Here is a 55149-nt window from a genome sequence, read left to right as displayed (position 1 = left end):
CGATCTGCTGCCTGGAGCTCTCCTGGGCGGGATGGACACGACTCAGGGCGAGCGAGATCGCCGCCCCGCCCCCGCCGTCGTCGATCACTCCGGACACCGAAGGGGACTCCGTGCCGCGCGCGTCCGTGTCGGTCAGCTTCTGCCCCTCGGGCAGCAGCCCCTCGAAGATCTCGACCAGCTCCGGCCCGGACACCGGGTGGTCCCAGGCCGCCGCCGGCTGCTCCCTCACCCCATCGACGCGATGGCAGGGGAGAAATGTTTCATCCGGCATGGCGGGTGCGCACGAGTCCGGCGCTCATGAGTCAGGAGTCATCGGGTACGCGGGGCCCATGAACGTTCTTCGCAGCACAGGAACCACGGAGGTCGCGGCCAACCGCGACCTGCTGGTGGGGATCGCGCCGTTCGTCATCGGTCTGGTCGTGGTCGCGATCCTGGTCGTCGCCGTCTGGTGGGGGATCCGCATCAAGTCCCGCGAGGCGCCGCCGCCCAGGCCCCAGGACCAGCCGCGCCGCCCGGCCGACGCGGGGCGGCCCGGTGAGGTCGTGGAGGAGAAGCGTGAGCCCGACGCGGTCCCGCAGGACGGCATTCGGCGCACTCCGCAACAGATCAAGGACACCGGCGGGGAGTAGCACGCCGGCCGGTGAGTCATCAGGAAATACCCGAGGAGGAGCAACATGACCGACCTGAAGAGCACCCGGCCTGTCGCTGCTGGCCAAGCAGGCGCACTGGACCATAGTCGGCCCGCGCTTCCGCTCCATCCACCTCCAGCTCGACGAGGTGGTGACCTTCGCCCGTTCGTACGCCGATGTCGTCGCCGAGCGGTCGTCGGCCATCGGTGTCGCGCCGGACGGCCGCATCGAGGTGCTCGGCAAGGCCAGTGAGCTGCCCGAGCCCTCGGCCGGCTGGCTCCAGGACAACGACGTCGTGTCCTTGATCGTCGACGCGCTCGGCGGCGTGGGAATCCGGATGCGGGAGCGGATCGCGGCGACGGACAAGCCCGACCCGGTGACCCAGGACATCTTCATCGCGCTCACCGCGGAGCTGGAGAAGCAGCGCTGGATGTTCCAGGCCGAGAACCACACCTGAGGCCGCCCCCGCGGCGGTGACAGCGGGTCGGGAGGTGGCCCCGCGACAGGGCCGACCGGGCGGACAAATGATGCGTCGTGCGGGGCGCTGTGCGTAGCTGGTCAGGATCTGACGGCACCGAAGGAGCCAGCGCATGAGCCAGCCAGCCCACCCGGACGGCACACCCCCGCAGGCCCCCGGCGGGTCCGCCGACCCGGTGACGCCCGCGCACACCACGGGCGACCGCGGCCTCGTGGTCCCGTACGGCCCGGTGGACGACGGTGTGCCCGCCCTGGCGCTGTACGAGGACCTGCGCTGCCCCTATTGCGCGGCGATGGAACGCTCGTCGGGCGCCACGATCCGGGCCTTCGCGGACGCCGGCCGGCTGCGCCTGGAGTACCACTTCGCGACGTTCCTCGACGGCATGCTGGGCGGCCGGGGCTCCAGGACGGCGCTGGGCGCGCTGGGGGCCGCGGCCAATGAGGGGCAGGCCGAGTTCAAGGCATTGCACGAGGCGCTCTACGCGAACCAGCCCGAGGAGCGCGACGACGCGTACGGCGACGCCGCCAACCTGCTGGCCGTCGCCCGGTCGGTGCACGCCGTCACCGGCGCCGGCGGCCTCGGCTCGGACGCCTTCCGGCTGGCGGTCCAGGACGGCGGCTACCTGCCGTGGGCGGCGGCCGTGGCCGAAGCCTTCGAACGCAGTGGCATCCGGGGCACCCCCGCCCTGCGCCTGGGCGAGCAGGACGTGCACGCGTTCAGCCGGGACGGGAAGCCGCTGTCCGGCCAGGAGGTCGCCCCGCAGATCGAGGCGGCCCTCTCCGCCCACGCCGGGGGGTGAGGGGGGCCCGGAACCCGATACGCGCCGCGCACCGTTCCCCCAACAGCACCGCACTGCCACGATGTCCGCATGACAGAGGTGTTCTTACGTCGACTGAGCCGTTGGCAGGCCGATCAACAACGGGAGGCCATCGCGGACCTGTACGTCGCGGCCCACCGCGGCGCGTCGGGCGAGGAGTTCCACGACCGGCGGGTCTTCATGAAACGATTCGCCGCCGATGTGCAGCGCCCCGGCTTCGACATGCTCGTCGCCAGCGAGACCAGCCTGGCCGGCTGCGTCTACGGCTATCCGCCGCACCGCTCGGGCGGCTGGTGGCAGGGGCTGCGCGGCGGCGTCCCGCAGGAGGTCGAGGAACTCACCGCTTCCGGGAACGTCTTCGCCGTCGCCGAGCTGATGGTGCACCCGTCCCACCGCCGCCGCCACATCGCCAGCCACCTCCAGGAGCGCCTGCTCGCCCGGGTCGAGGCCGAGCTCGTCACGACGTTCGTCGACGCGACGAACACGGCGGCCACCGCCGCGTACCGGTCCTGGGGCTGGTCGATGACCGGTCGCATCACCGCCACCGACGACCGGCCCGAACTGGAGGTGTGGAGCCGCGAGCCACTGCGGGGAGCGGTGCCGGGCCGGGGCTGAGGCGCCGCGGCCGAAGGACGGCGCCCGGGTGACGGGGCCGTGGGCGCACAGCCCGAAGGGCAGTCGCGTCCTGCGACTGCCCCGACCGGGTGTCCGGGGCGGGCGCACCGCCGTCAAGCCGCCACCACCACCGCCCGAGTGCGCAGCGTCCTGCGGACCGTGCTCATCGTGGCCGCCGACACGACCGCCGTGATGCCCAGCCAGATGCCGGGCCCCTGATCCGGGAAGACACCGTCGCTGCGGACCTCGACGAAGGGCACGATCCCGGCGAACGCGGCCAGTGTGCCGAAGAACACCCCGGTCAGCGTCAGTACGAGCCCTTCGAGGCCGACCATCGCGAGCACCTGCCCCGGGGTGGCCCCGGCGAGGCGCTGCTGGCCGAACTCCCGGCTGCGGTACGAGGTCGCCGCGTACAGGCTGTTGATCAGCATGATGCAGGAGAAGATCACGATGATGCCGACGACCACCAGGTTCAGCGTCTCGATGTTCTTGTCCTCGACCGATTTGGTGAGCCCCGAGGCCCGGATCAGGTCGTTCTCGACGGCCCGCATGCTCAGCGCCGCCGTCGCCATGCCGGTGAAGAGGATCAGTGGCATCAGTACGCCGGACAGATCCCCGGCCCGACGGCGCGCGGGCGCTGCAGCGCGCAGGGGATCTCCAGCGTCGCCATCGTCGGCCCGCCCACCGGGCTGCTGAGGGCGAGTACGCCGTCGAAGGTGCCCAGCCGGTGCTCGACCCCGGTGAGGCCCGAGCCGGCGCCGACGGCCGCGCCGCCCTTGCCGTTGTCGGTCACCGAGACCCGCAGCATGCCGTCGGTGTGGTGGATGTCGACCCACAGCCGGTCGGCGCCCGAGTGCTTGACGGCGTTGGTGAGGACCTCGCTGACCGCGAAGTACGCCGCCGACTCGACCGGCGCCTGCGCCCGGCCGGGCAGGTCCACGTTGACGTCGGTCTCGATTGGCATCCGCAGCGCCAACGCCCTTACCGCGTCGCCCAGTCCGCGTTCCGCGAGGACCGGCGGGTGAATGCCCCGCACCAGGTCACGCAGCTCGGTCAGCGCGTCCGCCGAGGACTCGCGGGCGGTGGCGATCAGCCGCCTCGCCTGCTCGGGATCCTTCTCGATGAGCGCCTCGATGGTGGAGAGGTTCATGCCCATGGCGACCAGCCGGGCCTGCGCCCCGTCGTGCAGGTCCCGCTCGATGCGCCGCAGTTCACTGGCCGAGGCGTCGACGGCGTCGTGCCGGGTCTCGGTGAGCCGGTCGATGCGCCGGGCCAGCTGCGCCTTGCCCGCCGGGGCCAGCGAGGCCTTCGCGACGCGGAAGTGGAGCTGAAGCAGCGACTTGCCGACGAACACACTCAGCACCATCCAACTGGCGCCGACCACCGCCGCGATGAGAGCCGTACCCGTGCTGTCGACCGGCACGAAGGCGTACCAGAAGCGCTCGCCGTCGTCGGTGAGCGGCTTCCACAGCCCGGCCAGGAGCAAGATGCCGAAGGCGCCGTGCCCGATCAGGGCGGGCGCCACGACCGCGGTGACCGCGCCCGCCGTCATGTCGGTCAGCATCCACCGCAGGTCCCGCCAGGTCGCCGGGTCCTTCAGCATCAGCGCGCACCGCTCGACCTGGCCGGTGATCCCGGACCGCAGGTCGGCGGGGAAGGGCCGGTACGGCACCTGGATGCGCGTCCCCGTCCACTGGGCCGCCAGCAGCCGCCGCTGGTTGGCGTGGCTCCGGACCATCGTCAGCACGGCCGGGGTGGTGAACACGCCCACGCCGACGACGATCAGGGCGATCGAGACGACGGACAGGACAAAGAGCGTGATCGATCCGATGAGGGCGATCAGCGCCAGCGCCAGCCCCTGTAAGGCCGACAGCAGACCGTCGCGTCTCCGCGTCGCATTCATGGTGTCCCTCTCCTCCGGCGCCCGGGTCGTCCCTGTCCCGTGCACAAGTCTGGCCGCACGGACCCGCCAGGTCATTGGGCTTCACACCCGGACCGGGGTGTACGTAGCACCACCCCCGGGAGGGTCAATCCCGCACCGGCACCCCGTCGCCGCGCACCCCGTCGCCGCGCACCTCGCGATCCGTTCCCGGTACGCCGCCGGACCGCAGCGCGGGCACGAGGAGGACGGCAGCGAGCGGCAGCAGCAGCGCCCCGGCCGCGACGATCGAGCCGGTGATGCCCAGCAGTCCGGCGGCCAGGCCGCCCACGACCACGCCGACGACGGTGAAGTTGACCATGAGGGCGTTGAGCAGCCCGACACCCCGGCCGCGCAGTTCCCCGGGCAGATCGCTCAGCAAGGTGTTGGCGACGGGCACCTGGAAGAGCCCGGAGCCGAGGCCCGCCGCCACGCACCAGACGAGGACGGCAGGCAGACCCACCGAGCCCCACAGCCACCCGGTCGGCGCCAGCGCGAGCAGCGAGAGGCCGAACAGTACGACGGAGCCGACGAGCAGGCCCCGGTCGGAGTACCGGCGTACCAGCGGCGGACCGGTCAGGGCGCCCAGCACACAGCCCGCGCCGAACGCGGCCTGCGCGAGGCCGAATTGGATGGCCGACAGCTCGAAGACGGTCAGCAGCTGCGAGTTGAGGTCGGTGGTGAACAGCCCGAGGACGAGCATCACCGGGACTAGGACGACAGCGAGGAACCGCAGGGAGGGCACCGCGAGCACGCCGCGCACACCGGTGCGCAGTGACTGCCAGTACGGTTCGCGGCCACTGGCGGCGCCGGGGACCGGCACCTCGCGCAAGGGCGCCAGGCCGGCGAGCAGTACCGCCGAGATCACGAAGGTCACGCCGTCGATGATCAGGACGGTGGTGACGCCGCCGACCGCGAGGAGCAGCCCGCCCAGGGCCGGGCCCACCAGGTTGAGGGTGTGCTGCGTGGACTGGAAGAGCGCGACCGCCGTCGGGATGCTGTGGCCCCGGACGATCAGCGGGATGGCGGTGATGCGCGCGGTCTCGAAGAACGCCTTGGCGACGCCGCTGAGCAGGATCAGCCCGAGCAGCGATGCCGGTGAGTCGCGTACCGCGATCATCGCGAGCACGGCGACCAGCCGGACCAGGTCCGCCCCCACCATCAACGCCCGCGCGGGCACCCGGTCGGCGAGCGGCCCGACGAAGGCGCTCAGCACGCCCGAGGGCAGCAACTGGGCCATGACGACCAGCGATACGTACAACACCGGGTCGTCGGTCCCGGTGGCCACCACATAGATCAGCGTGATCCGGGTGATGGCATCGCCGAGGAAGGAGGCGACCACCGCCAGCCAGTAGCGGATGTACGTACGGTCCTTCAGGAGTTCCAGCACTGCCGACCACCTCACGGGCGAATCCCCGCGCCCCGGCGCGGGACGATCAGCTCATCGTGCGGCCCCGACGGACTCCGCGGCCGGCTCCTTCGCCACCGGCGAATCTTCCCGGCCCGCCGACAGGGTCTCGGCCCGGGGCACTTCGCGGCGCCGCCGGTAACGCGGCGGCACGAAGTGCCGTGCCCAGTACGGGACTCGTGGGGTGAACCGCGGCTGGAGAAGCAGGACCAGACCGGCCGCGCTCAGCAGCAGCAGGCCGAACACGAGCCGGCCGCTCGCGCTGTTCGCCGAGTACACGACCGCGCCGAAGGCGATCAGCCCGGACCAGAAGTACATGATCAGGACGGCCCGGCTGTGGGAGTGGCCGATCTCCAGCAGCCGGTGGTGGAGGTGGCCCCGGTCGGCGGCGAACGGCGACTGGCCGTTCCAGGTACGGCGCACGATCGCCAGGACCAGGTCCGCGACGGGGATCGCGATCACGGTCAGCGGTAGCAGCAGCGGGATGTAGACCGGGACCATCGCGTGCACCGCGTCCCGCTCGGTGCCGAACAGCTTCAGCACGTCCGGGTCCACCCGGCCGGTGGCGGAGATCGCGCACGCCGCCATCACCAGGCCGATGAGCATGGAGCCGGAGTCCCCCATGAAGATCCGGGCAGGGTGCATGTTGTGCGGAAGGAAGCCCACGCACATGCCCATCAGGAGGGCGGAGAACAGCGTGGTGGGGGCCGCCGCCTCGATGCCGTGGCCGAACCACATGCGGTACGCGTACAGGAAGAACGCGGCGGTGGCGATGCACACCATGCCCGCGGCCAGCCCGTCGAGCCCGTCGACGAAATTGACGGCGTTGATGGTGATGACGATCAGTGCGACGGTCAGCAAGGTGCCCGCCCAGTCGGACAGCAGCACGGTGCCGAGGCCGGGCACGGGCAACCAGAGGATTTTCAGGCCCTGCTGGACCATCACACCGGCCGCGATGAGCTGGCCGCCGAGCTTGATGAGCGCGTCGATCTCGAACTTGTCGTCGAGGACGCCGATCACCCAGATCAGCGCGGCACCCGAGAGCAGTGCCTGCGGTTCCCGGACGTCGAAGACGCCCCTGAGACCGGTCAGCTGCGAGGCCACCACGAGCCCGGCGCACAGCCCGCCGAACATCGCGGCGCCGCCGAGGCGTGGCGTCGGCTCGCGGTGCACGTCCCGGGCGCGGATCGCGGGCATCGCGCCGACCGCGATGGCGAACTTCCTTACGGGCCCGGTGAGCAGGTACGTCACGGCCGCGGTGACGCACAGCGTCAACAGGTATTCACGCACGTGCTGCCCCAGGGGTGTGGCCGGGTCGGGTATCGCTGGCTGTCACAGCCACACCATATGTAGCTGCCCGGCACTCCCGGTGCAGAGGGCCGCCGTCGCGGAGAGTCGTCGGTGCGGAGAGTCGTCGGTGCGGAGAGTCGTCGGTGCGGAGGGCCGTTCGCCGCGGAGAGGCGTCGGTGCGGAGGGCCGTCGGTGCACCCTTCGGCCACGGGGGCCCTTCGGCACCACCCGCGCGGCGTCGAACCGGCGGGACCCGGCCCCGCCGCCACCGGTCCCGTCGTGCCCGGCGGCGTAAACTCGGCCCACAAGGGTCCGCGGCCCATGCCCGGGGCCCTACACCGCTCGTTTCGCTGGAGGTTTTCCGCCCGATGGCACCGTCCGTGGGTATCAAGGACGTGGCGAAGCAGGCCGGGGTGTCGGTCGGCACCGTGTCCAACGTGATCAACCGCCCCGACATGGTCTCCGAGGACACCCGCAACCGCGTGCAGGGCGCCATCGAACGGCTCGGCTACGTCCGCAGCGAGTCCGCCAGGCAGTTGCGCGCGGGGCACAGCCGCATCATGGCGCTGCTCGTCCTCGACATGGGCAACCCGTTCTTCGTGGACGTCGCGCGGGGCGCCGAGCGCGCCGCCTCGGCCAGTTCGGCGGGGGTGTCGCCCAGCCCCTCGGGCGCGGGCCTCCTCCAGTCGCCCATCTCCCGGCGGAAGATGTCGCGGATCTCCCCGCGGTTGCGGTGGATGGCCGGGACGAGGATGTGCGAGGGCCGGTCCTTGCCCAACTGCGCGATGAGCTCGGCCAGATCGGTCTCGTAGGCGCGAATGCCCTCGGACTCCAGCGCCTCGTTCAGGCCGATCTCCTGGGTGGCCATCGACTTGACCTTGACGACCTCGCTCTCGCCCGTCTCCCGCACCGGCCGGGCCACGATGCGGTTGGCCTCGACCGCGTCGACCGCCCAGTGCACGGTCCCGCCGGCCGCCGTCACCGAGGCCTCCAACTGGAGCAGATAGTGGTCCAGGTGGGCCAGTGTGTGGTCCTTGATCTGCTTGCCCGCCTCGCGGAGTTCGGCCCAGTCGGCCAGTTCGGAGACGGCCTGGGCGCGCTTCTCGCGGATGGTGCGGGTGGCCTTGCGCAGATTGCCGCGCAGCACCGGGTCGTCCACTGCTTCGCGCGCGGCCTTCGGGAAGGCGGGCATGCCGACGAATGTGCCACTCATGACAGGGGCTCCTCTTCCGTGCTCGCCAGGATCTCCGCGATGTGGACGGGGCGCAGCGACGTCCACAGCCGGGACATGGCGCCGCCGATGTGCATCAGGCAGGAGTTGTCCGCCGCGCACAGCACGCCGGCGCCGGTGGACTCGGCGTGGCGGACCTTGTCGGCGCCCATGGCCGCCGAGACGTCGGGGTTCTTCAGCGGGCTGCTCGTCGGCTACGTGGAGACCGAGGACTTCGCCGGGGCGCAGGCCGCGATAGCGGCCCACCGAGGTCAACGCCCGCCGGCAGGCGGAGATGGCGGAGTACTTCGAGGACCTGGACGGGCGGGGCCCGGACGAGACGATGAGCCCGCTCACGGAGATCTTCCACCTGACCTGACAGCCGCCGCCCCACCCGGCGGCAGCCTTGGCCGGACGAGAGGGCGGGCCGGCCGCGCCGCGCCGGTCCCCACCGGGAACGCAAGCCGCCAACTGCCGGCCGTACAACGGCACGCCCCGCCCGCTCCCGCACCGCGGGTCCGAGCGGGGCTTCGTGTGTCCGGGGTCCGTCTCAGTCCAGCGGGACCGACTGGTGGGCGGCCACGATCGCGTCGATGCGGGTCGCCAGGGCGAAGTCCGCGGTGGTCAGCCGGTTGCCCGCCTCGACCGTGGTGATGCCGAAACGGACGTGGTCGACCCGCAGGTCGATGTTCGCGTGGTGGCAGACGCGACGCTCATGGTCCGCCACCTGCACGATCAGCGCGACACCCGCGTGATAGTCGAGGCCGTAGGTGCGGGTGATCTCGTGCCCCAGCTGCTCCCAGCCCGGCAGACCCTCCAACTGCTCCGCGATCTCCTGGTCCGTCAGCGGTACTGGCCCCTGTGCCACGTCATCCCCTCTCGGTCACATCGCCGGTACCCGTCGAGGCCCCGGCCCATCGCGTCCCCGGCGTCCCGGCCGCGTGCTGCCCATCGCGTCCTCGGTCCCCCGGCCGGGTGCTGCCGGTCGCGCCGCGTCATCCTTCCACGGCCCCCTCGCTATCTCCAGCGCGCCGGATCCCCCCTGCACACCGCCCGAGCACGCCTCGGCCGCGGCTTTGGGCGGGGGCATGGGAGACTCGGCAGTGGTTTGTGGGGGGACTGAGGGGGACAAACGTGGGGTCGTCGGAGCTGCTCATCACCCTTGACCGGGACAGTGCCGCGCCCTTGCAGCAGCAAGTGTGCGACCAGGTAACCCTGTTGGTGCGGTCGGGGCAGCTGCGGCCCGGTGACGCCGTGCCCGCCTCCCGTGAGCTCGCCCTCCAGCTCGACGTCTCCAGGACCGTCATCACCCGGGCCTACGAACTCCTGCGCGCCCACGGCATCCTCACCGCCCGGCGCGGCTCCGGCACCCGCGTGGCCGGGCTCGCCGGCGGCGTACCGTCCGGCGCCCGCCGGGCGGCGCCCGCGGCCCTCGCCCCGCAGCCGCCCAGGTCCACCGACGACGGCAACTCCCTCTGGCAGCCCTGGGAGCCGGCGCCCACCCATCACCCGGGCACCGGGCTGGACTTCCGGCACGGCACGCCCGCGCTCGCCAACTTCCCGGTGGCGCGCTGGTTGCAGTCCCTCCAGGAGGCGTACAGCCGGGCCGACGCCGCCGCGCTCGGTTACGGGCCGGCCGAGGGCTCCCCCACGCTGCGCACGGAGATCGCCACCCTGGTGCGGCAGAGTCGCGCCCTGGACGCGTCCGCCGACCGGATCATGGTCACCGGTGGCGCCACCCAGGCCATGGACATCCTCGTCCGGCTGCTGGTGCGGCCGGGCGACGTGGTGGTCATCGAGGACCCCAGCCACACCGTGCTGCGCCAGGTCTTCGGCTGCTCCGAGGCGACCGTGGTGCCCGTACCGGTGGACGAGGAGGGGCTGCGGGTCGGCGACATCGACGCCTGTGTGCGCGCGCAGGGGCACGACCCGGCGCGGGTCAAGCTGGTGTACGTGACCCCTTCGCACCAGTTCCCGACGGGTTTCATCATGTCCGAGGGGCGGCGGCTGGCCCTGCTGGACTGGGCGTACCGGCACGGCGCGACCGTCCTTGAGGACGATTACCACAACGAGTTCACCTTCGCCGCCGAGCGCCTGCCCGCCCTGGCCGCCGCCCGGCACCGGGACACCGTCGTCTACGTCGGCAGCTTCAGCAAGACGCTCTTCCCGGCCCTGCGGATCGGTTACGCGATCCTCCCGCCGCATCTCGTGCAGCCCTTCCTCGGCATCAAGTGGATCACCGACCGGCTGACGCCCACCGTCGACCAGGAAGCGCTCGCCCACTTCATCGCGACCGGCGCGTACACCCGCCACATCAACCGGATGACCCGCCTGTACCGGCAGCGCAGAAGCCGCCTCATCGAGGCCCTGCTTGAGCACTTCGGCTCCGAGGTGCGCATCTCCGGCGAGGCGGCGGGCCTGCACGTCCTGGTCACGCTCACCGGGACGCGCGGCGCCACGGAGGCCGCGATCGCCCGGCTCGCGGCCGACCGCGGGGTGCGGATCTACCCCGCGTCCGGATACTTCGTACAGGACCTGCCGACCGAGCCGACCTTCCTGATGGGGTACGCGGCGCTGACCACCGCCCGCATCACGGAGGGCGTCGCGCTGCTCGCCGCCGCCGTGCGGGAAATCAAGTCCCTTCCGGGGCCGAAGGATTGACCGGGGTGAAGCGGGGCCGGTGGAAGCGGGCCAGCTGGGCGTGGGGCACCGTGCAGTCGAAGACCACCTTGGCCGTGCGGCCGTCCGCCGACACGCTCGCCGAGTACTCGGTGGACTGCGTCGGATCGAGCGGGAACCCTTCCCTGTCCGGCAGCACCACCACATCGCGGTCCGCCTGCATCCGGGTGGTCATCGCCCACCACAGGTCCTCGTCGGACTCCAGGTCCACGTCCTCGTCGACGGAGACGACCATCTTGGCCATCCGGAACTCCTCAAGCACCGACTCCGAAGCCTTGCGCACCAGTTCGTCGTCGGCGGGCGAGCGCTTCGGGAACCACTGGAGCACCACCATGAGCTGACCGCCGCCCGCCGTGTGGCAGAGCACCGACTTGACGGGGGCGTCCCACTCCCGCAGCCGGCCGAGCACCGCGGCCTCCATCCCGAAGCCCAGCAGCACCGACTGTTCGTGGCCGGGGCCCGACACGGCCTGCAGGATCGCGCCGTCGCGTGCGGTGATCCCGGTGATCCGGACGGTCGGCAGCGAGGGATGAGCGCGGCCCTGGTAGCCGAGGAATTCCGGGGTGGCCGCGGCGCCTTGTGGGTTCTCGGGCGCGAGATCGGGCAGCAGCTCGCCCTCCAGGACGTACTCGGCGTCCGCGATGCACTCCGCGTCCACCGTGCGACACGGCGCCAGCTCCACCGGCGCCCCGCCCAGCGCGCCCGCCACCGCGAGCTCGTCGAGCCCCGTGGGAACGAGTGAGGTCGGGCAGCAGGACGAGAGCAGCACGGCGGGCCCGAGGCCCAGATGGATCGCGACGGGCAGCGGGCGGCCCGCGCGCAGCGCCGAACGGTACGCGGCCTCCAGGTCCCGGCCCGGCACCATCCAGATGGACAGCAGGTCGGGGCCCTGCACGCACATCCGGTGGATGGAGAGATTCCGTACGCCGGTCTCCGGGTCGGTGGCCAGGACCGCCCCGAGCGTGAGATACGGGCCCGCGTCCTCGTCGGTGAGGACCGGCACCGGCAGCGCGGTCAGGTCCGGCGCGAGCGCGACCCGGGCCGGCGCCCTGCCCTCCCGGACCCGCACCGGCGGCACGGGCGCGGCGACCGCGTCGAGCAGCCGGTGCGGCAGTCGCGCCGGGGTGGTGCCGAGCAGGGCGGCGGCCCGGCGCCGGGTGCCGTACAGGCCCATGAGCACGGCCCGCGCCTCGGCGGTCGCGCTGCTGGGCGTGACCCGCTCGAAGAGGACCGCGGGGCCGGGGCCCGTCGGTGGCGGGGCCGGGGTGCCGGCCCATTTCGCGTAGTGCGACGAGACCCCGAACCTGGCCGGGACCTCTTCCCGTACCCGGACCAGCTCGCCGGGCATCAGGTCGAGGCCGGCCAGCGCGGTGCGCAGATCGGCGAGGCGGCGGCGCGTCATCCCTCGGCCCCCGCGGATGCGGACGCCGCGGCGGAGGCCGAGGCGGACACCGGCTCCGAGGCCGCCCGCCGCTCGGCGAGCCGACGCATCTGGAGGTCCGTCAACTCGGCGATGAGTGTGCGGTAGGTGGCCTCGGCGATGGCCGGGGGCATGCCCTCCTCCTCGGCGAGGCGGCGCACCTTGCTGATGACCTGCTCCACCCGGCGGGGCGAGCGAACGGTCTCCTCGTCACGCTTGTGTTCAGTCAACTCCAGCACCACCGCGGTGCGTTCCGCGAGGAGGCGGACGATCTGCCGGTCGAGTACGTCGATGGACCCGCGCAGCTCCTCGATCCGCGCGGAGCCGTCGGCGACCCGCTGCGTGCCGGTCGTGCCGGTCATGCCTCGGGCACCTGGTCGACGACGTACACGATGGTCGGCTCGTTGTCGGATCCCTGCGAGCGGTGCCGCTCGTCACCGGGGATCACAAAGCCCATCCCGGGTCGGCAGGGCACCGAGCGGTTGTCGAAGTGGATGGTGAACTCGCCCTGGAGCACATAGCCTTGGTGGCCGCGCTCGCACCAGTGCTCCTCGTTGAAGCCGGCGGGCAGCTCCATCAGCCGGACGCGCAGACCGCCGGTGTAGGCGATCTTCACGCGTCCGTCGGCACCGGGCTTGTGCCACTTCTCCCAGGGGATGGCGTCGAAGTCGATCCCGACGAGGGCGGGGGTCGTGGTGGCGGTCATGGGCAGAGCTCTCCTTGGCTGGATGTCACGGCTGGTGATGGGTGTCAGGGCTGGTCCGACCCGGTCCGCTCAGGTTGGGCCGGGCCGGGTCGGGTCAGGTCGGGTCAGGTCGGGTCGGGTCAGGTCGGGTCAGGTCAGGTCGGGTCAGGTCGGGTCGGGTCGGGTCAGGTCAGGTCGGGTCAGGTCGGGTCGGTGGGTGGGTGGGTGGGTGTCAGGTCATCGAAGGGGTCCGTGCGACGCGCTCGTTGCGGTCGTCCGGCAGCAGGACCGGCTCCCCGGTCGCCGCCTGGTGCCTGCGCAGCAGCAGTGTCATGTCGATCATCCGGTGCGCCATCCGTTCCAGGGCGTCCAGGCCTTCGACGTCGGTCAGGGCCGGCTCCTTGGCGGAGTTGCGCAGCAGGGCGGGAAATCCGCTGCCGACCAGGATCATCCGGTTGAGCAGCAGGTTGTCGACGAGCTGGTTGTGCACCGAGGCGTCGCTGTAGCGCCTGCTGGTGACGATGATCCCGCCGACCTTGTTGGCCAGCGGCCGGTCGAAGCGCAGGAAGCCCACGCCCGCCCGCTCGATGAAGATCTGCATGAGGTGCGCCAGGCCGAAGCCGTGCACCGGTACGGCGTAGATGATGCCGTCGGCCCGCTTCATCTCCTCGACGATGGCGGGCATGTCGTCCTTCAGCTCGCACGGACTGGTTCGCGCGTTGCAGTCGCCGCACGGGCTGCACGGCGAGATGCGGTGGTCGCGCAGATGGATCGTGCGGAACACGACCCCCCGCCCCCGCACCAGGTCGCCCGCGTAGTCCAGTGCGAGGTCCGTGTTGCCACCGGCCCTCTCCGACCCCGATATGCCGAGGATGACCGGCCGTGCTCCTTGCGTGTCCTGCATGAACTTCCCCCAAAGTCGCGGTCGTTCAGGGGCGGGCCCCCTCGGCCCGCCCCTCCCCCCCTTGTACCGCTCAGTCCTTGAGCTTCCCTGCGAAGTAGTCGATGTAGGCCTGCATGTCGAAGTGGCCGTGCCCGGAGAGCGAGAACACGATGCTCTTCGCCTCGCCGGACTCCTTGCAGGCCAGCGCCTCGTCGATGGCGACGCGCACCGCGTGCGTCGATTCCGGCGCCGGCACGATGCCCTCGTGCCGGGCGAAGGTCACTCCGGCCTCGAAGCACGCGGTCTGCGGTACGGCGCGGGCCTCCAGGTAGTCGAGGTCCTTGAGCGCGCTGATGATCGGCGACATGCCGTGGTAGCGCAGCCCGCCCGCGTGGATGCTCGGCGGCACGAAGTCGTGGCCGAGGGTGTGCATCTTGGTCAGCGGGGTCAGGCCGGCGGTGTCACCGAAGTCGTACTCGAACTTGCCCTCGGTCAGCGTCGGGCAGGACGCGGGCTCAACGGCGATGGCCCGGACCTTGCGGCCACCGCGCAGTTGCTCGCCCAGGAAGGGCAGGGCGAGCCCGCCGAAGTTGGAGCCACCACCGGCGGCGCCGATCAGGATGTCCGGGTAGTCCTCGGCCATCTCCATCTGGAGCTGGGCCTCTTGGCCAATGATCGTCTGGTGCATCAGCACGTGGTTGAGCACCGAGCCGAGCGCGTACTTGGCGGTGCCGTTGCTGCTCACCGCCGCTTCCACCGCCTCGGAGATGGCCAGGCCCAGGCTGCCGGGCGAGTTCGGGTCGGCGGCGAGCGCGGCCCGGCCGGCGGCGGTCAGGTCGCTGGGGCTGGCGGTGACGCTCGCCCCGAAGGTCTCCATCAGGCCGCGACGGTACGGCTTCTGCTGGTAGCTGACCTTGACCATGTAGACCTCGCAGACGAGGCCGAAGTACTGACAGGCCAGCGCGAGGGAGCTGCCCCACTGGCCCGCGCCGGTCTCGGTGGTGAGCCGCTCCACACCGGCCTGCTTGTTGTAGTACGCCTGTGGGATGGCCGTGTTGGGCTTGTGGCTGCCGGCCGGGCTGACGCCCTCGTTCTTGAAGTAGATACGGGCCGGGGTGTCCAGCGCCTTCTCCAGGCGGCGGGCCCGGACCAGCGGGCTCGGGCGCCACTGCTTGTACACGTCGAGGACGGCGCCGGGGATGTCCACGGTGGCGGCCGTGGAGAACTCCTGGGCTATCAACTCCGGCGGGAACAGGGGCTCCAGGTCCGCCGGGGTGATCGGGTCGCGGGTGCCGGGGTGCAGCATCGGCTCCAGCGGCTTGGGCAGGTCCGAGACCACGTTGTACCAGGTGGTGGGGAGGCGGTCTTCGGACAGCAGGAACTTCGTCTGGGACATGGAGACTCTCTGTGGTGGGTGCGGTGCGGTGAACATGCGGACGGAAATGGCTAGTTGGCTGGGCGGGCGGCATCGGCCGCCGTGACGGTGACGGCCGGGGGCTCCGGTGCGGGTGTGGCGGCCGACGGCCTGATGCGCAGCAGCGAGAACGCGGCCATGCCGAGCAGCGGAGCGGCGAGGAGGGTGAGGAAGACGGGCTCGTGGCCGTGGGTCGTCCAGATGACGCCGAGCCCGACGGGCACGACGAGCCGGGCGAGGCCGAGGACGAAGCCGTTGAGCGCCATGAAGCTGCCGACGCGGCGCTCGTCGACATGGTCGGCGATGTAGGTGGGCACGACGACGGACACGATGATCTCGCCGAGCGTCCATACGACGGTGGACAGCAGGATGGCGGGCAGCGAGAAGGCGAAGGCGATCACGGCCAGGCCCAGCGCCCACAGCAGACCGGCGACCAGCAGCAGCATTTTGGTGCCGTACGCCCGGATGTGCTTCTCCAGGAGCAGCCCGAGGCTGACGACGACGATGCTGTTGATGGTGTAGACGGCACCGACCAGGCCGGCGGACTCGTCGAGGACCGTCGTGACCGCCAGCGGCAGCGCGTATTCGAGGCCGATCAGCGGGGCGACGTAGAAGAAGGAGACCAGGACGATCAGCAGCACATGACCGTGGCCCAGGGACCCCGTGCGGCTCTTGTCCTTGCGCCCGCCCGCGCCGGCGCGCCGGTCGTGCGGCACCCAGATCACGATCATCGCCGCGCAGGCCAGTCCGGCGAGGATGTTCCCCGCGAACATGACCTGGTACGAGTACGCCGCCGCGACGCCGCCGAGCAGCGGGCCGACGCCCATGCCCAGGTTGTTGCCGACGTAGCTGATCGTGTACGCGAAGGGGCGCTGCTCGGGGGTGGTCAGGTCGGCGACCAGGGTGTTGGACGCGGGGCTGAACATGCCCATGCCGACCAGCGCGACGAACAGCAGTCCCGCGTACGTCCACGGCGGCCCGTCGAAGACGGCGAGGCCGAGATAGCCCGCGGCGTTCAGCAGGAGCGCCGTCAGCAGGGCCGTGCGTCGCCCGCGCAGGTCGCAGAGCGGGCCGCTCAGCAGGCTGCCGACGAGCAGGCCCGTACTGCCGACGGAGATCAGCAGGCCGGCTTCACCTGGCGTGAGGCCCTCGCCGCGCACCAAATAGACGGCGAGCAGCGGGAAGACGAACATGCCCGCACGGTTGACGAACGACGCGAGGAAGAGCACGCGCAGCGCAAGCGGCAGTTCTTTGAACCGGGTCAGCCACATGGCTCGGCCCCCTCTCTGAGAGAACGTCAGACCTGTTCGGTCTCGACACGGAACGCGTCCCGTACGGTCTTGAAGCGGGCCCGGACATCCTCGAAGTCGGTGCCCTCGCACACGTACCAGCCCAGGACGTCGTTGGACGCGGTCGGCGGGGCCAGCACATCGCCCACGCTCTTCCACACATCGGCGTCCAGCACCGTGTCGAGGGCGGTCAGCTCCTCGGGCGTGGTGATGGCGGTGATGCGCCCGTACTTCGCGGAGCTCAGGTACTCGGTGCCGATCTCCGGGCCGAGCCGGGCGTCCGGCCGGTGGTCCGGGTCGAGTTCGAGGCGGCACCACTCGCCCGCGAGGTTGATGCCGCGTCCCGCCTCGACCGCCGGGACGATCGAACCGCCGCCGGCCCGCGCGCCCGCCTCGCCGAAGACGACGTCGCCGCCGTCCTCGGGCAGGAAGAACTCCGCGTGGACCACACCGGTGCTCAGCCCGAACCCGCGCAGGACCACGGCGTTGAGGTCGAGGATCCGCTGCTCGCGGGCGGTCAGGTTGTGCTTGCGGGAGATGGTGCCGCCCGGCTCGTCGAGGTATTCCAGGACGGAGTACGTGTACTGGGACAGCTGCTCGAAGACCACCTGGCCGTTCTGGAACAGCGAGTCGACGTGGAACTCGGTGCCGCGGACGAACTCCTCGACCCGGTACTCGTGCCGGTCGTCGCCCATCGCCTCCCAGACCCGGTCCAGGTCCTCGCGGCTGTCCACCCGGTAGGTGTCGCCGCAGGCCCAGCCCGCGTACGGCTTGATCACGACCGGGTAGCCGGCCTCCTCGGCGAACTCCGCGACGGCGGTCACCGTGTCGGGCCGGCAGGAGCGGGCCACTCGCACGCCCAGCTCCTCGGCCCTGCGGTGCATGACGTTCTTGTCGCGGAAGTTGAGCGCCTGGTCCGGGGTGAGACCCGGGATCCCGTGGTCCCTGCGGCTGCGGCTGGCCGGCAGCACGTCGCCCTCGAAGAGCGGGAAGATCCGCTCGACGCGGTGCTCGGCGCAGATGGCGTCCACAGCTGCCCGTACGGCCGCCGTGTCGTCCAGATCGGCATGGTAGAGCGGCAGCCCCTCGGCCTCGGGCGCCTCCCAGCCGGTGGGCAGCAGCACCACGGGACTCACCCCGAGACCGGTGGCGGCCTCGACGACACTGCGGAACTGCGCCGTGTAGCGGCCGGCGGCCGGCCGGTACACCACCAGGATCGAACGGTTCATGCGGGTCTCCTCGTGCGAGTGGGGGTGCGGGCTCAGCGGACCGACGCGGACGACGGGACGCCGAAGAGCTCCCCGGACGGCGTGGACCGGTCGAGCACCAGCGGCCGTCCGAATTCGCCGGTGAGCCCGGCGAGCGCGTCCGCGACCCGGCCGAGCGCCTCCTCTACGTCGTCCCTGCCACCCTCGTGCGCCGACTCGACGGTGATCAGGAGCCTGCGGCGGCCGAGGTCGGTCTTGACCACGTCGCCCTGCCGCCAGTTCCAGCGCCGCGAGTGCGCCCGGCCCCGGCCGTCGGCGTACACGACCTCGCCCGGCTCGGGGTGCTCCGGCGCGTCCGGTGCGCCGAGCGGCAGATAGGTCTCACTGCCGTCGGCGAGCCGTACGGACAACTCCCCCTCGATGTCGCCCACATCGCAGGACGCGACCGGCAGCCGACTGCCCAGCGACACCGCGTTGCACAGGTCCACCAGGGAGTTGATACGCGGCAGCCTGTCCCCCTTGGCCACCCGGCGCAGCACCGACTCGGCGGCGCAGGGGAAGCGGTTGGGGTTGACGTCGACGGCCCGGTAGGCGTCACGCCAGGCGGCGATCGTGGGCAGCGCGGACACGTCCGCCTTGCTGAGCCGCCTGCTGTGGAGTGCGTCCTCGGCCGCCGTGAGCAGTGCGCCCACGGCCGCCGCGACCCGGACGACCTCGATGTCCGGTACGGCGATCAGGCCGAGCACATAGCCGGGAACACGCTCCGACAACCGCTCGTCGACCGTGACCGTCAGGGCGCCTGCGCCGGGGGTGGTGCTGTCCATGGAGGGGGTCCTTCTTGTCTGTGGTCCGTGGGTCCGGGGGCCAGGGTCCGGGGGTCCGTGAGCTGTGATCTGCGATCCGCGGCCCCTGAGGCGATGGCCCTGATCCGACGACCGCTGTCCGAGGACCGCTGATGACGCGTCTGACAGTAGGGAGAGGGCGGGTGCCCGGCTGTGGCCAATTCCCGGCAATTCCGGGAGGCCACTTGGCAAGTGCCGGCTGGCCGGCCCCACCCGGCCGGCCCCGCCGCCCGGGCAGGACCGCCGCCCGGTCAGCCCCGCCGGCCTGCCGGTTCGGCGGGCGTCGCACCCGGCCCGTCCGCCGCGCCGGCTTCGGCTTCGGCGCCCCGATCGCGTGGGGTGACCCGTACGCCGATGAGCGCCGTGACCAGGGCCAGGGCCGCGAGACCCGCGCCCAGCGGGCCCAGCAGGTCGACTTCGGCCGCGCCGCCATCGCCGATCACCCGGCCGCCGATGAAGCCACCGAGCGAGATCCCGGCGAAGGTCGCCGAGGAGTTCAGCGAGAGCAACAGCGGACCGGAGGTCGGGGCGATCGCGAACAGCCGGTACTGCTGCGGGGGTTGAGTCGCCATGGCGGTGATGCCCCAGGCCGCCATCGCCACCACGGCGGTCAGTGTCCGGTCGCGGGTCAGTGGCAGCGTGACGAGGACGGCCGCGAGGCCCGCCACCGAGGCGAGCAGCACGGGCGTCGCACCCCAGCGGTCGGTGGCCCTTCCGCCGAGGAGTGTGCCGCCCACGGCGGGCACACCGAAAACGAGGAGGAGCAGGGCCAGTTCGGTGCCGTCTCCGCCGGTCACCGGCGCCAGGACCGCGCCGATGTACGTGAGGGCCAGGTAGCCGCCCGTCATGAACAGCAGCGTGGTGAGCACGGTGAACAGGACCCGCAGGTCACGTACTGGAGCCAGCCTCGCGGCCAGGCCGGGCGCGGCTGGCAGCCGCACCTCGGGCAGGCCCCCGGCCACGGCGGCGGCGCACAGCACACCGAGCCCGGTGAGCAGCCAGAAGGTGGCCCGCCAGCCCAGGTCGGCGGCCATCCAGGTGCCGAACGGCACCCCGACGACCGTCGCCGCGGAGAGCCCGCCGAGCACCACGGCCATGGCCCGGCCCCGGCGTTCGGGCGCCGACAGTGCGGCGGCGGACGCCGAGGCCGCGGGGATGAAGAGGGCGGCGCCCGCCGCGGTCGCGACCCGGGCCGCGAGCAGCTCGCCGAGACCGGGGGCGAGAGCGGACGCGGCGTTGCCCAGGGCGAAGACCAGCAGCGAGATCACCAGGACGGTACGGCGCTCCAGCCGCCCGGTGAGCGCTCCGAGCACGGGGGCGAGGACGGCGTACGTGAGCGCGAAGAGGGTGCTCACCCAGCCGACGTCGGCGAGGCTCGCGGACAGGTCACCGGCCACCTCGGGCAGCACACCGGCCACCACGAACGTGTCGGTGCCGATGGCGAAGGCGCCGACGGCGAGGACCGGAAGGACGGGCAGGGTGGGTTTCGTACGGGTCATCACGCGGCTCCTGCCGTGACACGGGAAAGGTAGGGGCTGGTGCTGCCCGCGACGGTCGCGCCGCCGAGCAGCACCAGTTCGATGGCGCCGGGTCGGCTGAGCACCGAGATGTCCTCAGCGGGGTCGCCGTCGGTGACCACCAGGTCGGCGAGGCGCCCCGGCTGTACGGTCCCGGCCTCGTCGCCGCGCCCGGCGAGGCGCGCGCCGTTGGCGGTGGCCCAGGTCAGCACGGTCGGCGCGGGGATGCCCGCCATGGTCACGTAGAGCTCAAGCTCCTTGGCGTACGTGCCGTGCGGGGTCCAGGCGAAGCCGAAGTCGTCCCCGGCCACGACCGGGATGCCCAGCTCCACCATGAGCGGCAGGATCCGCAGCGTGTTCGCGACCTCCGCCTCGAATTCCAGCGTCTCCAGGTACTCCGGGGTCTTGCCGTGGTCGCCGCCGGTGGTGAGCAGCATGTGCGGTTGGTAGAGGCTCGGTACGACGAAGATCCCGCGTTCGGCGATGGCGTCGAGCGCCGCGTCGTCGGCGTACGTCGCGTGGTCGATGACGTCGACTCCGGCGGCGATGGCGTTGCGGATACCGGCGAGGCCGCGTGAGTGGGCCCGCACCCGGGCGCCGTGCTCGTGCGCGGTGCGGGCGGCGATCACCAACTCCTTGGCGGTGAAGAGCAGTTCGTGTGAACGGCCGTTGGGGAAGGTGTCGTCGCCGGAGGAGAAAACCTTGACGATCTCCGCGCCCTGGGCGATCTCCCCGGCGACGTACTCGGCCATCTCCTCGGGGGTGTCGGCCAGCCGCATCAGGTCCGTGGGGATGCGCTTCTTGACCTCCGGGTTACGCCGCTCGGGCGGCCCGGACACCATGAGGTCCCGGCTGCACGGGGTGATCCGGGGGCCGAGCAGCCGGCCGGAGTCGACGGCGCGGCGCAGAGCCATGTCGATGCCGGCGACCGAGCCCGCGCCGACGAAGCCGGTGTAGCCGAGGCCGAGCAGGTTGGTGGTGTTCTCGGCGGCGGCGAGTGTCACCTCGGGAATGGAGTGCTTGAACAGCATCTCCCGGCCGTCGAGGACGTTGAGGTAGGCGATGTGGGTGTGCCCGAGCGTCATGCCGGGCATGACGGTGCGCCCCGCGAGGTCGAGGACGTCGACATCGGGCGCGTGCACCGGCGCCAGGTCGTCGGGCATGACCGCCTCGATGCGGTCGCCGTCGATCAGCACGCTGTGGCGCGGCAGGGAGGCCTTGCCCAGGCCCTCCTGGACCGTGGCGCGGTGGAGCAGGGTTCTGCGGGACACGTCGGGAATCTCCAGTGTTGGACGGCCTGATGCGGACGTTGCGCGGCCGAATACGGGCGGGAACGATCAGGCGGGGATGGGCAGTTCGGCGACCTCCGCGTGCCCGAACAGGGTCCAGAGGATCTCCGCGCCCGGCCGGGTGGCGACCCAGCGCAGGCCGTGGAGCCGCACCCCGGGGGCATTGGTGACCGCGAGTTCCGCGCCGCCCGCCGCCACGATCTCGGCGGCGTGCTGGGTGGACGCCGCGTCGACCCAGCGCACCTCGCGGTCGCGCAGCGCGGCGGGCACCACCTCGGCGTAGATCCGGCGGACCTCCCACATGGCCGCGACGGTGACCGGCCCGTCGCCCGTCGCCGCTCCGGGCGCGGCCGGGGCCGCGATCCCGTACTCCGGGGTGGCCTGCGGGAAGAACGCCTGGAGCCGCAGGTCGCGGTGCCAGTGGAAGCGGGTCAGCCCCTGGTAGGCGCTCGGCACCAGCGCGAAGTCGACCTTGCGGTCGACGAGTTGGGCGAGCACCTCGTCGAAGGTGTCGAAGAGCTCGACGGACAGGCCGTGCTGCTGCGCCAGGAACCGGGCGGCCAGCTGGCTGGAGGTGCCGTCCGGTCCGAGTGTGCCCAGGGTGGTGCCGGGCTGCTCGGCCCAGCGTCCGGTCAGATCACTCCAGCGCGCGGTGTACTCCTCGGCGAGCGGCCCCGGCAGGGCCGCGGTGTCAGCGCTCATAGCCACGGTTCGCCGCCATCTTCCGGGCCACTTCGGTCTCGTGGTCGGGGGTACTGCGCCGGTCCACGATGCGGGCGGCCTTCCAGCTGACGAAGGCGCCGGTGCTGACGATGGGGTCGAGCCCGTCGCTGAGCTCGACCGTGACGGGCACCCCGAGTGCTTCCCCGGCCCCGGTCCGTACGGCGTCGGCGAGCGCGGCGGCGTCCTCGACCAGCCCCTTGAGCAGTTCGAGGCGGACGGTGAGCCGGTCCTGTCCCGCGTCGTCGTGTTCGATCACGACCTGGTACCCGGCGGATCCCGTGACCCCGGTCATGACGGCCGTCTCGATCTGCCCGGCGGTGAACCGCTGCCCGCCGAGTTCCAGCCGGTCCAGGGTGCGCCCGACGATACGTACGAGATCACCCGGCATCTCGCAGTCGCAGTCCGACGCCTCGATCACCACGGCGTCTCCGGTGCGGTAACGGATCAGCGGCTTCACGCCGTCGACCAGCATGGTCACCGTCAACTCGCCGCTGCCACGCGGCCCGTGGAACTCGCCGGTCTCCGGGTCGACCACCTCGACGAGGTAGTTGGTCTGCGACAGGTGCATGCGCTTGTTGCGGCAGGCCGTCGCCACGACGAAGGCCTCCTGCGATCCGTACAGGATGTTGTAGACGTCCGCGCCCCAGACCGTCTCCAGGTTGTGCGCCAACGCCGGGGTGCACATCTCGCCGGTGACCAGCAGCAGCTTCACGGAGAAGTCACGGCGCAGGTCGTACCCGTAGTGCTCGGCGGCCTTGGCGAGGGTGAGGGCGACGCCGGGGGTGCAGCAGATCACCTCCAGCTCCAGCTCCTTCATCAGCTGGAGGGCCTTGTCGAAGCCGATGACCGGGGAGTACGGCCAGATCTTGGCGTTCAGCGATCCGACGTTGCGGGCGATGTCCCCGAGCGTGTCGCCGAAGGAGTGCACCTCCGTGGGGCCCATCAGGCCGATGCGCGGGGCGTGTTCACCGAAGTGGTGGCGGAAGATGGATGACCAGGACTCGGTGATGTGGGCGTTGCTCGCGACGATCTCGCGTCCGTCGCGGGGGCACGGCGTCGCCGCGCCGGTGGTGCCGGTGGTCTCGTAGAAGAAGAGCGCATCGGTGAGCGGCCGGCTCAGGACGTCAAGCATCTCCGCACGCAGCTGGGCCTTGGTGGTGAAGGGCAGTGCTTCAAGACTGTCCGGTGTCACCGCGCCCAGATCCACGTCCTTCAAGTGCCGGGCGTAGAAGGGCGAACCGGTACTGACCTGGTCGAGCACGGTACGCAACTGGCGGGCGCGCCAGTCGTCCAGCGCCTCCTCGGTCAGGGTGCGGTCGTAGAAGGCCTGGTGGAGTTCGAGATACCGCGCGGCGAAGTCGGCCGCGGGGCCGTGTGTGGGCAGCCACATGGGCGAGAAGTCCTCTCGGGATGGAAAGCGCGCGGGGCGGGACGGCACGAAGCCGCGGCGCGCGTGAAGTCGTTGAGTGGGTGGATGGCGGCTCGGGCCCGTACCGGAACGTCGTCGTCGCACCGTGACGCCACTGCGCCGTGATGCCCGACGCCGTGCCGGGACGGCTGCGTCAGTGCAGGCCGCCGTTGACGTCGAGCACGCTCGCGGTGACATAGCTCGCGCCGGGGCCCGCGAGGTAGCACACGGCGGAGGCCACCTCGGCGGCCTCGCCGAACCGCGCCTGCGGGATCCGGTCGCGGTAGTCGGCCACCCGGTCGGCGGGGATGCGTGCGGCCATCGGGGTGTCGATCAGGCCGGGTGCGACGGCGTTGACCCGGATCCGGTGCGGCGCGAGCGACCGCCCAAGGCTTCGGGTCAACGCGATCACGGCGCCCTTGGACGCCCCGTACGCCGTGTCGGGGCTGCCGCTCCGGCCGCTGATGGAGGCGACGTTGACGACACTGCCGGGCCGCCCGGCGGCGATGAGGCGACGGGCCAGCGTCTGCGTACAGAAGAAGGCGGCACCGGCGTTGATGCCGAAGACCCGGTGGTAGCTCTCCGCGTCGTAGTCCAGGAAATCCCTGGCCTCGTAGATCCCGGCGTTGTTGACCAGGACCGAAGGCAGCCCGTACCGCTCCTCGATCAGCTGGAACAGCTCATCGGCGGCAGCCGGTACCCCGAGGTCGGCGGTGAGCACGGCGTGCGCGGCCGGGTCGGCGTCGTCCTTGACGTCGACGGCCAGCACGCGGTGCCCGGCCTGGGCGAGCTCGGCCGTGACGGCTCGGCCGATGCCTCCCGCGGCCCCGGTCACCACAGCCAACGGCCGTTCATTTTCCCGCATTTGATTCCCCCGAATCCATACCTGACCTGCGTCCCCGTCCCCGCCCCCGGCGGCCCGTTCAGTGAGCCGGCGCCGCTGCTCCAACCGTGGGGCGCGCGTCGCGGACCCCCGTCAGGAAGTTCCCGAAGAGCCGCATTCCGTCGTCGGTCGTCACGCTCTCCGGATGGAACTGCACCCCCTCGACGTCGAGCGTCCGGTGCCGCAGCCCCATCACATAGCCGTCGTCGAGCGAGGTCGCCGTCACCGCGAGCTCCGGCGGCGGCCCGGTGACGATCAGCGAGTGGTAGCGGGTCACGGTCAGCGGGGACGCGGCGCCCACGAAGACCCCCTGCCCGTCGTGCTCGACCGGGCTCGTCTTGCCGTGCATCAGATGCTTGGCGACGCCGACCTGCGCCCCGTACGCGAGGCCGATGGCCTGATGCCCGAGGCAGACACCGAGCAGCGGCACCCGCCCGGCGAAGGCGTGCACCAGCTCGACGTGTCCCGAGTCGGCGGGGTGCCCGGGGCCGGGGCCCAGGACCACGGCGTCGGGCGCGGAGTCCACCAGCTGCTCCACCGTGCGGGTGCGCGAGCGCACCACCTCGGTCTCGGCGCCCAGCGTGAGCAGGTACTGGTCGATGATGTGGCTGAAACTGTCGTACGCGTCGACGAGCAGGACCTTCACTTCAACAGCTCCTCACCGGTCAGCGCCCAGTACGTGGCGCTCATTTTGGCCAGCGTCTCGCGCCATTCGTCGGCGGGCACCGAGTCGGCGACCACCCCTGCCGACGCCTGCGTGCTGTACCGCTGCCCGTCGTGCACGGCGGTACGGATGCACAGGGCGAGCACCGTGAACCCGCGCACGTCGATCAGGCCCAGGGCCCCGGCGTAGATGCCCCGGGGGCTGTCCTCGATCTCGCTGATGATCTCCATCGCGCGCAGCTTTGGCGCCCCGGTCATGGTCCCGGCGGGGAAGGTCGCGCAGATCGACGCCCAGACGTCCGTGCCGTCCCTGACCCGGCCCGACACGGTTGAGACCAGGTGGTGGACGTACGCGAAGGGTTCGACCTCCATCATCGAGTCGACGCTCAGGGTGCCCGGTACGCACACCCGCCCGATGTCGTTGCGGCACAGGTCGACGAGCATCACATGCTCGGCCTGCTCCTTGGCGCTCTCCCGCAGCCCGGCCACCAGGCGTGCGTCGTCGGCCGGATCGACGGCGCGCGGCGCGGTGCCCGCGATGGGCCGCATCGAGATGTTGCCGTCCTGGATCCGTACGAACAGCTCGGGGCTGGCGCCGATCACCGTCCGGCCGGCCCACGGAACCAGATACATATAGGGCGACGGGTTGCGGTGGCGCAGCCGCTGGTAGACCTGGAGCGGGGTCAACTCCGTCTCGACGTCGATACGGTGACCGATCTGGATCTGGTAGCTGTCACCCACTCCGATATGGCCCAGGCACCGCTCGGCGCGGGCGACGAACGTCTCCTGGTCCACGTTGTCCCGCACGGACAGCGGCGCGGGCGCCTCGGGCACGATCGCAGTCGCGTCCGCCCCGGCCCGGCCCTTCATCTCGTCCAGGATCTCCCACAGGGGCTGCCCGCTCTCCCGGGGCAACTGGCTGCCATGCGCCGAGAGATGGCGCACGCCGCCCTCACGTACGTCGTACCAGACCGTGTCCCGGAACAGGGTGAGCGTGCAGCGCGGCTGCTCCGACTCCACCTGCTGGTCGGGGAGCTCCTCCATGATCCAGGCCGCCTCGTACGACAGCGTGGTCAGGAACCCGAAGGCGAAGGTGGAGGTGGGCACTTCGGTGTCCAACACGAAGGCGGCCTGCATCGCGCGCAGCATGCGCCACACGCCCCCGGAATCGCGGGCCGCCCACTGCCGTACGTCGCCCCGCTCACTGCGCGCGGCGCCGACCGCCGCCGAGAGCGCAGCGGTCAGCGACACCCCCAGCTCCCCGGCAGCCACCAGCTCGACCCGGTCGGCGAAGACGCGCAGCTCGGCCAGCCGCCCGTATCCGACCGCGGCGTAGTGCCGGTCCTGATCGGGCCCGTCCAGGCTCTCGAACAGGTAGACATCGTCCTGCTCCCGCGTACGGACCAGGGCTTCGTACAGCTGGAGCGGATCGGTGGGCGGCAGCTCGGTGGAGACCACCCGGACCCGTACGCTCCCCGCGGACGCGGCTTCCCCGACCGGCCGATCCGGACCCGGCACGCCGGATCCGGGCATGGTCAATTCCGACAACAAAGACACAGCAAGAGCCTTTCTGGTCCAACAGACCATTGGGGCTCGGAGGATTGGTCGAACACGTCCGCGGCGAGCCATGGGCTCGACATCGCATGTCACGCATGACCGGCATTCACCGGTCCCTTCCCCCCGTGCCACCCCCCGACCGCCCCAGTTCCCCCCGGGACGGCAAATGTGTGTGCGAAACGACTTCATCAGATGTCAGAATGCCTGGCCATACCACTTCGACAGTCAGAGAGAAGACCACTTGTCGTGGCAGCTCGCCCTCACCGTGGACCGCGAATCAAGGCTCCCGCTGGCTGTACAAGTACGCAACTCGCTGCGCCGATTGGTCGAGAACGGCTCCCTGCGGCCGGGCACCCGCATCCCCTCCACCCGCCAACTGGCGCATGACCTGGGAGTGTCCCGCAGCGTCGTCGTCGAGGCGTACGAACAGCTCGCCGCCGAGGGATACCTCCTCACGAAACACGGCTCGGGCACCACGGTCTCGGAGCCACCCACCTCCCAGGCGGTCCCCACCCTCGTGTCGCCGGACCGCGACCGCGAGGCCACCGAGGCGATGTGGGACCTGCGTACCGGCACTTCGGACATCGCGGCCTTCCCCCGCCAGGACTGGATCCGCTGCGTCACGGCCGTGGTCAACGACGCGGGCCGCCAGGAGCTCAGCTACGCCCCGCCCTCCGGCGTGCCCCTGGCCCGGCACGTACTGACCGGCTACCTCGGTCGGGTCCGCGGCGTACGGACCCGGCCCGAGGACCTCATGCTCACCGCCGGCTTCGCCCAGGGCCTGGCGCTGATGTGCAAGGTCCTCATCGACCGGGGCCACCGTTCCCTGGCCGTGGAGGACCCGGGCCACCCGGGCGAACGCGAATTCATCACCAGCTCGGGCCTGCACCCGGTGGGCATACCCGTCGACCAGGACGGGCTGCGCGTGGACGTCCTGGAACGCAGCGGCGTACGCGCCGTACTCATGACCCCGGGCAACCACTTCCCGACCGGCGCCCGCCTCAGCCCGGCCCGCCGCGAGCGCCTCATCGCCTGGGCCCGCACGTTGGACGGCTACGTCCTGGAGGACGACTTCGACAGCGCCTTCCTGCACCGCTCCGACCGCGTACCCGCCCTCCAGAGCCTGGCCCCCGACCGGGTGGTCTACGCCGGCAGCGCGAGCAAGATCCTCGCCCCCGCCCTGCGCCTGGGCTGGCTGGCCGCGCCCTCGGAGCTGATGGCGTCGATCGAGCACGTGCGGGCGGGCTGGGACATCGGCTGCTCGGGCATCGAACAGCTCTCCCTGGCCCGCTTCATAGACACCGGCGCCCTCGACCGCCACCAGCGCAAGATGCGCACGGAATTCCACAAACGCCGAGGAATTATCCGCCGCCAGTCCGCCGCCCACCTCCCTGGCACCCAGCTCCTGGGCCGCGACAGCGGCCTCCAGGCCTACCTCCAACTCCCGCCCCACATGGACGAACAGGCCCTGGTCCGCGCGGCCCGCACCCGCTCGGTCCTGGTCCGCGGCGGCCGTTTCTACACCTTGGCGGACACGACCCGCCCTCCGGCCCTGGTGGTCAGCTACGCCTCGGTGAACTGCACGGACCTGGGCCACAGCCTGGAAGCACTCGGGGAGGCCTTCCGGGAAGTGGGGGGATGAGGCGCGGCCTCACGTCCGGCGGCTTCACGTCCCGCGATGCGACTGCACGCACCAACAGCGCCCGGACTTCGCGCCCCACCGGGGGCAGCAGTGCTATTCGCAGGCGACGCCGTCACCGTCACGGTCCAGATGCCTGCCGTAACCCGGCTCCCCCGTGCGAATCGGAGCGGCGCCGGCGGCGCGCACCTCGGTGCAGTTCGCGTAGGAGGCCGAACCGCCCGACTCTTCCCCGTCGTCGCTGCTGCCCGCAGCCGGGGCAACCGTGACACGCACGGTCTTCGTCTTCGTCTTCGTCACGGTCGGGACAGGCTCCGGCTTGGCCGTCACCGTCACCGTCTCCGTGGCGGCCGGCTCCGCAGAGGCGGTGACCGTCGCGGTCACGGTCGCAGCAGGCGCCGCCTTCTCGCCGGCTGCGGCGTCGGCCTTCGTCTCACTGCCGGGCCCGGCGACGATGCCGATGAAGAACACCATGAACGCGGCCGGGATCAATATCCGCTTACGTGCCCACTTCGGCCGCTCCGGCTGCGGAGCCGGAGGCGTGTACGGTCCGGGCCCCCCGGAGGACGGCGGCTGCCCCCAAGGCGGCTGCTGTGACGGCTGGTTGTACGGCATGGTTCCCCCCAAGGAACGCGATGAAGGAAGCCGACCATAGCGGATACACCGCTGAATACTGGGCAGTTTCGCCAGATAGAGGATCCTGGCAAAACTGCAATCTCAGAGACGGTCGCGGCGGAGACGCTCAACCGAGAAGAGGATGACAGCCTCGATCAGCCCGACGGCGCATAAGAGGGCGGCCCGTCCGGGAAGTCATGGTCGGAGACCTTTCTTGAAGTCCGGTCCAGATCTGAGCGCGTCGTGCCGGCACGGCCGCTCACGCATCGCTCACGCATCAAGGCTCAGTGACTCGCGTTGCGGCCCAACGCGCTTTCTCAATGTTCGTCCGGGGGGTTCGGGGAAGGTCAGGACGTTCTGGCCTGCGGCGCAGGTAGGGACCAGACGGGAAGCGGTCGGCGCTGGAGTGGGATGAATGCAACCAGGCACGGTGACAGCGGCCGGCTCGAATTCCCCGTGTAGCCAACTCCGGGTTCATGGACAGTAGTCAGCGGTGGAACACCGACTGCGCTCCACGGGTGGACGACACCCCTGCGCCCGTGCCGGGCGGTGCGCGGCACGCGCGGATGATCACGATCCCGTCACCCAGGAAGGTGGGAGGCCTCCCGGTGAGGCGTGTTCCCGTCCTGCCACCGGGCGCGAAGGATTCAGACCGTCGGCCCGCAGGCGACGAGCAGTGGCAGCAGCGGCGCCGCGACCGAGGCCGTCACAACGCCGAGCCACGTCGCGCGGTGGGGCCTGTCGTGCGGAGTGAGGACCCTGTGCAACCGGATGAGAGACCCGGGGCCGCCCGCACCCATCGCCGCCTGCGGGGCACGGGCGTCCGCGACCTCGCACATGGCCGTCGCCAGCACCTCACGGGGATGGAAACGCAGCGCCCGGTCGTCCGCGACCATCTCCAGCAGCAGGGTGATCTGCTCCTTGGCCTGCCGGGCGAGCGGCAGGCCGGGGAAGGCGCGAGCGAACGCCTCTGTCACCACATGGAGCACATCGTGACGACCCGCGATGTGGGAACGCTCGTGTTCCAACACGGCGCGCAGTTGCTCATCGGACAGGACGTCCAGCGCGCCTCGGGTCACCACAATGCGGCAGGAGCGACCCGGAAGGCAGTAGACGGCTGGTACACCGTGCTCCACCACAGTGGCGCCGTACTCCGGAGCCGGAGTTCCGACCAGGGTGAGCAAGTCCAGGTGGCGCCGCCGGGCCCGACGGGTCCGCCAGGCCGTGCGCACCAGCCAGCCCACGGGGAGCAGCACGATCGCCGCCGGGGCCAGGAGACCCGCAGCGTCACCGAGAGTGGGCGTTGAGCCGCCCGCCGGGTCGCCCGTGGCCAGGCCGCATACGCTGAGCAGGCCGACGATGCCGTCGTGCACATGCTCCTCGGTCAGGACCAGGTGGTAGAGCGCCAGCGCAGTGGACACGACGAACGTCACCATCAGCCCCAGCCAGGCAAGGACCCCGACGATCGGGGCGCGGTGGGCCCACCGCGCCCGCGACAACGCGTACGGCGCCGCGGCGCCCACCAGGATGGCGTATCCGGCCAGCACCACCGCTGTGATCACGCGTCGCTCCGCCTCTTCGCCGTCCGCAGGGCCGCGCGCAGGGAGTCGGCCTCGTCCGGCGACATCTGCTCGACAAAACTGACCAGGGCTCCGGCCGGGTCCGGATTGCTCCCGAGGGCCTCCTGCATGAGCGCCGCCGTGTACTGCTGACGCGTGCAGGTGGGCTCGTAAATCCAAGCCCTGCCCTCCTTCTCGCGCCGGAGCATGCCCTTGCCGTACAGGATGTCGGCCACGGTCTTGACCGTGCTGTAGGCAATGGGGCGCTTCTTGTTGAGGTCGGTCAGCACGTCGCGCGCCGTCGCCGGCCGCCCCCAGGCCCACAGGCGGTGCATGATCTCCGCCTCGAGCTCACCCAGCTGACGCACGACCGCTCCTTTCGCTCCCGGAATGCAAAGCCTCCGGTACCAGTGACCCTTCATCGTAGTCTTCGGTTCCACCCGGATCAGGGCTGCTCGGCGCGGGGCATGCGGCGGCGGTACGCAGCCGCCGTACGAGCGCGTGCGCCAGAAGCGCCAGCGAGGCGACGGCGAGGAGCGGCTGGGCCGGCGCCCAGTACGACAGGGCTCCGCTGACACCGAGCGCCAGCACCACCAGTTTGTTGCAGATCGGACAGCCCACCGCGAAGGCGGAGAGCAGACCCGCGAACAATGCCCGTCTGCCCCGGGGGCCGGAAGCATCAGGGGTCGCTCCCCCCGCATACGTCGCGGCAAGGAGGCCCATCAGCAACGCCGAGGCCGCCCACACCGGATAGTTCCACCACAGCACCGGCGTCATCCGGCTGTAGTACGGACTGGGGGCGACTCCGGTTGGTACGCCGATCGCGACGCCAGCGACGAGAGCCACGGCCACTGCCACTGTCCACTGACGTGGCGTCCAGATGCGCATGCGCCCCCTCTCTGCCGTATCGGATAATGCCAAGCAGCTTAGTAGAAGTATCGTTGCGAGGTCCCGGGGGCGGGCTCCGCTCCTCTTGGGTACTGTCGACGGTGGAGGTCAGCTGTGAGCACGAGCAGGCGTGTACGAGCGGGTGGTGCCCTGGGGCACCTCCTGCTGGTCGTCGTGCTCGCGCTCGGCGTGTTCATCATGCATACGACCGGCCACCCCGACGAAGGATCCGGCACGAGCACGGCGGCGCACGCCTCCGCTATGAGCGCGGCGCCCCAGCCGCACGCCCCCATGGAAGATCTCGCGGCTCCGACTGCCGCCCCCGACATGACAGCGGTCAGCTCGTCGTCCGCGACCGGGCCGGTCATGAACATGGACATGGCCTCGCTGTGCGTGGCAGTGCTCACTGCCTGGGCACTCGCCGCCCTGTTGCGGGCTGCGCTTCTACGGCGGCCAGGGTGGCTGGTGAGCGTTCTCGCCGAGGCCGTCGTCATGCTGCGGCCCAATCCTCCGCCGCGCAAACCCGATCTCACCCAGCTGTCGATCCTGCGGATATAGGCCGGACCGTCCTCGCCGGGCGCGCACTGTGCGCTGCCCGCGAAGCCGCGTACGCCAACAGATCCGCAGAACCGACACATGAGGTGTATCGACCATGAGCTCCATCAAGCGCGCCCTCCGCCGACCGCCGCACCGCCGCCTTGCGGCCGTGGGCATCGTCGCCGCGGGGGCCCTTCTGCTCTCCGCCTGCGGAAGCGACGACGACATGAACGGCATGGACCAAGGGAGCAAGAGCGCCTCCCCCACAGCCTCGCAGGAGGCCGGGGCAAATCCCGCGCCGGGCGCGTTCAACGACGCGGACGTCATATTCGCCCAGGGGATGATCCCGCACCACCAGCAGGCCGTGGAGATGGCCCAGCTGGCCGACGGCCGTGCCTCCGACGCGGAGGTCAAGACCCTGGCCGGGGCGATCGAGAAGGCCCAGGACCCGGAGATCAAGACCATGCAGTCCTGGCTCAAGGCCTGGGACAAGCCAGGGGCCGCCGACGAAAGCATGCCGGGCATGGACCACGGCTCGGGTGGCATGGACGGGATGATGTCCGAGAAGGACATGAAGGACCTCACGGCCTCCAAGGGCACGGACTTCGACAAGAAGTTCGCGCAGATGATGATCGAGCACCACACCGGCGCGATCACCATGGCCGAGGGCGAGCAGAAGAACGGCAGCAACGCGACGGCCAAGAAGCTCGCCGGCGAGATCGTCAAGACGCAGACCGCCGAAGTCGGGCAGCTCAACAAGATCCTCGACCGGCTCTGACCGCCGCCCCGCGCACCCCGGTGCGGGCCTTCCCACGGGAAGGCCCGCACCGGGCCCGCACCCTCCCACCTGGCGCGACGACCGTCACGGACGCGTCACTCCGGGTATGCACGCACCCGATGAGGACCGCATGAAGAAGCAGTACTTTGCCCTCGCCGCTTCGGCGGCTCTCGCTCTCACCCTCGCCGCCTGCTCCGGCAACGGCGACAGCGCGGAGGGCGGGTCCGGCCCGACGGCCATCAGCCACATCCACGGGCTCGGCATCGACCCCGTAGAGAAGAAGCTCTACGTCGCCACCCACGAGGGGGTGTTCACTCCGGACAAGCACGAGAAGCCGCAGCTGGTCGGTGATAGCAAGGACGACTTCATGGGCTTCACCGTGGCCAAGGCGAAGACCTTCCTGGCCAGCGGCCACCCCGCGCCCGGAAGCGACGGACCCGGCAACCGCGGGCTGATCGAGAGCACCGACGCCGGCAAGACCTGGAAGACCAAATCCCTCGCGGGCGAGGTCGACTTCCACGCCCTGGAGTACGCGCACGACACCATCTACGGCTACGACAGCACCAACGGCATGCTGCGCGTCAGCAAGGACGGTGCCAGCTGGGACGACCGTGCCAAGCTGCAGGCCCTGGACATCGCGGTCAGTCCCGACGCCCCGGACGTAGTCCTGGCCACCACCGCCGAGGGTATCGCCAGGAGCACCGACGGCGGCAAGACTTTCGCCACCGGCAAGCAGCCGGTCATGGCCTTCGTGTCCTGGGCGGCGAAGGACGCGCTGTACGGCATCGACACGGCGGGCGGGCTGCACCGCAGCTCGGACGGCGGGACCAACTGGGTCAAGACATCCACCGTCCCGGGCGGCGGGCCCCAGGCATTCACCGCCGTCGACGCCCAGCGGCTTCTGGCAGCCACCCAAGACGGCGTCTACGAGTCGAAGGACGGCGGAAAGACTTTCAGCAAGCGCCTCGCCGTCGAGTCGAGCAGCGGGCACTGAACGGCCGGACGGGCCGCGCCGGGATCGCAGTTGGCCCGGCGCGGCCCTGCGCCCATGAGCACGGCCCCGCGCGCCGAGGCGCACATCTGTCCGCGGCTGCCTGCGGCTGCCTGCGGCTGCCTGCGGCTGCCTGCGCGGAGCCTGAACCGGATCTTGCGTCGATGTGAGCCGCCGAGGGACTCCGGAGGATTGCTCATGGACGAAATCACCTCTCGGAGCAGTGATACCCGCGCTCTTCATGCCGTCACCGCCGGTCCGCACCGGAGCGATGTGTCTCTTCGTGGGTGAGCGGCATCACTTGGAATCGAACGTTAAACTGCTTAGTATTCACGCGGTTCTCCTCACGCCAGAGCCAGCCAGGCCCCGGCGCCTCGGAGGGAGCCGTCCGTGTCCGCAACGCCTGAACTACGCCAGAAATGCCAACACGGCTCTGGGAAGGCGGCCGAGAATGAAGGAGCTGGCCCCATCGTGGCGTCCCACCGCCGTCCCAAGCCACCCCGACAGACCTACGCCACCGTGCTCACGGCCACCGCCGTAGCCGCCGTCGCACTGTCGGCTCAACCCGCTTCAGCCGACCCCGTCCCCGACCCGACGCAGAAGGGCGTAAAGGCCCAGGTCGATCGCCTCTATGAGCAGGCCACCCAATCGACCGAGAAGTACAACGGCGCGAAGGAGAAGGCCGACGCGCTGCAGAAGAAGGTCGCCGCTCTGCAGGACACCGCGGCCCGCAAGCAGGTAGGCCTCAACGAGCTGCGCAATCGCGTGGGTGCGATCGCCGCGGCCCAGTACCGCAACGGCGGTATGGACCCCTCTGTGCAGTTGCTCCTCTCCTCAGATCCGGACGCCTTTCTGGAACAGGCAGCCCTCACGGACCGGGTCAGCGACCGCGAGATGACCGTTCTCCGGCAATTCCAATCGCAGCAACGAGAGCTGGCCCAACAGCGCACACAGGCTTCCAAGATGCTGGAGGACCTGCAGGACATCCGCGGCGGCTTGGGAAGCAAGAAGAAGCAAATCCAGGGCAAGCTGGCCGCAGCCCAGAAGCTCCTCAACACGCTCTCCGCCGCTGAGAAAGCGAAGATCGCCGCAGAGGAGGAACGCGCGAACCGCGCCACCCCCCGCACGGATCTGGGCAACGAGGCCAGTGCGTCTCAGCGGGCCGCCGCAGCCTTTGCCGCCGCCAAGAGCCGCGTTGGCATGCCCTACGTATGGGGCGCGACGGGGCCGGGCTCCTTCGACTGCTCCGGCCTGACGTCCTGGGCGTTCAAGCAGACCGGCGTCTCCATACCCCGTACCTCCCAGGCACAGGCCAACGCCGGAACCCGGATCAACTCCCTGGGCGACCTCAAGCCCGGCGATCTCATCATCATGCGCGGCGACCTGAGCCACGTCGGGTTCTACGCCGGCAACGGCCAGATACTTCACGCGCCCAAGCCTGGCGCCCAGGTTCGCTACGAGTCGATCGCACGAAGTGGCATGCCCTTCATGTGGGGCGTCCGCATCTGACGTCACCACATACCCGTTGAACAAATAGCCCCGGCAGATTCCACTCAAAATGCCACTGGAGCCATGCGCTTCCCCTGGCGCCAGCCCTTCGGCCCTGCACGCCCGCGTCTCCGAATCCCTCATATTGGCCAATTCACACAGTGTTCAATCGAGTTGATTGCGCAATACGCCTGTGATGAGGCTACGATCACGGCATGGTTACGGCCCTCCGGACTTCGCGCCTGTTCCGGGCCCGCTCTCACGTGGCGGGCCCGCTACAGGTGTTCTGGCTGGCCGCGCTCCTTCTAGGGCTGCTGTATACGCACGGCGTGAGCGCCGAGAGCGCCGCAGCCCATGGCTCCCCCGGCGGCACCACCACGACGGCGATGGCGTCGAGCCCGCACGCCGACCACGAAGTTGCACCCGCCCACCACGGCGGCGGCGAGGCGGAACACGCGGCAGAGAGCTGTGTGTCCGGCCAGCCCCAGCAGGGCGCTGACCTGCCCGCTCCTTGTGCGAAGCCCCTCGACTTCTCGCGGCTCACGCACGTCCGCACCCTCGCCGTCGATTGGTCGACAGAGGCCGGTTCGACCTCTGCCACACGGAGAGATCCGGCAATCCTGCGGATCTAGACCGACCCTTTCGAACTGGTCGCCGCCGATTCGAGCGCACCTCAGTCCGGCCTTTCTGCCGCCGGCCAGGCGCGACCAGTTCCGGGTGCCCTTTTAGCCGCACTTCCTGCTCTTGTAGTCCCGCGATAAAGGGCAAGCGGCTCATCCTCGGCATCTTCCTGTCGTCCGACTGACCCCTGCCTGCCGCCTTTACCGGGTCTCCGGCCATGCGGCTCCGTACGGAGCACTGTGACGCACACCCCTTCTTCCGCTCTGCCCTCGCGGCAGCCCACCTCCATTTCCGCATATGTGAATACCCGGGTGTCAGCAACGGCGATCGCACGGTCCCTGCGGCTGCGCCGCCGACTGGGGATCGTCCTGGGCGGACTCCTGCTCCTGCTGCTCAGCTGCCCCCTTCCGGCGTACGGGGACAGCCACTCCCCTGCGGTACGAGAGGCGTTGACCGCGCCGGTCGAGGCCGTCCCGTCCGACGCTCCGGTGTCGCACCATGGCCCGTCCTGCCGGCTCCTCGCCCGCAGCCGGACGGATGCCCCGCACCGAGAGTCGGTTCTTGCGCTTCCTTTGGCGTCCATGACAAGTGCGTTCCCGACCCCGTGGTTCCGGCCGCCGAGGACTCGCGTGCCACCCGCTCCGTACGCGCCGCTGAGCGGACAGAGAGCTCTCGCCCAGGTCTGCCGGTGGCTCATATAGGCCTCGCCCTCGTGTGCTTCACGCGAGATGAGCTGCCCGCATTCCCGTACAGCGACTGAAAGCGAACCCATGCGCCCTCAGACCTCCACGGTCTCCACCCACTCCTCCGCCCCCCACACCGGACCGGGCCTCGGCTGCTCTCCACAGGCCGCCCACAGCCTGTCCGGCCTGGTCGGCAACACCCCGCTACTGCATGTCTCCGAGCCGCTCGCCTCGGCCGGACGCGGGTTCTGGGCCAAGCTGGAGGGCTTCAACCCGGGCGGTATCAAGGACCGCCCCGGCCTGCACATGGTCGAGCGAGCGCGCGCCCGTGGCGAGCTGCTCCCAGGCGGCAGGATCATCGAATCGACCAGCGGCACCCTCGGGTTGGGGCTCGCCCTGGCCGGCATGGTCCACGGGCACCCGGTGACTCTGGTCACCGACCCGGGACTGGAGCGGTCGATGACCCGGCTCCTGACCGCCTACGGCGCCCAGGTCAACATCGTCTCCGAACCGCACCCGACCGGCGGCTGGCAGCAGGCCCGCCGCGACCGCGTGACTCAGCTGCTGGAACAGCACCCCGGATCCTGGTGCCCGGACCAGTACAACAACCCCGACAACACCACGGCCTACACCCCGCTGGCCCTTGAACTCGCCTCCCAACTGGGCCACATCGATGTCCTGGTGTGCAGCGTAGGCACCGGCGGCCACTCCGCCGGCGTGTCCCGGGTGCTGCGTCAGCTCTACCCGCAGCTGCGGGTGATCGGGGTCGACACCATCGGATCGACGATCTTCGGGCAGCCCGCCCGGACCCGGCTGATGCGCGGTCTCGGATCGAGCATCTACCCGCGCAACGTCGCGTACGACACCTTCAGCGAGGTCCACTGGGTGGCCCCTTCGGAAGCGGTGTGGACCTGCCGGCAGCTGGCCACGTCCCACTACGCCACCGGCGGCTGGAGCGTGGGCGCGGTCGCCCTGGTGGCCGGCTGGCTGGCACGGACCGAACCCGCGGACACCCGGATCGCCGCGATCTTCCCGGACGGGCCCCAGCGGTACCTCGGCACGGTGTACGACGACGACTACTGCGCCGCGTACGGCCTGCTGGACTCGCCCCCGTCCGTCGAACCGGAGGTGGTGGGCCGTCCCAACGAGAAGGAAGTCACCCGCTGGACGCGGTGCACCGATGTGGTCGACCCGATCACCCTCGCCGAGGACGCCGAAGCCGCCACGGAGGAGAGCCGGTGAAGGGCACGATCGCACAGGTGCGCTCGTACGAGCGCAGTGTCCAATTGTTGATGGTGAACCAGTTCACCATCAACCTGGGCTTCTACATGCTCATGCCGTACCTCGCTGCCCATCTGTCCGGGACCCTCGGTCTCGCCGGCTGGCTGGTTGGATTCGTCCTGGGCGTACGGAACTTCAGCCAGCAGGGAATGTTCCTGGTCGGCGGGACGCTGGCCGACCGGTTCGGCTACAAGCCCCTGATCATCGCCGGATGCGTACTGCGCACCCTGGGCTTCGCCACGCTCGCCTTGGTGGATTCCCTGCCCGCGCTACTGGCCGCCTCCGCGGCCACCGGATTCGCCGGAGCACTGTTCAACCCGGCGGTCCGGGCCTACCTCGCAGCGGATGCCGGGGAGCGCCGGGTGGAGGCCTTCGCCCTGTTCAACGTCTTCTACCAGGCCGGAATCCTGCTCGGCCCACTGGTGGGCATGGTGTTGACCGGCGTCGACTTCCGCATCACCTGCCTGGTCTCGGCCGGGATCTTCGCGCTGCTGAGCATCGTGCAGATCCGCGCACTACCAGCGCGCCATGCCGACGACAAGACAGTGCGCGAGAACGGTAAGCGCGAGAGCGTGCTGGCCCAATGGCGCTCAGTGGTGGCCAACCGGCCGTTCCTACTCTTCTCAGCCGCCATGATCGGCTCGTACGTGCTCACGTTCCAGGTCTATCTCGCACTGCCCCTGGAGGTACGACGCCTGGGCGGCGACGGTCAGTTCGGTACCGGGGCGGTGGCCCTGCTCTTCGCCGTGTCCGGGCTGAGCACGATCCTGCTCCAAACGACGGTGACCGCGTGGTGCAAGGCGCGGATGGAACCCGGGCGCGCGCTCACCTGGGGGCTGGCCATCATGGGGCTCGCGTTCCTGCCGCTCCTTGCGGCCACCGCGATTCCCGTACCGAAGGGCGGGATCGGCCTGTGGCTGCTGGCGGCCACCCCTCCGGCGCTCGCCGCGCTGCTGCTCGCGCTGGGCACGATGATCGCGTACCCGTTCGAGATGGACACCATCGTCCGGCTCTCCGGCGATCGCCTCGTCGCCACCCACTACGGGCTCTACAACACCATCTGCGGGATCGGCATCACCCTCGGAAACCTGCTCACCGGCGCGGCACTTGACGCCGCCCGGGCGGCGGGCATGTCCGCGCTGCCGTGGTTGGTGCTGTTGGCGCTCGGCCTGGCCTGTGCCGCGGCCCTCTACGGACTGCATCGCACCGGCCGCCTCGCACCAGTCGAGCCCGAACCCCAGCCCGTGACGGTCTGAGCCAACCGGCCGCGTGGCGGGGAGGGCGGGCGACTTCACATCGCCCGCCCTCCCCGCCCAGCCGTGCTCACATTCCCAGGAGCGTTCGATGCCCACGCCTGCCCTACCGGGCCCAAGCCCTTTGCTGCTACGCCCCTTTCGAGGGGTCCGCTACGCCCCCTACCGTGTCGGGGACCTCTCCGCCATGATCTGCCCGCCGTACGACGACATCGGCCCAGCCCGGGTCCGGACCCTCCGGTCCCGGCCCCACCACATCACGCGGCTCCTCCACACCCGCGATCCACTGGCCGTAGCCACCGAACTGGAACGGTGGCTACTCCGTGGCGTACTCGTCCGGGATCGCCACCCCGCCCTCTATATCTACCAACAGCACAGCACCGAGGGCGTTCTGCAACGAGGCGTGATCGGCATCTTGGATCTGCCCCGCACGGGAGAGAGGACCGTCCTTCCGCACGAGGCCGTTCAGCCACAAGTGGTCAAGGAACGGGCCGTACTCATGGCCGGCTTGCGCGCCCAGCCGGAACCACTGCTGCTGACCTACCACTCCACCGTGCCTTCGGCGGCAGAAGTCATCGAACGCGCCACCCGGCGGCCGCCTGTGGCCATCGCCCGGACCGGGGCGATCACACACACGCTCTGGACCTGCACCAGCCTCGGCGAACAGGCCGTAGTCGCCGAGGAACTGGCCGGGCAGCAAGCCCTCATAGCTGACGGCCACCATCGCTACGCGGCTTGTCTGGGCCTCCGCGACCAGTACGGCCCTGGCCCCAGCCCCTGGCAGAGCTGCCTGGCTCTGCTGGTCGACACCGCTTCCTACCCGCTGCGGCTTTCCGCGATCCATCGCATAGTCCCTGGCCTCGAAGCGGAGAAGGCCGCCACGGCTGCCGCCGAAGTCGCCCGCGTACGGCCATTGCCCGACGGGCCTCGCCCGCCGAGGCCCGGGGAATTGGTGCTCACCGGCGGTGGGCGAGCCTGGACGGTCACCGATCCCGATCCGCGCGCACTGGGCGAGGCGCTCGCCGGACGCCCGGCACAGTGGCGCGATGTGCCGGCCGCCGTCACCGATGACTTGCTCCTGGCCCATACCTGGTCAGTGCAGGATCTTCCCGGCGCCGTACGCCACGTTCATGGCGCGGACGAAGCAGCCGCCGCCGTGGCCGGACCCGGCAGCGGCACCGCCGTGCTGCTGCCGGCGATGACCGAGACCGCCGTGCGGCAGATGGCCGGCTCGGGCGTCCTGCTGCCCCGCAAATCCACCTCGTTCGGCCCCAAACCGGCCGTCGGCCTGGTGCTGCGCGTCCTCGACGGACAGTAGTCCGGAAACCCTGCCCCTCTTCATTCCTCTTCTCCTCCTCAGAAAGGCCGACCTTGTCCTCGCCCCAACTCCTCGACCGCCCCGCAACCGTCACCGACGAGCCCGCCCCAAGACCCGGCCGCGCGGCCATGCGCAAAGCGCGGTCTCACCGATTCCGGCGGCAGACGCCCCTGCTGGCTCGCTACCTCGGATACGTGGGCTACTTCGTCGGTGCGGGACTCATCAGCGGCGCCGTCGTACATCACCCGCTCGATCCGGCCCGGTACACACAAATAGCCGGATGCGGCGTGCTGGTCTTCCTGGCCGCGACCGTACTCAACGAATTTTTCCTCGCGCGCCACCGCCCCGCCCTACCGCGCATGCTCCAGATCATCGGCGCCTCGCTGATGCTCTCGTTCGGTATCGGCATGCTCAGCGGGGGCCTGCAGCACTTCGACGACTTCCCCGACCGGGCCGCCATACTCGTGCCCCTCGGCATCACCGTCTCCTTCATCGCCTTTGTCCTCAGAGACGCGGAAACTTCCTGGCGGCGCATCTTCAGTCCCGTAGGAATGGCCGTCCTGGTCACCGCGCTCATCACCTTCGCGGGGCTGCGCCAGCTCGCCGCCGGCATCAGCGAACAGCCTGAAGGGGGCGGACACAGCCACGGCAGCGAGGAGCCTGCCGAACATGCTGAGCCGACGGCTGGGGACGGGCAGAACGAAAACTCCACGACGACCCCCGCCCCGCAAACCCCAACGTCCGCGAGAACACCTGGCGCGGGGGAGAAAGAGGGCCACAGCCACTAACCGTTCGGCGGGCTGGGCCCGGGAGTTGAGCCCTCGTTGCCGCTTCTGGGTCCTCGCCCGCTCGGGACCGGTCCGCGAGAACCGGGGCAGCGAATGCGGCCAGCGCACGTCGTACGCGGCGGCGCGAGTACGACGCCCCAGCCCCGCGGTGGTTCTTCGCACGCGCGCCGCACGACAGCCAGCTCTTACTCGCGCCGGACGTCGAGGCTCTGGTCGCCTCGGCGAGTGACATCGGAGCAGTTCAGTTCGGGGGACGCAGCCCGGCAAGAGTGACCGCGACAAGCCTGCGGACCGCGGCTTCGGACGGCAGGCTTCCGGCCGCGGTGAGGGCGTGCAGGCAGTAGGTGGCAAGTTCGTCAGGGGTGACATCGTCGCGGAGGCCGCCGCTCGCCGCGACCTCGGTCAGCAAGTCTCGGAACAGGTCGATGAGTTGCTTCTGTATGTGGGCGACGTGCTCGCCTCGGTGCAGAAGTGCCCCGAGTTCTTCGGTGCCGTGACGCTCGCGGTGGTGACAGATGAGCGCATAGCGTTCGAGTACCGCTTCAAGGCGCTCGCCGGGGCCACCGGGTTGGTCCTGGAGCTCAGCGAGGTGTTCGAGGTGGCCCGCGACGTGACGATCGTGGTACGCGATCAGGATCGCCTCGACGTCGGGGAAGTACTTGTACAAGGTCGCGCGTCCGATGCCGGCCCTCTCGGCGATCTGCGACATCGTCGCCGAGAGCAGTCCGCGTTCGGCCACCAACGCCCAGGTCGCGTCCAGGATTGCCTCACGCACAGCGTGGCGGTGCGCCTCAATCGTCTCATTCCACAGCTTCGGCACCAGCCCAGTGTACACAATGACCAGGATGCGACACCTCGACTTGACCGAGACAAAGTGTCTCGTAAAGTGATTCCCAGGAAAACCTTGCCGACCACGCGCACCGGAGGAATCTCATGGCCGACCCACCCCGCACCCCCGACACCGGCGCAGGGCCCGAGCCTGGATCGCCCCCGCGCATGCCCCGCTGGGTGAAGTGGCCCGCCATCATCATCGGCGTCCTGATCCTGCTGTTCGTGGTCCTTCGGATCGCCGGCGTTGGCGGACAGCATGGACCCGGGCGACACGCGCTGGGATCCGATCAACCGCCCAGCACCGCCACAGCCCAGAACGCGCCGTCCGAGAACGGCGCAGACGGCCACGATCCATCCAGGCGGAGCATCCGATGATCACGTCACCCCGCCTCCGCAAGGTCGTCCTCACCACGCACGTCACCACCTCGGTCGGCTGGCTCGGCGCGGTCGCCGCCTACATAGCTCTTGATGTCGCCGCTGTGACCAGCCAGGATGTTGAGACGGTACGTGGCGCCTACCTGGCGATGGAGGTGACCGCCTGGTATGTCATCGTCCCGTTGGCCCTCGCGTCGGTACTTGTCGGGGTGGTCAACTCGCTGGGCACCCCGTGGGGCTTGTTCCGGCACCATTGGGTCCTGGCCAAACTCCTGCTCACTCTCTTTGCCACCACCATCTTGCTGGTGGAGACGCAGACCATCAGCTCCCTGGCAGAAACCGCAGCGTCCGGTGCGGATCCTCGCGAGCTACCTGGCTCGCTGTTCCACTCCATCGGCGGCCTGGTGGTACTGCTCGTCATCACGAGCCTCTCGGTGTTCAAGCCACGAGGCCTGACGCGGTACGGGTGGCGTAAGCAGCAGGAGCAGCGTCGCCAGCAGCACGAGCAACCTCCCTTGCCCCTGCCATAGCCACGACTGCTCCTGGTGGCGAGCGAACCGTCTGATCCACCAAGACATCGACCCCGGCCCCACCCCGCATGACGGCCATTTCGGCTGGCGCCTGAGGCCGAGGGCCGGTCCGGCTGCGGGAAGTCATCGAGCGCCCAGAACACCTACGACACGGCCGACGAGCCGGGCCGGCACCCGAACCACGCACGCCGCGACCCTCCGCTCTTGTTGCTATGCCCAGCAATGCCCGTGTTGTCGTCGGCGGTTCCGGGCCGGGTTTCATGAGGGGCGGGCGAGGGCGGGGGCAGGCGGGGCGGCCTGACCATCCCGAGGACTATCCGCGGCAAGATCGAGGAACGCGAAGGGGGTCAGCGGCTCCGCGTCGCCGACTTCTTCTCTCGGGTTCCTTCGATGGTGACGCCGTTCCAGAAGGCGACGTGGTTCTTGATGCGGCGGGCGAGTGGGCTGGGGTGCGGGTAGTACCAGGCGGCGTCCGGGTTGGTGACGCCGTTAACGGTCACGGAGCAGTAGCGGGCGACGCCCTTCCACGGGCACAGCGACTTGGTCGGGCTTTCGGTGAAGTACTCGCGTTCAAGGGCCTCGGGCGGGAAGTAGTCGTTGCCTTCCACGCGCTTGGTGCGGGGGGTTTCGGCGATGACGACACCGTTGAAGATCGCTCGCATCATGGCTGCTCACACTCCTTTCGCTCCAGGGTTGTTACGGGAACCCGGTGGGCTTGGTCCGGGCTTCCGTTTCACAGCGCGGGTCGTGGAAGGTAGCCGCGCCCTCGGCGGGTTTCCCTTCCGCACGGCCCGCTCGGGCAGTTGTGAGTCGATAGAGGCAATGTAGATGTCCAGGATTTCGGTCCATACGGTCGACAGCGCTCCGGAGCAGAGCTGTGAAGCACTGCGGGTGCTGGAGAAGCGGTTCGGGAAGCTGCTCGACATCCACGCGGAGATGGCGCATTCGCCGGTGGTGCTGACGGCGTACGCCGCGATGAGTGACGCGATCGCGGAGCACGGCACCTTCGACGCCCGTGCGCGGGAGGCCGGACATCCAGACGCCCATGCCGATGCCTCCGACGACACCGGCCGCGGCGCCCCAGGCGGCGTACAACGGCATGACGGCGGCTCTCGGCGATACCTGCGCGGTGGTTGCCATGATGTATGACCTCTCTGTCTGGGTGTGCCTTCCTCGCTCATCGACGCTATGACCAGTGCATGGGGAAGGTATGTGACCACGCTTACGTACCGGCAGGTAGCAGCAGTGATTCTTCGGCGTACGCGGCAGTGAGCTGGGCGATCTGCTCGTAACCAGTGCGCAGCAGAAAGGTGTTGAGGCGGCCGTAGGACTTGGCGCCCAGGATGAAGAAGTGCGGCTCGGGATTGCGCAGCGCCTCGATCCCGACGGACGGCTGGGCGAGACAGTCCCCGCCCGCGGATCCGAGCAAGGCGGCGGAGAGGTTCATCGGGGCGCCGGTGGCGTAGCACTCGTGGACCTGCAACTGCCGGTAGAGGGAGGCGTCGCCGGTGTATCCGGTCAGCGCCACGACGTGGTCGCAGACGATCTCACGCGGGCCGCCCTCGGTGGTGAGGGAGGCGCGGACCCGGTCGCCGACGGGGCTCAGGGCCTGAACGTGGGCGCCGGTGTGGACGGTGACGCGGTCGTTGGCGCCGTCGGCGAGGGCCCGGGAGATGTCCACGAGGTGCTGTCGGCCGGGCAGCGTGTCGTCCGGTACGGCGCCCCAGTCGGGCGCCGGACCGCGCACCGCCCACTGGATACGGGTGCCGGGCAGGGTGGCGAGTTCGCGGGCGGCGGTCTGGGCGGATTTTCCGGCGCCGACGAGCAGGACGGTGCCCGCCCAGCGGCCGGGGTCGCCGGTGTCCGGAAGGGTACGGGTGATGCGCTCGGCGAGGGCGCGTTCGCCGGGGGCGGGGATGCCGCCGGAGCCCAGGGTGTTGGGGTGGGAGTAGGTGCCGGTGCAGTCCAGGACGAGATCCGCCTCGGCGGTGTCCTCGCCGTCGGGGGTGTCCAGGAGGAGGGCGAAGGGGGCGGCGGCACGGGTGTCGGTGCCGATGTGCTCGTGTTTGAGCAGGCCGGTGCGGGCGATGCCAGCCACGCGGGTGCGTAGCCTGATCCGGCCTTCGAGGGCGGGCAGTGCGGCGAGCGGGTCGAACAGACGGGTGGCCAGTTCGGTTCCGGTGGGGCAGTCGTCGCCGGTCGGGGCGTCCGGCAGGTGGGTCCGCATCCGGCCCGAGACGTTCAGGTCCCAGGGGGTGAAGAGGCGGGCATGGCCCCAGGCCCGCACGTGGGCGGCGACTGTCTCCCCGGCTTCGTAGAGGGTGAACGTCCATCCGGCGTCGGCGCAGGCGAGAGCGGCGTCGAGGCCGACGGGTCCGGCGCCGAGGATCGCGACGTGTCGCTGCATGGTGGACTTCCTTTCAGTACGCGTACGTCTCAGATGGCGCAGTTGACGGGGCGGGGCAGGGTGCCGTCGGTGAGGCGGGCGGCGAAGAACCGCTCGGTGACCAGCTGTTTGCCCGTGGTGAGCGGGGTTCCGGTGGGCGCGAGATGGAGATCGGGGCTGGTGGCGAGGTCGGCTCCGGCGGGGTGCCAGTGCAGTCCGTCTGCGGTGACGGTCAGTTCGGGGATGCTGGAGTCCTCGCCGATCTCCACCCCGGTCTCGGCGAATCCTCGGCGCAGTAGCGGACGTACGGCGAAGTGGTCGGCGGGCAGGCCGAGTCCGGCCAGCAGCTCGGCGACCGCGGGGACCTCGTCTGTGTTCTCCGGGGTTTCGGTGAGGGCGACGCGCGGAGGCAGTCCCAGGCCGATCAGGTGGCGGATGCCGTCGAGGGTGCGCTGCCAGGAGCCGGAACCGCGGTGGAGGTCGTGGGTGTGGGCGGTGGCGCCGTCCAGGGACGTCTGGACGGTGAGCTTGCGGTCGGCCAGGTCCGCGAGGCGGGCGGCGCGGCGGCCTCGCAGCAGCATCGCGTTGGTCATCACGACGGTGGGCAGCTCGGCGGAGGCGTAGTCGAGGAGGCCGACGATGTCGGGGTGCAGGAAGGGCTCGCCACCGGTGAGATACAGCTCGGTGAATCCGGCCTGTACGGCCTCGTCGACCAGGGCGCGGAAGGTTTCGGTCGGCAGGGTGCGGGGAGTCGCCTTCGGGGAGGAGGCGACCGCGCAGTAGTCGCAGGCCAGGTTGCAGTGGAAGTTGGTGTAGATCCACAGCCGGGATGGGAAGTAGGGGGTGCCGAACAGCGGGACCACCGGCCGGTCGCCCTGAAGGGCCCGGGGCGCGGTCTCTCCCCAGCCGTCGTCCGCCGGGCGAAAGGCGGAGGGCAGGGTGGAGCGGTAGAGGTGGTAGCGGCCCCGGGAACGCTCACGCGGCGGCAGGATCTCCAGGCAGGTGGTCCACCAGCCGGTCTCGATGGTCTCGGCGAAGATCTCGGGGAGCCCGGCGGCGCGCATCGAGCGGGCCTGCGCCTGCCAGTCGTACGCGAGCGGGATCAGCTCGGCGGTGACGTGCCCCTCGGAGAGGTCGAGCATCGCGTACCAAACTTCGCGGCGGCCGTCGTTGGCGGGTTTGCCGAGCACGCCGACGTTGACGGCGAGGGTGTCGCCAATGCGTCGCTGCCAGGGCAGACCACTGTGGGTGCACAGCACGACGTCGGCCCCGGACGCCTCGGCTCGCGGGCGGTGCTGCTCCTCGGGGAGCGACTCCCACCAGAAGTCGTTAAGCGCCAGCGTCGAACCGTGGACCATGTGGACGTCGACGCCGTCGATCGTCTCCCGGCGCTCGGTTGACAGGGTGCCCATCCAAGCGGCGAAGTCGCGGCCGGTGGTGGCGAGCGTGTGGTCGTAGATCAGCTGGGCGTACTCGTTGTCCTTGGCGTCGCGGTAGCCGCAGCCGCAGTCGGTGTCGCCCCGGGCGATGGCCACGTCGTAGTTCCCAGCGACGCACTCGACGGTGTTGTCGGTGAGGATCGGCCATAGGGAATCGACCTCGGCGCCGAAGCCGCCGAGGTCGCCCAGACAGAACAGCCGCTCGGCGCCCCGGGCACGGGCGTCGTCGACGAACGCCTGGAGGGCGTACGGGTTGCCGTAGGGCCCTCCGCAGACTGCGATGCGCATGGGATCGGTCTCCAAGGTGTCGAAGCGAAGCGAAAGGGGCGTTCAGGTGCGACTGGTTCCTGCCGCTCTCGGGGTTCTGTTCGAAAAGAGGCGGGGACCTGCGGTGTAGCGGGCGCGGATGGCTTCGGGGTCGACGCCGGCGAAGTAGAGCAGTTTCAGGTACTGCATGAAGGCGATCATGCGCCAGGTCCCGGGGGCGACCAGGCGGCGTGAGGAGGCTGTCGAGGTGGCGGGCAGCAGGCTCAGCCGGCCGCGGCGGTGCAGGCGCCGCGACATCTCCAGGTCCTCCATGATGGCCAGGTCGGGGAATCCGCCGAGGGCGTCGAAGACAGTGCGGCGGATGAAAATGGCCTGGTCGCCGAAGATGTGGTGGAGGCGGCGGGCGCGGGCGTTGGATGTCCACGCGAGGTAGTTCAGGCCGGGTGTGCGGCGGTCGAAGCGGAGAGTGAGACCGCCTCCGACCACGGCCGGGTCGGCGAGCGCGGCCCGGATCTGGCCCAGAGCGCAGGGATCGACGACGGTGTCGGCGTGGACGAACCACAGGATGTCACCGGACGCGTGCCGGGCCCCCTCGTTCATCTGCTTGGCCCGACCGCGCTCACTGCTGATCACGGTGGCGTGCAGAGCGGCGAGTTCGACGGTGGCGTCGGTGGAGCCGCCGTCCACGACGATCAGCTCGCAGTCGGGGAAGTCCCGGCACAGGCGGCTCACCGCACTGTGGATCGTGGCCTCTTCGTTCAGTACCGGGACGATGATGGACACCTGTGTCATGGCCTCTCCCCGGGCTGGAGCAGGGCGGCGATCGGCGTGGGCAGCGCCGGATCCGTCAGGAGCGCGGCGGCGTCCTCGGGGGTGTCCAGGTCCCGCAGTGGACGCAGCATTCCCACGCTCAGCCCTTCGCCGTCGGCGAGGGCGCGGGTCGCCGCGAGAACTCGGCCCGTGCTCCAGACCTCCGGGTCGAGGGCGAAGAGCGAGGTACGGGCCGCCCGGACGCCGATCAGGTAGTAGCCACCGTCGAGCGCCGGGCCCAGCGCCACGTCATGGTGTTCCAGGGCGGCGAAGGCGGCGGTCAGGTGGCCGGCGGTGAGGGTGGGTGCCACGGTGCCGATGCCCAGCAGCGGGCCCCCGCCGTCGGCGAAGGCGTCGGTGACGGCCGCGGCGAGGCGCTGTCCGAGGTCTTCACCGCGCTGGACGAGCAACCGGACGCCGGCCGGCACCGCCGTGCTGATGGCGTCTTCGCCGTCGTCCGGCGCGTGGGCGAGGTAGGTGCGCGGGGTGTGGGCGGTGGCCAGTTCCATGGTGTGGCGGATGAGTTCGGCCTGAAGTGCGGCGCGGCGCAGTGGGCTCAGCAGGGGATGCGGCCGGGTCTTGACCGTGCCGGGCCGGGGCGGTTTCGCCATGACCAGGATCGCCGGAGTGCCCCCGTGGCCGGCGGCGTTCACGCGTCGAACCGGTAGACGAAACCGGCCCCGCTCACGGCGCTCAGGGAAGGAAGCGCGTGCCCGGCCAGCGTCGCGAAGACCTCCTTGCTCGCCTCCATGCGCTCCAGCAGTGCCTGCACCGGTTCCGGTTCGGCGGCGACGCCGTTGGCGTAGTCGGTGACGAATCCGACCAGCGCCATGGGCAGTTCGGCCTCCCCGGCCAGGACGACCTCGGGGCCTGCGGTTTGGCTGATGGCACGGACCCCGGCGGCGGCCAGGGCGGCGACCTCCGGGCGCGAGTTGAAGCGGGGGCCGTCGACGTGCCCGTACACACCCCGCGTCGCGACAGGCACTCCGGTCTGCTCGGCGGCGGTGATCAGCGCTTGGCGCAGTGGTTCGCTGAAGGGCCGATCGAAGATCCAGTGGCCGCGGCCTGCCTCGCCGGGGGTGTCGTACCAGGTGCAGGGGGTGCCGTCGGGCAGCCGGTTGGCGGGGAAGTACAGGTCGTCGAAGACCACCAGCGAGCCCGGCGGCAGCTCCTGGTCTACGGAGCCGCAGACGGTGAACGACACCACCGCCTCCACCTCTCGGGCCAGCAGGGCGGCGAGGTTCGCCTTGTGGTCGACCTGGCTGGAGAGCCGGTGGTGACCGGCGCCGTGCCGGGACAACTGCACGATCTCCACATCCCCCAGGCGTCCCTCGGTGACGGTCACCTCCCCGTGGTCCGTGACGACGGTCCGCTCCGCCGCCCCTTCCAGATGGGGCCAGTCGTAGCTGCCGGAGCCGGTGATCACGCCTATGCGCATGGACTACTTCTCCTTCGGTGACGTGCCGGACGGGCGGCCGGCGGTGGTGCGGACCTCGACGATCGGGAGCAGGGTGCGCAGCGCCGCGTTCTCGGCCGGGTCGAGTACGGCGTGCTGCACGCAGGCGGGAACCAGGATGCCGTCCTCGGGGTGGGCCATGGCGTAGTGGCAGGCGGCCAGCCGCTCCTGGGTCTCGCGCAGCCGGGGCTCCGCGGCCTGCTCGCCTCGCTGCATCATCTCCCAGGCCGGGGCGACGACATCGGCGTCCATGAACTGGTGCATGACGAACGTGACCGGGCGCACCCGCATCCGGTGGCGGGCCAGCCGCAGCAGCCCGACGCGGCGCATGGTACGGGCCAGCCAGCGCAGTGCCGTCACAGCCGTGGACGGGTGGCGGGCGACCACCCGCAGGAGCCTGGCGGCGAGGAGGGCGGGTGGGGTGCCGGTGAAGGTGATCCTCCCGAAGTAGCGGAAGAACGCGTCGCGTACGGCGAGGTCGCGCGGGTCGCCGCCGTCGAGGAACGGGTACCAGCGGCGGCCGACGTAGAAGCCGTAGGCGGTGCGGTTGCAGCGCACATCGCCGTTCTCGAAGACCCGGTAGTCCAGCCGGGTGCCGGCGCCGCGTTCGATCTCCGCCCACACCGCGTCCGGGGTCGCCTCGCGGAACTTCTCCTTCCAGCGGCGCTCGTCGCCGAGGAAGGCTGCGGGCTGGAAGGAGAACATGCCGTAGCCCATGGCGTGGCAGTCGCGGATCACGCTCGCGACCTCGTCGAGGTTGCCCGGGGTGATGGTCATGTTGTGGGCGAGGAAGAACCGCACTCCGTGCTCGCGCCGCAGACGGGCGAACATGGCGGCGAACCGCGCCCGGTACGGGGTCAACGCCTTCTCGTTCGGCGGGCGTTCGATGCCGCGCCGGCCGTACATGAACTTGTCGAAGTGCGCGGCGAAGGACAGCCGGTCAAGGCGCCGTGTGCCGTCCTGGTCGAGTGCGAGCTGGGTGAGGTAGTCGTCGTCGAAGTCGCCGTGGGTGAAGCTCATCGGTTCCCGGCCGTGCTCCCGCATGATCGCCAGGGCGGCGGCGTGGTCGTCGGGGGTGAGTAGGCTGACCTCGCCGCCGATGAGTTGGGTGTGGGCGCGGGGGCCCCGCAGCTGACGCAGAAGGCGCATCTGCGCGGCGATCTGGTCGTGGGTGTGCGGGCCGTCGACGCGTACCTGGTTGGCGTCCCTCGAGTGGTAGCAGGGGGTGCACTTGAGGTTGCACTTGGGGAAGACGCCGTGGGTTCCCTCGCAGCCGACGCCGTGCCGGCCGAGGATCTGGCCGGGGGTTCTGGCAGCGTCGGGGAGTTCCGCCCAGCGGCGTTCCATGGCCTCGGCGAACTCGGTGTCGTAGGGACGGGTGGCGCGCTCAAGGGCACGCAGGGCGGGGATGATTGGCATCAGTGGGTCTCCTGCTGTGTCTGGGCTGCCGTGGACGCCCGGATGGTGAGGGGGGCGGCGCGGACCCGCCGCGGTCCGCGCCACAGCAGCCAGGCGTACAGCAGCATCAGGGCGTCCTCGACGAGTACGTACCAGCGCAGCGGCTGGGCGGCGTAGGTGCCGAAGCAACCGCAGTTGTCCAGGACGAGCCCGCGGGCGAACGCCTGGGCGGCCAGGGCTGCCCATACCGCCGCGACGCCGGTGTACAGCCAGACGGGCCTGGCGGCGCGGGAGCGGGGCCGGGCGAGGAACCAGGCGGCTGTCACCGCCTCAGCGCTGATCAGGGCCACGGCCAGAGCGGTCGAGGCGGCGCCGGACGTCAGACCGTAGGTGGTCAGGATGGTGGGCATCGCGTCGAACGAGGCGAGCTGGCCGAGCGCCATCGCCGCGAGGACGGCGCCCAAGGCGATGCGGAGGATCACCGGAGCACCCCTCTGCGGAGCTTCAGCAGCGCCCCGATGGCGCCGCTGCCCCGGGCCAGGCGGGCGTAGACGTCGGCCAGTGCCGTATGCCAGGGCCCGTCGGCGTACGTGGGGTAAGGGTGCACGGTGCGCGCGTAGTCGGAGGGCGTCCAGCCCAGGCGTACCGCCGCCGCCAGATGGGCGATGGTCTCCCCGGCCCTCGGTGACACCACCGTGGCTCCGACGATCTTCCCGCGCGGGCCCAGCACCAAGGTGGTGAAACCCTCGGTACGGCCGTCGGCGACCGCCCGGTCGACCCGGCCGTTCTCCAAGGCGTGGACGCGGGCGCTGTCGCCGTACTTCTCGCGCGCCTCGTCGGCGGTGAGGCCGACCCGGGCGACCTCCGGATCGGTGAACGTCACCCAGGGAACCGCCCGGTAATCGACGGGGCGACGCACCCCCAGCAGAGCGTCGGCGGCGGCCGCTGCACCCTGCGTGCCGCCCAGGTGGGTGAAGTCAGAGCGGCCGGTCACGTCACCGGCGGCGTAGATCCGGTGGTTGGTGGTGCGCAGCCGGTCGTCGGTGCGGACATCACCGGTCTCGGTCAGCTCCACACCGGCCGCCTCCAGGCCGAGGCCCCGAGTGTTGGCGCGGCGGCCCGTGCCGGCCAGCAGCGCGTCGTACGGGAGAGGGCCACCGGGCCCGTGGACGGCATCGGCATCGACTCTCTCGGCGCGGTAGCCCGTCAGCACGGTGACGCCCTCGGCCTCCAGCCGCTCGCGCAGCACCTGTGCCGCCCGGGGTTCCTCACGGGGCACCAGGCGGTCCATCGTCTCCACGAGGGTGACCTGCGAGCCGAGCCGGGCGAACGCCTGGCCCAACTCGCAGCCAATGGGTCCGCCGCCCAGTACCACCAGGCGGCGCGGGAGTTCGGACAGCTCCCAGACGGTGTCGCTGGTCAGCGGGTCGGCCTCGGCCAGGCCGGGGACCGGCACCAGGGCCGGCGAAGAGCCGGTCGCGATCAGGGCGTGGCGGAAGGAGATCTCCCGGTCGCCCACCGTCAGGGTTCTTGGGCCGGTGAAGGACGCCGCGCCGTGCGCCACCTCGACTCCGAGCGGGGCGAGCGCCTCGGCCGAGTCGTGCGGCTCGATCGCACCGATCGCCCGCTTCACCTCCCCCATGGCCGCCGCGAGGTCGGCCGGGCCCGAGACCGGCGGGAGCCCATAGGCAGCGGCGCGCCGGGCCGCCTGCACGTCGGAGGCGACGTGCAGCAACGCCTTGCTCGGTACACACCCCGTCCACAGACAGTCCCCGCCCAGCCGGTCCCGCTCGACGAGCAGCGTCCGGGCGCCGAAGCGCCCGGCGGTGCGGGCCGCGGTCAGCCCGGCGCTGCCGCCGCCGATGACCACCAGGTCGTACCTACTCATGGTTCGGGCTCTCTCCAGTCGGTGCACCGTCGTGCAACGGCCGGTGCGCGATCGTGGGACGCGAGGGAAACCCGGTGAGACAGCCGGGGCCTTCCCTTTCTCAGCCCCACGATCACGGCCAGGAAGGCCGACCCACGTCATCCGTTCGCGTCCGGCGTGTCCGGCGTGTCCGAAACGGAATGGGGGACCGGCCCGGCAGGGTTCCCGATGGCGAAGGCAGGGGGCGAGCAGTCCCCATGCGTCGGAAGAGAGACGAGGGGCTGGATGGACGAACCGGACTGGCGGCGCTTCATCACCGCTTACCACCAGGCGCACCCCGGTATCACCGAGCAGCTCTTTTCCTTGGCCGACACCTCCCCCTATGCCTGGCTGGCCGAACCACTGCGCGGCACCCGCGGCCCGGTCCTCGACCTGGCCTGCGGGTCCGCACCCACCCGCGATGAGCTCCCGGACGCCGACTGGGTCGGGATCGACCTGTCGGCGGCGGAACTCGCCGAAGCGGCGCGCCGGGGCCGCGGGCCGCTGGTCCGCGCCGGCGCAGACGCGCTCCCGGCCGCCTCAGCGAGCGTCGGCGCCGTGTGCGCGGCCATGTGCCTGCCGGTCGTCACCCCCCTGCCGCAGGTCCTCGGCGAGATCCGGCGCGTGCTGCGCCCTGGAGGAACACTCGCGGCGCTGGTGCCCTCCCAGTCCGGGCTCTCCCCGTCAGGCATGCTCGCCTGGGTTCGGGTGATGGGGGCCCTGCGCGCCGTACGCCAGCCGTGGCCCAACCCGCAGGCTCGCGACGGTCTGCCTGCCCTGCTGCACACAGCGGGCTTCCGCGTCCGTGCCGACGAGCGACGCGTCTTCACCCTCACCATCGACTCGGCCGAAGCGGCGGCCCTGCTGGCCGATGCCCTGTATCTGCCCGATCTGACACCTGACCGCTCCCAGGCTGCCAAGCGTTCCCTGGCGCGGTGGGCGGCCTCGGGGCGACGCCTGGAGCTGCCGCTGCGCCGCGTGGTGGCCGAACTTCCCGCCGATCAACCGTCACAGGAGCCGCTATGAAGCACCAGGCAGTCCGACCGCCCACGACCGAGCGCTCGCTGTCCGATGCGACCGGGGACGGGCCGGCGCCGCCGCCCGCGCGCGCGGCGTGGATACGGCTGGCCTTCCTCGTGGTCCTGCTGGTGGCGCTCGGGGCCGGGGTGGCACTGGGAGGCGGGGACCTGCTGCGCGAGGTACGTCAGTGGGTCGACTCGCTCGGCATGTGGGGGCCGGTCGTCTTCGCGGTCTGCTACGCCCTGGCGGTGACGGCGCTGCTGCCCGGCTCGGTACTGACCGCGTCCGCGGGGGCGCTGTTCGGGCTGCCGCTGGGGGTTGGTGCGGTACTCGTGGGAGCGACGGCGGGTGCGGCCCTGTCGTTCGGCCTCGCCCGCTGGCTGGGGCGTCCGGTCGTAGCCCGCTATGCCGGCTCGGGGCGGCTGTCCCGGCTGGACACCTACCTGACACGCCGCGGGTTCACGGCCGTGCTGCTCGTGCGGCTGGTGCCGCTGTTCCCGTTCTCGGTGATCAACTACGGGGCGGGGGTGGCCGGTGTCCGCTTCTCCTCCTACGTGACGGCCACGGCCTTGGGCATCATCCCGGGCACCGTCGTCTACACCGGGCTCGGCGGTTCCCTGGGCGACCCCGGCTCTCCCGGGCTGTGGATCGCGCTGGGCGCTCTGCTGGTGCTGAGCGCGGGCGGCTGGTGGGCGGCACGGCTGGTCCGCTCCCGCAGCGTCGAGGCCGGCGCGACTGCCGGTAGCCGGTGACGACCCGGGGGACGCCGACGACGAACGCCCCGTGAGGGAGGAAGGCCGTGCTGATGTGGAGAAGCCCACCGCGCCTCGGAGCGCGCCCGACGGCATCAGCCCTGTGCACCGGTGGTTGATCCCCGCTGGCCTGAGAGCCGTCCGGATCACGGCACAGCGGAGGGGGAATGACAACCGCCGCACAGCGGGTTCCCGTCGCGGTCCCGGCGAACCACCGGCCGGAGCACGAGAGATCACTCATCAGGGAGAGACATGGCGACGATCGACGTATCCCCGGGGCAGCAGACGCCCCTCTCGTCCGTGGCGGAATCGGTCAGGGACTACTACGGAAAGGTGCTCGCCTCCTCTGCGGACCTGAAGACCTCGGCCTGCTGCACGGACACGGCACCGCCGCCCCACATCGCCGCGGCTCTCGCGCAGGTGCACGACGAGGTCATGGAGCGTTTCTACGGCTGCGGTTCGCCCATCCCGCCCGGACTTGACGGGGCCACTGTGCTCGACCTGGGCTGCGGAAGCGGGCGGGACGTCTACGTGCTGTCCCAACTGGTCGGGCCCACCGGCCGGGTGATCGGCGTCGACATGACCGAGGAACAGCTGGCGGTGGCGCGCCGCCATCAGGACTGGCACGCCGAACGGTTCGGCTTCGCCAACACCGACTTCCGCCACGGCTACATCGAAGACCTGGCCACGGCCGGCGTCCCGGACACCTCCGTGG

53 protein-coding genes and 6 pseudogenes (2 of these 59 running past the window's edge) are annotated in these 55149 nt (G+C 70.7%); 22 read left to right on the top strand and 37 right to left on the bottom strand.

What is annotated here, in order from left to right:
* Window positions 1-229 carry the beginning of a hypothetical protein gene (locus ACLLJJ_RS21895; RefSeq protein WP_434594184.1) on the bottom strand. Its footprint begins 764 nt before the window's first position, so 229 of the gene's 993 nt are visible here — the first part of the coding sequence; its start codon is at window positions 227-229; its stop codon lies off the left edge, out of view.
* A gap of 100 nt (window positions 230-329) precedes the next feature.
* Between ACLLJJ_RS21895 and ACLLJJ_RS21890 the strand changes: the two genes are divergently transcribed.
* The 4 genes and pseudogenes from ACLLJJ_RS21890 to ACLLJJ_RS21875 all read left to right on the top strand — a co-directional run bounded on the left by ACLLJJ_RS21890 (window position 330) and on the right by ACLLJJ_RS21875 (window position 2539).
* Entirely contained in the window at window positions 330-629 is a 300-nt protein-coding gene (locus ACLLJJ_RS21890) for a DUF6479 family protein (protein WP_434594181.1), read from the top strand.
* A gap of 67 nt (window positions 630-696) precedes the next feature.
* A pseudogene (locus tag ACLLJJ_RS21885) lies at window positions 697-1086 on the top strand (Dps family protein); the annotation flags it as partial.
* 133 nt (window positions 1087-1219) lie between these two features.
* A complete protein-coding gene (locus ACLLJJ_RS21880) occupies window positions 1220-1906 on the top strand; it encodes a DsbA family protein (RefSeq protein WP_434594179.1) in 687 nt (228 codons plus the stop codon).
* A gap of 69 nt (window positions 1907-1975) precedes the next feature.
* Window positions 1976-2539: a GNAT family N-acetyltransferase gene (locus ACLLJJ_RS21875; RefSeq protein WP_434594178.1), complete on the top strand. Its 564-nt coding sequence runs from the start codon at window positions 1976-1978 to the stop codon at window positions 2537-2539.
* A 113-nt stretch (window positions 2540-2652) separates the two neighbouring features.
* Here the strand turns inward: ACLLJJ_RS21875 and ACLLJJ_RS21870 are convergent.
* The 4 genes and pseudogenes from ACLLJJ_RS21870 to ACLLJJ_RS21855 all read right to left on the bottom strand — a co-directional run.
* Window positions 2653-3168 (bottom strand): annotated as a pseudogene (locus ACLLJJ_RS21870) (FtsX-like permease family protein); the annotation flags it as partial.
* A complete protein-coding gene (locus tag ACLLJJ_RS21865) occupies window positions 3135-4442 on the bottom strand; it encodes a sensor histidine kinase (RefSeq protein ID WP_434594175.1) in 1308 nt (435 codons plus the stop codon). The pseudogene ACLLJJ_RS21870 and the gene ACLLJJ_RS21865, both read right to left, overlap by 34 nt.
* A 124-nt stretch (window positions 4443-4566) precedes the next feature.
* On the bottom strand, window positions 4567-5847 hold the full coding sequence (locus tag ACLLJJ_RS21860; protein WP_434594172.1) for an MFS transporter: 1281 nt from the start codon (window positions 5845-5847) through the stop codon (window positions 4567-4569).
* 51 nt (window positions 5848-5898) lie between these two features.
* Window positions 5899-7167 (bottom strand): MraY family glycosyltransferase, encoded by a 1269-nt coding sequence (locus ACLLJJ_RS21855; protein ID WP_434600482.1) that lies wholly within the window; start codon window positions 7165-7167, stop codon window positions 5899-5901.
* A 356-nt stretch (window positions 7168-7523) separates the two neighbouring features.
* Between ACLLJJ_RS21855 and ACLLJJ_RS21850 the strand changes: the two are divergent.
* Window positions 7524-7808: pseudogene (locus tag ACLLJJ_RS21850) on the top strand (LacI family DNA-binding transcriptional regulator); the annotation flags it as partial.
* Here the strand turns inward: ACLLJJ_RS21850 and ACLLJJ_RS21845 are convergent.
* Both ACLLJJ_RS21845 and ACLLJJ_RS21840 read right to left on the bottom strand, forming a co-directional pair.
* Window positions 7778-8368 (bottom strand): annotated as a pseudogene (locus ACLLJJ_RS21845) (LUD domain-containing protein); the annotation flags it as partial. The pseudogenes ACLLJJ_RS21850 and ACLLJJ_RS21845 overlap by 31 nt on opposite strands.
* Window positions 8365-8565 (bottom strand): annotated as a pseudogene (locus ACLLJJ_RS21840) ((Fe-S)-binding protein); the annotation flags it as partial. The pseudogenes ACLLJJ_RS21845 and ACLLJJ_RS21840, both read right to left, overlap by 4 nt.
* Before the next feature lies 1 nt (window position 8566).
* On the opposite strand from ACLLJJ_RS21840, the pseudogene ACLLJJ_RS21835 reads away from it, so the two are divergent.
* A pseudogene (locus ACLLJJ_RS21835) lies at window positions 8567-8744 on the top strand (L-rhamnose mutarotase); the annotation flags it as partial.
* A gap of 171 nt (window positions 8745-8915) precedes the next feature.
* Here ACLLJJ_RS21835 and ACLLJJ_RS21830 read toward each other — a convergent pair.
* Window positions 8916-9233, bottom strand: coding sequence for a 4a-hydroxytetrahydrobiopterin dehydratase (locus ACLLJJ_RS21830; RefSeq protein WP_434594171.1), 318 nt, complete (start codon window positions 9231-9233; stop codon window positions 8916-8918).
* Window positions 9234-9499: 266 nt separating this feature from the next.
* Between ACLLJJ_RS21830 and ACLLJJ_RS21825 the strand changes: the two genes are divergently transcribed.
* Entirely contained in the window at window positions 9500-11026 is a 1527-nt protein-coding gene (locus ACLLJJ_RS21825) for a PLP-dependent aminotransferase family protein (protein ID WP_434594168.1), read from the top strand.
* Here the strand turns inward: ACLLJJ_RS21825 and ACLLJJ_RS21820 are convergent.
* The 15 genes from ACLLJJ_RS21820 to ACLLJJ_RS21750 all read right to left on the bottom strand — a co-directional run bounded on the left by ACLLJJ_RS21820 (window position 10998) and on the right by ACLLJJ_RS21750 (window position 26801).
* Window positions 10998-12446 carry a UbiD family decarboxylase gene (locus ACLLJJ_RS21820; RefSeq protein WP_434594166.1) on the bottom strand — a complete coding sequence of 483 codons (1449 nt, stop codon included), beginning with the start codon at window positions 12444-12446 and terminating at the stop codon, window positions 10998-11000. The two genes, ACLLJJ_RS21825 and ACLLJJ_RS21820, sit on opposite strands and share 29 nt — an antisense overlap.
* Window positions 12443-12826, bottom strand: coding sequence for a chorismate mutase (locus ACLLJJ_RS21815; RefSeq protein WP_434594163.1), 384 nt, complete (start codon window positions 12824-12826; stop codon window positions 12443-12445). Before ACLLJJ_RS21815 ends, ACLLJJ_RS21820 begins: the two co-directional genes overlap by 4 nt.
* The gene (locus ACLLJJ_RS21810; protein ID WP_434594160.1) at window positions 12823-13170 is read right to left on the bottom strand and encodes a cupin domain-containing protein; all 348 of its coding nucleotides are present in this window, start codon (window positions 13168-13170) and stop codon (window positions 12823-12825) included. Before ACLLJJ_RS21810 ends, ACLLJJ_RS21815 begins: the two co-directional genes overlap by 4 nt.
* A gap of 211 nt (window positions 13171-13381) precedes the next feature.
* Window positions 13382-14053: a flavodoxin family protein gene (locus ACLLJJ_RS21805; RefSeq protein ID WP_434594157.1), complete on the bottom strand. Its 672-nt coding sequence runs from the start codon at window positions 14051-14053 to the stop codon at window positions 13382-13384.
* Window positions 14054-14123: 70 nt separating this feature from the next.
* The gene (locus tag ACLLJJ_RS21800) at window positions 14124-15428 is read right to left on the bottom strand and encodes a TrpB-like pyridoxal phosphate-dependent enzyme (protein ID WP_434594155.1); all 1305 of its coding nucleotides are present in this window, start codon (window positions 15426-15428) and stop codon (window positions 14124-14126) included.
* Between the two features lie 50 nt (window positions 15429-15478).
* The gene (locus ACLLJJ_RS21795) at window positions 15479-16717 is read right to left on the bottom strand and encodes an MFS transporter (protein ID WP_434594152.1); all 1239 of its coding nucleotides are present in this window, start codon (window positions 16715-16717) and stop codon (window positions 15479-15481) included.
* 26 nt (window positions 16718-16743) lie between these two features.
* A complete protein-coding gene (locus ACLLJJ_RS21790) occupies window positions 16744-17964 on the bottom strand; it encodes an ATP-grasp domain-containing protein (RefSeq protein WP_434594149.1) in 1221 nt (406 codons plus the stop codon).
* A gap of 32 nt (window positions 17965-17996) precedes the next feature.
* Window positions 17997-18767, bottom strand: coding sequence for a B3/B4 domain-containing protein (locus ACLLJJ_RS21785; RefSeq protein ID WP_434594147.1), 771 nt, complete (start codon window positions 18765-18767; stop codon window positions 17997-17999).
* Window positions 18768-19036: 269 nt separating this feature from the next.
* A complete protein-coding gene (locus ACLLJJ_RS21780; protein ID WP_434594145.1) occupies window positions 19037-20284 on the bottom strand; it encodes an MFS transporter in 1248 nt (415 codons plus the stop codon).
* Window positions 20284-21573, bottom strand: a complete 1290-nt coding sequence (locus ACLLJJ_RS21775) for an amidohydrolase family protein (protein WP_434594143.1) — start codon at window positions 21571-21573, stop codon at window positions 20284-20286. Before ACLLJJ_RS21775 ends, ACLLJJ_RS21780 begins: the two co-directional genes overlap by 1 nt.
* A 66-nt stretch (window positions 21574-21639) precedes the next feature.
* The gene (locus ACLLJJ_RS21770) at window positions 21640-22293 is read right to left on the bottom strand and encodes a hypothetical protein (protein ID WP_434594140.1); all 654 of its coding nucleotides are present in this window, start codon (window positions 22291-22293) and stop codon (window positions 21640-21642) included.
* Entirely contained in the window at window positions 22283-23704 is a 1422-nt protein-coding gene (locus ACLLJJ_RS21765; protein ID WP_434594137.1) for a phenylacetate--CoA ligase family protein, read from the bottom strand. The genes ACLLJJ_RS21770 and ACLLJJ_RS21765 overlap by 11 nt, the downstream gene beginning before the upstream one ends.
* Before the next feature lie 172 nt (window positions 23705-23876).
* Window positions 23877-24560: an SDR family NAD(P)-dependent oxidoreductase gene (locus tag ACLLJJ_RS21760; RefSeq protein WP_434600481.1), complete on the bottom strand. Its 684-nt coding sequence runs from the start codon at window positions 24558-24560 to the stop codon at window positions 23877-23879.
* 85 nt (window positions 24561-24645) lie between these two features.
* A complete protein-coding gene (locus tag ACLLJJ_RS21755) occupies window positions 24646-25251 on the bottom strand; it encodes an anthranilate synthase component II (protein ID WP_434594134.1) in 606 nt (201 codons plus the stop codon).
* Complete coding sequence (locus ACLLJJ_RS21750) at window positions 25248-26801, bottom strand: anthranilate synthase component I family protein (RefSeq protein ID WP_434594131.1); 1554 nt, start codon at window positions 26799-26801, stop codon at window positions 25248-25250. The genes ACLLJJ_RS21755 and ACLLJJ_RS21750 overlap by 4 nt, the downstream gene beginning before the upstream one ends.
* Before the next feature lie 265 nt (window positions 26802-27066).
* On the opposite strand from ACLLJJ_RS21750, the gene ACLLJJ_RS21745 reads away from it, so the two are divergent.
* Window positions 27067-28467: a PLP-dependent aminotransferase family protein gene (locus tag ACLLJJ_RS21745; RefSeq protein WP_434594128.1), complete on the top strand. Its 1401-nt coding sequence runs from the start codon at window positions 27067-27069 to the stop codon at window positions 28465-28467.
* Between the two features lie 93 nt (window positions 28468-28560).
* Here ACLLJJ_RS21745 and ACLLJJ_RS21740 read toward each other — a convergent pair whose 3' ends face one another.
* The 4 genes from ACLLJJ_RS21740 to ACLLJJ_RS21725 all read right to left on the bottom strand — a co-directional run bounded on the left by ACLLJJ_RS21740 (window position 28561) and on the right by ACLLJJ_RS21725 (window position 31484).
* A complete protein-coding gene (locus ACLLJJ_RS21740) occupies window positions 28561-28938 on the bottom strand; it encodes an excalibur calcium-binding domain-containing protein (protein WP_434594126.1) in 378 nt (125 codons plus the stop codon).
* Between the two features lie 788 nt (window positions 28939-29726).
* On the bottom strand, window positions 29727-30641 hold the full coding sequence (locus ACLLJJ_RS21735) for a M56 family metallopeptidase (protein ID WP_434594123.1): 915 nt from the start codon (window positions 30639-30641) through the stop codon (window positions 29727-29729).
* On the bottom strand, window positions 30638-31006 hold the full coding sequence (locus tag ACLLJJ_RS21730; protein ID WP_434594120.1) for a BlaI/MecI/CopY family transcriptional regulator: 369 nt from the start codon (window positions 31004-31006) through the stop codon (window positions 30638-30640). Before ACLLJJ_RS21730 ends, ACLLJJ_RS21735 begins: the two co-directional genes overlap by 4 nt.
* Window positions 30990-31484 (bottom strand): hypothetical protein, encoded by a 495-nt coding sequence (locus tag ACLLJJ_RS21725; RefSeq protein WP_434594117.1) that lies wholly within the window; start codon window positions 31482-31484, stop codon window positions 30990-30992. Before ACLLJJ_RS21725 ends, ACLLJJ_RS21730 begins: the two co-directional genes overlap by 17 nt.
* A 156-nt stretch (window positions 31485-31640) precedes the next feature.
* Between ACLLJJ_RS21725 and ACLLJJ_RS21720 the strand changes: the two genes are divergently transcribed.
* The 9 genes from ACLLJJ_RS21720 (at window position 31641) to ACLLJJ_RS21680 (ending at window position 41264) form a co-directional block, all read left to right on the top strand.
* Window positions 31641-32084 (top strand): DUF6153 family protein, encoded by a 444-nt coding sequence (locus tag ACLLJJ_RS21720; RefSeq protein WP_434594114.1) that lies wholly within the window; start codon window positions 31641-31643, stop codon window positions 32082-32084.
* A gap of 94 nt (window positions 32085-32178) precedes the next feature.
* Window positions 32179-32841 carry a DUF305 domain-containing protein gene (locus tag ACLLJJ_RS21715; protein WP_434594111.1) on the top strand — a complete coding sequence of 221 codons (663 nt, stop codon included), beginning with the start codon at window positions 32179-32181 and terminating at the stop codon, window positions 32839-32841.
* Between the two features lie 130 nt (window positions 32842-32971).
* The gene (locus ACLLJJ_RS21710; protein WP_434594108.1) at window positions 32972-33835 is read left to right on the top strand and encodes a F510_1955 family glycosylhydrolase; all 864 of its coding nucleotides are present in this window, start codon (window positions 32972-32974) and stop codon (window positions 33833-33835) included.
* Window positions 33836-34303: 468 nt separating this feature from the next.
* On the top strand, window positions 34304-35341 hold the full coding sequence (locus ACLLJJ_RS21705) for an NlpC/P60 family protein (protein ID WP_434600480.1): 1038 nt from the start codon (window positions 34304-34306) through the stop codon (window positions 35339-35341).
* A gap of 194 nt (window positions 35342-35535) precedes the next feature.
* Window positions 35536-35952, top strand: coding sequence for a DUF6153 family protein (locus tag ACLLJJ_RS21700; protein ID WP_434594106.1), 417 nt, complete (start codon window positions 35536-35538; stop codon window positions 35950-35952).
* A gap of 759 nt (window positions 35953-36711) precedes the next feature.
* Window positions 36712-37866 (top strand): PLP-dependent cysteine synthase family protein, encoded by a 1155-nt coding sequence (locus tag ACLLJJ_RS21695; RefSeq protein ID WP_434594104.1) that lies wholly within the window; start codon window positions 36712-36714, stop codon window positions 37864-37866.
* Window positions 37863-39161 (top strand): MFS transporter, encoded by a 1299-nt coding sequence (locus ACLLJJ_RS21690; RefSeq protein ID WP_434594102.1) that lies wholly within the window; start codon window positions 37863-37865, stop codon window positions 39159-39161. Before ACLLJJ_RS21695 ends, ACLLJJ_RS21690 begins: the two co-directional genes overlap by 4 nt.
* Before the next feature lie 88 nt (window positions 39162-39249).
* Window positions 39250-40476, top strand: coding sequence for a DUF1015 domain-containing protein (locus tag ACLLJJ_RS21685; protein ID WP_434594099.1), 1227 nt, complete (start codon window positions 39250-39252; stop codon window positions 40474-40476).
* Between the two features lie 53 nt (window positions 40477-40529).
* Window positions 40530-41264, top strand: a complete 735-nt coding sequence (locus ACLLJJ_RS21680; protein WP_434594096.1) for a hypothetical protein — start codon at window positions 40530-40532, stop codon at window positions 41262-41264.
* 241 nt (window positions 41265-41505) lie between these two features.
* On the opposite strand, the gene ACLLJJ_RS21675 is transcribed toward ACLLJJ_RS21680, so the two are convergent.
* The gene (locus tag ACLLJJ_RS21675) at window positions 41506-42084 is read right to left on the bottom strand and encodes a TetR/AcrR family transcriptional regulator (RefSeq protein WP_434594093.1); all 579 of its coding nucleotides are present in this window, start codon (window positions 42082-42084) and stop codon (window positions 41506-41508) included.
* Window positions 42085-42466: 382 nt separating this feature from the next.
* Between ACLLJJ_RS21675 and ACLLJJ_RS21670 the strand changes: the two genes are divergently transcribed.
* Window positions 42467-43000 carry a hypothetical protein gene (locus ACLLJJ_RS21670; RefSeq protein ID WP_434594090.1) on the top strand — a complete coding sequence of 178 codons (534 nt, stop codon included), beginning with the start codon at window positions 42467-42469 and terminating at the stop codon, window positions 42998-43000.
* 347 nt (window positions 43001-43347) lie between these two features.
* On the opposite strand, the gene ACLLJJ_RS21665 is transcribed toward ACLLJJ_RS21670, so the two are convergent.
* Window positions 43348-43665 (bottom strand): DUF427 domain-containing protein, encoded by a 318-nt coding sequence (locus ACLLJJ_RS21665; RefSeq protein WP_434594088.1) that lies wholly within the window; start codon window positions 43663-43665, stop codon window positions 43348-43350.
* Between the two features lie 163 nt (window positions 43666-43828).
* Here ACLLJJ_RS21665 and ACLLJJ_RS21660 point away from each other — a divergent pair, with 163 nt between their 5' ends.
* Window positions 43829-44149 carry a hypothetical protein gene (locus ACLLJJ_RS21660; RefSeq protein WP_434594086.1) on the top strand — a complete coding sequence of 107 codons (321 nt, stop codon included), beginning with the start codon at window positions 43829-43831 and terminating at the stop codon, window positions 44147-44149.
* A gap of 73 nt (window positions 44150-44222) precedes the next feature.
* Here ACLLJJ_RS21660 and ACLLJJ_RS21655 read toward each other — a convergent pair whose 3' ends face one another.
* The 8 genes from ACLLJJ_RS21655 to ACLLJJ_RS21620 are packed head-to-tail and all read right to left on the bottom strand — an operon-like array spanning window position 44223 to window position 52644.
* Window positions 44223-45407 carry an FAD-dependent oxidoreductase gene (locus tag ACLLJJ_RS21655; RefSeq protein WP_434594083.1) on the bottom strand — a complete coding sequence of 395 codons (1185 nt, stop codon included), beginning with the start codon at window positions 45405-45407 and terminating at the stop codon, window positions 44223-44225.
* 29 nt (window positions 45408-45436) lie between these two features.
* A complete protein-coding gene (locus ACLLJJ_RS21650) occupies window positions 45437-47113 on the bottom strand; it encodes a radical SAM protein (protein ID WP_434594080.1) in 1677 nt (558 codons plus the stop codon).
* 42 nt (window positions 47114-47155) lie between these two features.
* Complete coding sequence (locus ACLLJJ_RS21645; protein WP_434594077.1) at window positions 47156-47884, bottom strand: TIGR04283 family arsenosugar biosynthesis glycosyltransferase; 729 nt, start codon at window positions 47882-47884, stop codon at window positions 47156-47158.
* Window positions 47881-48555 carry a TIGR04282 family arsenosugar biosynthesis glycosyltransferase gene (locus ACLLJJ_RS21640; protein ID WP_434594075.1) on the bottom strand — a complete coding sequence of 225 codons (675 nt, stop codon included), beginning with the start codon at window positions 48553-48555 and terminating at the stop codon, window positions 47881-47883. Before ACLLJJ_RS21640 ends, ACLLJJ_RS21645 begins: the two co-directional genes overlap by 4 nt.
* Window positions 48552-49340: an MTAP family purine nucleoside phosphorylase gene (locus tag ACLLJJ_RS21635; protein WP_434594072.1), complete on the bottom strand. Its 789-nt coding sequence runs from the start codon at window positions 49338-49340 to the stop codon at window positions 48552-48554. Before ACLLJJ_RS21635 ends, ACLLJJ_RS21640 begins: the two co-directional genes overlap by 4 nt.
* A 3-nt stretch (window positions 49341-49343) precedes the next feature.
* On the bottom strand, window positions 49344-50777 hold the full coding sequence (locus ACLLJJ_RS21630; RefSeq protein ID WP_434594070.1) for a radical SAM domain-containing protein: 1434 nt from the start codon (window positions 50775-50777) through the stop codon (window positions 49344-49346).
* On the bottom strand, window positions 50777-51238 hold the full coding sequence (locus tag ACLLJJ_RS21625) for a MauE/DoxX family redox-associated membrane protein (protein WP_434594068.1): 462 nt from the start codon (window positions 51236-51238) through the stop codon (window positions 50777-50779). Before ACLLJJ_RS21625 ends, ACLLJJ_RS21630 begins: the two co-directional genes overlap by 1 nt.
* Window positions 51235-52644, bottom strand: a complete 1410-nt coding sequence (locus ACLLJJ_RS21620; protein ID WP_434594066.1) for a dihydrolipoyl dehydrogenase family protein — start codon at window positions 52642-52644, stop codon at window positions 51235-51237. The genes ACLLJJ_RS21625 and ACLLJJ_RS21620 overlap by 4 nt, the downstream gene beginning before the upstream one ends.
* A gap of 264 nt (window positions 52645-52908) precedes the next feature.
* On the opposite strand from ACLLJJ_RS21620, the gene ACLLJJ_RS21615 reads away from it, so the two are divergent.
* The 3 genes from ACLLJJ_RS21615 to ACLLJJ_RS21605 form a co-directional block, all read left to right on the top strand.
* On the top strand, window positions 52909-53688 hold the full coding sequence (locus tag ACLLJJ_RS21615; RefSeq protein WP_434594063.1) for a class I SAM-dependent methyltransferase: 780 nt from the start codon (window positions 52909-52911) through the stop codon (window positions 53686-53688).
* Window positions 53685-54434, top strand: coding sequence for a TVP38/TMEM64 family protein (locus ACLLJJ_RS21610; RefSeq protein WP_434594061.1), 750 nt, complete (start codon window positions 53685-53687; stop codon window positions 54432-54434). The genes ACLLJJ_RS21615 and ACLLJJ_RS21610 overlap by 4 nt, the downstream gene beginning before the upstream one ends.
* A 252-nt stretch (window positions 54435-54686) precedes the next feature.
* Window positions 54687-55149 carry the 5' end (the start) of a methyltransferase domain-containing protein gene (locus tag ACLLJJ_RS21605; RefSeq protein ID WP_434594058.1) on the top strand. It continues 617 nt past the right edge of the window, so the window shows 463 of its 1080 coding nt (coding positions 1-463); it begins with the start codon at window positions 54687-54689; the stop codon falls past the right edge of the window.

Origin of the sequence: Streptomyces sp. A5-4 (assembly GCF_051131715.1) — a bacterium.
In the GTDB taxonomy this organism is placed as follows: domain Bacteria; phylum Actinomycetota; class Actinomycetes; order Streptomycetales; family Streptomycetaceae; genus Streptomyces.
The sequence above is the reverse complement of the archived record's forward strand: the minus strand, read 5'-3'. Positions and strand labels throughout refer to the sequence as shown.

Bases quoted from the DNA above. Each gene is read 5' to 3' on its own strand.
- ACLLJJ_RS21880 (WP_434594179.1), top strand. From the start codon at position 1,220: ATGAGCCAGCCAGCCCACCCGGACGGCACACCCCCGCAGGCCCCCGGC.
- ACLLJJ_RS21770 (WP_434594140.1), bottom strand. From the start codon at position 22,293: ATGAGCGCTGACACCGCGGCCCTGCCGGGGCCGCTCGCCGAGGAGTAC.
- ACLLJJ_RS21695 (WP_434594104.1), top strand. From the start codon at position 36,712: ATGCGCCCTCAGACCTCCACGGTCTCCACCCACTCCTCCGCCCCCCAC.
- ACLLJJ_RS21615 (WP_434594063.1), top strand. From the start codon at position 52,909: ATGGACGAACCGGACTGGCGGCGCTTCATCACCGCTTACCACCAGGCG.
- ACLLJJ_RS21665 (WP_434594088.1), bottom strand. From the start codon at position 43,665: ATGATGCGAGCGATCTTCAACGGTGTCGTCATCGCCGAAACCCCCCGC.
- ACLLJJ_RS21790 (WP_434594149.1), bottom strand. From the start codon at position 17,964: ATGAACCGTTCGATCCTGGTGGTGTACCGGCCGGCCGCCGGCCGCTAC.
- ACLLJJ_RS21635 (WP_434594072.1), bottom strand. From the start codon at position 49,340: ATGCGCATAGGCGTGATCACCGGCTCCGGCAGCTACGACTGGCCCCAT.
- ACLLJJ_RS21655 (WP_434594083.1), bottom strand. From the start codon at position 45,407: ATGCAGCGACACGTCGCGATCCTCGGCGCCGGACCCGTCGGCCTCGAC.
- ACLLJJ_RS21645 (WP_434594077.1), bottom strand. From the start codon at position 47,884: ATGACACAGGTGTCCATCATCGTCCCGGTACTGAACGAAGAGGCCACG.
- ACLLJJ_RS21785 (WP_434594147.1), bottom strand. From the start codon at position 18,767: ATGGACAGCACCACCCCCGGCGCAGGCGCCCTGACGGTCACGGTCGAC.
- ACLLJJ_RS21660 (WP_434594086.1), top strand. From the start codon at position 43,829: ATGTCCAGGATTTCGGTCCATACGGTCGACAGCGCTCCGGAGCAGAGC.
- ACLLJJ_RS21610 (WP_434594061.1), top strand. From the start codon at position 53,685: ATGAAGCACCAGGCAGTCCGACCGCCCACGACCGAGCGCTCGCTGTCC.
- ACLLJJ_RS21890 (WP_434594181.1), top strand. From the start codon at position 330: ATGAACGTTCTTCGCAGCACAGGAACCACGGAGGTCGCGGCCAACCGC.
- ACLLJJ_RS21750 (WP_434594131.1), bottom strand. From the start codon at position 26,801: ATGCCCGGATCCGGCGTGCCGGGTCCGGATCGGCCGGTCGGGGAAGCC.
- ACLLJJ_RS21810 (WP_434594160.1), bottom strand. From the start codon at position 13,170: ATGACCGCCACCACGACCCCCGCCCTCGTCGGGATCGACTTCGACGCC.
- ACLLJJ_RS21780 (WP_434594145.1), bottom strand. From the start codon at position 20,284: ATGACCCGTACGAAACCCACCCTGCCCGTCCTTCCGGTCCTCGCCGTC.
- ACLLJJ_RS21800 (WP_434594155.1), bottom strand. From the start codon at position 15,428: ATGTCCCAGACGAAGTTCCTGCTGTCCGAAGACCGCCTCCCCACCACC.
- ACLLJJ_RS21815 (WP_434594163.1), bottom strand. From the start codon at position 12,826: ATGACCGGCACGACCGGCACGCAGCGGGTCGCCGACGGCTCCGCGCGG.
- ACLLJJ_RS21710 (WP_434594108.1), top strand. From the start codon at position 32,972: ATGAAGAAGCAGTACTTTGCCCTCGCCGCTTCGGCGGCTCTCGCTCTC.
- ACLLJJ_RS21620 (WP_434594066.1), bottom strand. From the start codon at position 52,644: ATGAGTAGGTACGACCTGGTGGTCATCGGCGGCGGCAGCGCCGGGCTG.
- ACLLJJ_RS21765 (WP_434594137.1), bottom strand. From the start codon at position 23,704: ATGTGGCTGCCCACACACGGCCCCGCGGCCGACTTCGCCGCGCGGTAT.
- ACLLJJ_RS21630 (WP_434594070.1), bottom strand. From the start codon at position 50,777: ATGCCAATCATCCCCGCCCTGCGTGCCCTTGAGCGCGCCACCCGTCCC.
- ACLLJJ_RS21795 (WP_434594152.1), bottom strand. From the start codon at position 16,717: ATGTGGCTGACCCGGTTCAAAGAACTGCCGCTTGCGCTGCGCGTGCTC.
- ACLLJJ_RS21650 (WP_434594080.1), bottom strand. From the start codon at position 47,113: ATGCGCATCGCAGTCTGCGGAGGGCCCTACGGCAACCCGTACGCCCTC.
- ACLLJJ_RS21670 (WP_434594090.1), top strand. From the start codon at position 42,467: ATGATCACGTCACCCCGCCTCCGCAAGGTCGTCCTCACCACGCACGTC.
- ACLLJJ_RS21740 (WP_434594126.1), bottom strand. From the start codon at position 28,938: ATGGTGTTCTTCATCGGCATCGTCGCCGGGCCCGGCAGTGAGACGAAG.
- ACLLJJ_RS21700 (WP_434594106.1), top strand. From the start codon at position 35,536: ATGGTTACGGCCCTCCGGACTTCGCGCCTGTTCCGGGCCCGCTCTCAC.
- ACLLJJ_RS21820 (WP_434594166.1), bottom strand. From the start codon at position 12,446: ATGACGCGCCGCCGCCTCGCCGATCTGCGCACCGCGCTGGCCGGCCTC.
- ACLLJJ_RS21875 (WP_434594178.1), top strand. From the start codon at position 1,976: ATGACAGAGGTGTTCTTACGTCGACTGAGCCGTTGGCAGGCCGATCAA.
- ACLLJJ_RS21715 (WP_434594111.1), top strand. From the start codon at position 32,179: ATGAGCTCCATCAAGCGCGCCCTCCGCCGACCGCCGCACCGCCGCCTT.
- ACLLJJ_RS21805 (WP_434594157.1), bottom strand. From the start codon at position 14,053: ATGCAGGACACGCAAGGAGCACGGCCGGTCATCCTCGGCATATCGGGG.
- ACLLJJ_RS21685 (WP_434594099.1), top strand. From the start codon at position 39,250: ATGCCCACGCCTGCCCTACCGGGCCCAAGCCCTTTGCTGCTACGCCCC.
- ACLLJJ_RS21865 (WP_434594175.1), bottom strand. From the start codon at position 4,442: ATGAATGCGACGCGGAGACGCGACGGTCTGCTGTCGGCCTTACAGGGG.